Origin of the sequence: Sphingobacterium sp. LRF_L2, from assembly GCF_965644235.1 — a bacterium.
Classification (GTDB): Bacteria; Bacteroidota; Bacteroidia; order Sphingobacteriales; family Sphingobacteriaceae; genus Sphingobacterium.
This window is the reverse complement of record NZ_CBFFRI010000005.1, coordinates 274820-332490: the sequence shown is the minus strand read 5'-3', so window position 1 is coordinate 332490 and position 57671 is coordinate 274820. Positions and strand designations below refer to the sequence as shown.

Genomic DNA, 57671 nt, shown 5'->3' with positions numbered 1-57671 from the left:
CAGGCTTTAAATCCGGATTTCCGAGTACATTAACCCCATCACCAAAAAGCTGACTTACTTCAGGCAACGTATAAGACTTCTCTGCAGAGGCCTTCAGTCCAATATCATTCTTCAAAAGATAACGTAAAGTAAATCCCATCGCTTTGTAGCTTTTATAACTATGCTCTTCATATATAGATCCGCTTAAGTAAGTTCCATCACTCGAATAAGTCCGATCATTCTTTGTATTAAGTACATCCATTCCATAATATTTCACAAAAGCAACAGAAGTAAGCTTATCATTTAGCCATTGTCCCTGCCAGGCAATATTGATAAGATGTTTCTTTAAGCTTTTGGGTAACCCCGATTGATCCCTATCGGCTTCCCGCTCTGCCAACATATTATAGGTCTTCTGTTGGTTTGTCGTGAGATTATAGCTTAGATTTAATATTTGCGTTTTTTTCGAATTCAAATTGTACGAAAAATCGGCCTTTGCAATGTAGCTTTTGTTTATTAGCTTGTCATAAGTCTGTTCACGGATCGTGTCCACAGCTTGTGGAATTCCAGCCCAGTAATAAACATGTTGTGCGGTGTCCCGTACATCCTTGCGGTTATTCCCGTAGCTGGCATATATGTCAACAAATAAGTTAGGTAACAAAAAGCTGTTTTTACGGTATTGAATACTTGGTGTAAAAAAATTCTCTTCAGACCATCGTCCGCCATATAGGCTGTTGATGCTGGATCCTTGTAGCAATTGGTTGTGATTTTTTGAGTACGTTAGCCCTACGAAGAACCGATCTGCCCACTTTACATTTTCAAATCCAGTTTCAATCTTTCCCATACCCGAACTATAAGCATCGTTAAAACGTCTTGCTTTACCGATCTTAACCAACTGCCTTTGAACGATACCGCTCTCTTCATCGACAGATTCATCGAAATACCCCTCTAAATCAATCCCATACTTCGGATTACTATACATCATGTAGTCATTATCCGAATGATTGTAAAAAGCGTCCGCCTTCACCATGAGTCCTGTCTTCGGATTTCTAACCGAAGCAATCAGCGAGGCTTGGTGCGTATTGAAGGATCCATAGCCGTAACTAAAATCGAAAAACTGTCTATTTTTTCGTTTGGTAATAATATTCACCGCACCGCCCAGTACATCCGTGGGAAGGTAAGCTGGCACTACGCCCTTATATACCTCCACACGATCCACAAGGCTAACCGGAATATTATTTAAAGTCATTGAACTGCCAAAGTTCTCCATCGGAACCCCATCAATAAAAATCTTCGCATCAAGGCCATTAATCTTGAATGCAAAATCAGAGCCCATACCTCCATCTTCACGTATCGTAACACCTGGAGAACGGCGTAGCAATTGGTTCAAATCCGCAACTTTGTCCACGTGTTCATTCATATCAATCACGTTTACCGCATATCCCGATTGCTTTATTTCCTGAACTTTTCGTTGATTTTCACTTTTTCCGAACACAGCAACTTCACCGATTGATTTCTCATCGCGTTTCAATTGAAAATCATGTGCGGTTTCTTTAGTTGCGGAAAGGACAATTTGCAACTCTTCAGGAATAAACCCCACACTGCTTATCCGAATATTTACCAAAGATGTTGAGATTTTAGAGAGACGATAGAAACCATCGGATTCTGTGGTAACGCCGATATCAGTTCCACTGATAGATACGGTTGCGCCAGAAACAGGCTTTCCAAAAACATCTTTTACATAACCATAGAGGCTATGTTGTGTCGATTCTTGCGCGTAGAGAGTTAAGGATAGGAAAAAGAGTATCCCTACTACAAAATATTGTTTATATTGCATTACTTTTTATTATCAAGTTAAAAGTTACCGATTTAGTCGGTAGGCTGTATTGTTGGTAGCAATACAGCCATTTTATATATCTTATATATTGATTCTACATATCCGATTACCCTTTCTCCATTTTATAGCTTTGCTCCAGTCTATCCTTTGTCCATCGGATCGCTTCATGTGGTGGAAAATCTGCAAGTTGATCAACAGGTAATACGACAAGATTTTTCGCTCTACGAAGAAGCTCATCCTCTCCCGTATATACTATGACGTACGTTTCACCTTGCCTTGCAACAAACTCCGTAAAATCTGTATCACTTGTCGCAAACTTGATCCGTGCATCTTTTTTCTGTCCATTGCGAAACACAATGTTTCCATTTTTAGTAAACAGTTCAATATGGCTATCAGGATCTACTTCATAGTAAACCTTTTTCCGCACATTTGGAAAACCTACCAAATAAAGACTCTTCGCATGGTCTAACCAAGTATCTATCTTTTGCGGCGTAGATACAACTTCCAATTTTGGGAATGTATCCTTATCCGAATAATAATAAGCCTTCCCAATAAAAAATACGAGAGCGACAGCTGCTACTGCTGTATAAAAAGGTCTAGCAATAGAACGAATAGTTCTAGCTGTAATTTGAGATTTGTCTTTTTTGTCAATTTGTAAGGCCAACCGTCGCCACAATTGTGCTTTCCTATCCGTATCAATTTCTCGTTCACTATGCACATCCCATACCGCGTCCTCTTTAAGCCATTGTTCTATACGATTAGATTCTTCCTTTGAAGATTTTCCAAGCAGGTATTTTTCTAAAGATTCTCGTTCTATTTTTCTCATCACCTAAATACAAGTGTATCGTAGAGAAAGATTGTCCCGAATTATTTATACTTATTTTAAACAATAGAAAGAGGTAAAAAAGGAGCTATCAAAATCCAGCTTTTTTCAACTTAACACGAACCGTTTTAAGGCAAAGAGAAAGTTGGTTACGAATCGTTTTTTCAGACATCTGCAACTTCTCTGCAATAGCTCTATTATCTAATCCTTCTTGAAATTTTAACTGGAATATCCGTTGACTATTGGAGGGGAATGACCTCAATAATTGATTGATCACAAGTTGTAGATCTTTATACAAAATTTCGTTATCGGAATCCTGGTAAGCGGACAAGGTAACATCTTGCAAATCCACTTCAGAATCCATTTTTAATCGTCTTTTGATCTCATGAATAGCAGAAAATTTTACAGCGCGTTTTAAATATGCTTCCACATTGGTAATACTTAAATAGGATCGCCTATCCCAAAGAGAAATAAACACATGCTGCAAAATATCTTCCGCTAAAGATTCATCACCAACGATATTTTGCGCATATTGTAAGACCTTATCCCAATATAATTCGTAAATAACTTTAAAAGACTCTTGATCTATTATTTGGCAGGAAAATGGCTCTAGTTGCTCATTCACGTCTGTAACATTTATGCAGGCAAATTTACACTTATTTAGACGAAATCCAAATAATAAGAAAAATCGACTGATACAGTCGCCTAACAAGTTGTTTTAGTAAAATCTAGATTAACGTGAATTAATCCATCCCTGGCAACACAGGTCTATTTACCGGGTAAGGGAGCGTACTAATAGACTCTAAAAAGGCCAATAACGCATCAATTTCCTTCGGTGTCAAATCAAGTGGTTTGAGATGAATAGAAGTTTCCGGAAACAAAGGATCATTCTCCTGACTAGGCTTTCTTTTCGGGCGTGGCATCCCCCTATTATAGGTATTCAACAAGCCTCGTAAATCTTGGAACATCCCATTATGCAACCAAGGTCCTGTGCGCGTTGTGTTACGCAAAGAAGGCGTCTTAAATTTTCCAACATCTTCGGTCACCTTCGTCACTGCATACCTTCCTAAATCTGCTTTATCTTCCCCATAAAGGCTAAAGCCGATATTATGGAAATCTTGATCCGTAAATAAAGCCCCATTATGGCAATTTATACAACGTGCTTTCGTCCGGAACAGGTGCAAGCCCAAAACCTGTTCATCAGATAAAGCAGTACTATCTCCAGTTAAAAAACGATCAAAAGGACTGCGTGCCGATCTAATACTACGCATAAACGTCGCCATAGCATATGCAAGTTCATCCAACGAAGGATTTATCTTTCCAAACGCATCTGTAAAGAGAGGTTTATAAGCTGCAATAGCCCATAATAATGGAGCTACAGTTTCTAAATCGGCATTCATCTCTTTCGGATTAGACAACGAGCCCTTCAACTGTTCCTCCAATGACAGTGCCCGTCCATCCCAAAACAATTTTTCATTCGCCCAAGCAAAAGAGATGCTTGGACTATTTCGCATACCTGCTCGATGGTTATGCCCGATAGCCCGCACGCGACCATCTGTCCAATGCATATCCGGATCATGGCAAGAAGAGCAAGAAATTTGTTTACTCGCACTAAGACGAGGGTCGAAAAACAACGTTTTACCGAGCTCAATCAAGCCCCTGTACTTCAAATCTTTTACCGACACAGGAGAACTGGGCAAGGGACCCAGTTCTCTGAAAACTATTCCGGAGTCAATTGTTGCTTTTGGCCAATCGGTCGTCTGCTTTTGATACAGTTTACGAAGAGCTAAAATGTCCATAGGTACAGCTTCCTGAAAAAAGCCGCAACATAAAGGAAAAGCTAAGATCAGCAGTATCCTACTTAGATATTTTATCTTCCTACCAAGCACGATTAGCAATCACCTCCGTTTGAATACCCCATTCATCCTCCAGATACGCCTTCACAATAGCAAACTTCTTAGCCACTTTACCACTCGTATCAAAACTCGATGTTAGATATAGCGAAGCAAACTCCTCTTCATTGTAGCGTAAAGCTGCATATACATACATTAAGAAATCCAATGATACGGTATAAGAGCGTTGATATTCCAAAAAGCCCAAACCTTTATAAGCCGTAGTCGAATTACCCGTTACATCAAACAACGCTGTAAATGCAGCAGGAATTGTCACTTTCCCTCTGTTCAATGCATAGGTGTAAAAAGCCTTCTGTACATTAGCTTGTAGATCCCTCTTTTGCGTTACCGAAAAGCTCTCTAAACTACTATTCGCAAATCCAAAAGTTACATGATTAACCCCAGTATACACACCTAGATTCGTAGCGACAGTATCATAACCTGTAGGCTGCGCTGCATTTACTGTCAACTGGTGCACACCCGCCGAAAGCAAAATCTTATACGGCAAAAGCTGCTGTAGCTTTTCGGCTTCGTAATCATCTAAAAAAGCCTTCCTTAAAAAAGCATAGGCTGAAGATATATACATTTCATCGGCATTTTTAGCCATATATAAAAGTCGTGTTGTACCGTTCCATCGAAAATCATTATCCGTAAAATTATATAATATATAAGTCCCATAAGCTTCATAAAAAGCCAAGAACTCTGAGTCAAAAGCAGCATTGCCTTGTGGCAGCTGATAAAACTCCTGTGCAGCGGAGGCCGTTAACGATTCTTCTCGTTCGCAGGCACTAAACAAGCTAACAAAACATCCCAATAGAAGGATTTTAACTATATTTTTCATCTGTATTCATTAAAACATAAAATATTGAGCACATAAATGCACACGAGTACTAAACTTATTTTGTAAAAAGCTAAGCAGATGACACTTCCCAGTCACGCTCTCCAACAGTCCTGCAATCACTCCTAACTATGAGTCATTTTTTCTGCAACTACAAGGCAGTACCCTGCCGCTGTGGTGCCAATACATTCTGCTGTAGTCTATTATTATTAAGAAGCACGTTATCTGGAATTGGCAAAACATATGCTGGATCCCGTTCCGACAGAACGTAAATTGTAGGCTCCGATTCATACCAGACATGCTGTATTTCGGGCATACCATAGCGCCGAAGATCGAACCAACGCTGGTCTTCAAAACAAAGTTCGCGTCGGCGCTCTGCCTTATAGAAAGCAAAGGCATTGTCCGCATCTGTAAATGTTACTGATTGAAAAGTCGCCGTACCGAAACGATTCTGCCGCAATGTATTCAGATCCTCTACTGCTGCAGCAAGGCTTGCCGATTGTCCCTCTTTAGCCTGCATAATATACGCTTCGGCCCGATTAAGATAGGCTTCCGCCACCCTCCAAGACTTTCCAGGAGCCGAACGGCTTGCCCATTTCATTGCACTGTATAGGTAGCGTCCAGTTGTTTTCTTCAAATAGGTATTCCATCTCAAATCAGCGGTTTCATAGCTACCTGCCAGTGACTCTGAAAGTGTAAACATGGTTGTATTCGTTGCCAAATCTCCGCTTTGCACTTCCGTCGTGATACCAAATATCCAAAGCGTCTCTGGGTTATTCACACTCACAATAACCTGATTAGCCGTTGCATCTGCCGTAAACGTAGACAAGTTCAACAAAGTCGAATTTTCAGCAAAAACGGCATTAGCATGTTTAATCACGGATGTCCAATCCTCCATGTAAAGGAAAACACGCGAAGCCAACAAGTGTGCCGCAGCAGAGTTGATACGGAAAGCGCCCCCATCTGTCCCACTACGCTCCAATAAATCAATTCCTTGCTGCAAATCCGTCACGATCTGTGCGTATACCTCGGCTACTGTGTTACGTGCAATAGATTCATCCTGTAAATCCGGACTAAGAATCAGTGGCACACCCAAAGCAGATTCTTTAGGATGTGTCTCATCGTTATAAGGCCATCCGTAGATATTGACCAATTGGAAATAATAATAAGCCCGAAGAATATAAGCTTGTCCCTTCAAATATTGCTTATCTTGTTCGGTGCCAATAGAACCATCTGCATATTTTAATGCAATATTACAACCTAAAATACGATTATAAAAAGAAGCCCATGGATTCGCTCCAGAAGTATTTGCTGCATTAATGTATATTGGATAATAATCTGGTTGCCAAGTAAAAGCCCATCGATAAGACGCTGTACGTGCAGAAGTAGAAGACCGAGGCGCAATACCGTCTACATCATCGTCCATCAACGTAGTTAATGTATTCAGTGGTGGATCCCCCACACTCGCCCCTGAAAGCAGTGGATAACCACTTCCCATCAGCAATTCGTTAAACTCTTTGGTTGTTGTAGGAACCAATTCATCCTGCGAAGTTTCTTCCAAGAATTTTTCGCAAGATGTAAGCCCTATCCCCAAACACAAGCATATAATAATATAAATTCGCTTCATCTTTTCTTATTTAAATACCAATTTTAATAGTCATGTTATAGCTCGGTGTTATAGGCTGCGCCATACTCCCTGTATTCGCTTGTTCCGGATCCTGTGTTCCCCAAATTCTATCTTTTATAATAAGCGGATTATATACCTGAAAACCTATCTGTAAGTGTTCCAATCGCCATTTCTGAGTAACAGCAGTAGGCACCATATAACTAGCCCCAATATGACGAACGCGCCAAAAGCTAGCATTAGCCACCCGTATATTGGACAGATTATACATGTCATACAAACTCACATATGTATTTGATTCAATAGGCAATGGAACACTACTCACTGCAAAATCATTCACCCGAATAAAGGCAGGTATATTCGTCAAAGCTTCATCGCCAGGCTGCCTCCAACGCCCTAATACAGACTGGTCAAGGTTCTGATCGGGAGCCGGAACATATTGTGTTGCTTTATAAAGATTATTTAACCGTTTATATTGCCCAATATTAAATGCCGAAGAGCCGTCAATCACAAAATTCTTATAACGTAGAGACATACTAAGTCCTCCTGTAAACAAAGGATCCTTTCGTCCAGATTTTACCAAAAATTGAGAAGGATCTAGATCTTCATCAGTAGTATTCGTATTCACTTTATCTATAAGCGGCAGACCTTGTACGCCGTCCAATCCTGCAAAGGCATAGGAGTAGAAAGCTCCAACAGATTCGCCATCTACAAATGTATTCCCACTGAGATAATCTGCATACGTATTTAACGCTCCTGCATTGTACACCTTATTTACATTTCGAGCCACATTTGCCATAACTGTCCACGTCCAGTCCTTTTTTTGAATAGGCGTTCCACGTAAAGACAACTCTAAGCCCGCATTCTTCAAACGTGCACCATTTTTATACGCATATTCTACACCGTATTCTAAAGCTGTAGGAATCTGAAAGATAATATCCTTACCATTCTTTCGGTAATAATCCACAGCCAGCGCAAAACGTCCTTTCCATAGTGCAACATCCAACCCAAGGTTGCTCGTCGCCGTCTTCTCCCAACGCAAATCCGGATAGGGCAAACTACTGATATTCAAAACATATTGACCCGAAACCGGATCTACAATATTATCACCATAAGCAGCAATAAGCTCCGGTCCGACTTGCTGTACGACGTTCCCTTGTAAACCAAAAGAGCCACGGATACTTAAATCCGCCAACCAATCCAATCCTTCGAGAAAACTCTCTTCATGAAGTGCCCAACGTCCAGCGATGCTCCAAACAGGCAAAAAGCGATTATTTGTATATTGACCGAAGCGATTAGAAGCATCCGTACGCAAATTTGCATTAATAATATACCGCCGATCATAGCTATAAGCAAACGTAGCAAAAGCCGAAAGATTATTGGATAAATTATCTTGCAATGCAGCCGTATGTTTCCCTAAAGAAGAACCATACGCAGATGAGGTCGTAGTTGTCGACGAAGCATTGTACTCGTATGAAATGCTTTTTCCTCTTCGCGGGAAATAACCCCATTCTTTTGCCGAAAACCCATCATACTTATTCGATCGTAATTCAAACCCGACCATCGCATTCAATGCATGTGCTCCGTTAATTCCTAGATTCTTTTTGTACTGTAGAATATTCCGCAATGTATAGTTCAGATTATTCACATCATTGTAATACAAAATCCCCCCATAAGGCAATTTGGAAGCCAGTTCTGCTGCGCTTCCTGCAGTTACAGAACCATAATCATAGCCTCGAATCAGCGAGATCGTATACGTTTCTTCTCCCGCATAGCGTGCCGACTTCGTATTGGCAAAACCTACGGCTGCCAAAGCTGAATAACGAAGATCCGGTGTAAAATCCCAGTTCAATTCCAACTGCGCATTCACTTGTCTCACGTTAGCTTCATTACCACTATTCTCCAACTCATTCAGTATATTGTAACTTAATAAGGTTAAGCCCTGATACTCACTCGCCGGAGAATATCGTGTCGGATAGAATTCATTCGGATCCAGTGTCCTACTGGTATTGAGCGCATAATCAAAAGGATTTACACCATAAAAGCCCAAGGTTTTACGACTCGAAAAATTAAATCTACTATTCAGTTGTATATTATTCCGCAACTGATTTTTCATTCGAAGTCCAATGGCATATTTTTCAGCTTCATCCCCTTTAGCACTGCCCTTATTCTTATCATAACCAATCGACAAAAAATAGTTGTCTTTTTCGCTTCCCCCAGATACACTCAAATAATGATTTTGATTGAAAGCAGGTTCAAACAACATATCAAACCAATCTGTATTTTGCGTTTCATATTTCGCCACGCGTTGATCAAATGTCGCCTGATCAATTTTATGGTCAAACAGATCGAACATAGCTCCCTCATAAGAATAGCTGAATGGCATATTTTGATACAATAACCCATCTTCGTATACTTCCTTCGAAAAAGCGACACGTTGTTTGGAGTTCATCGCATTAAAATCACTATAATTCGGCCTGCGAGAAAATCCCATAGTCGAGCTATAACTGACAATCGCTTTTCCCTGTTTCCCCGATTTTGTACTAATAACGATAACACCATTAGCAGCTCTCGTTCCATATATCGCCGTTGCAGAAGCATCTTTTAACACCGTGATGGAAGCGATATCTTGCGGATTAAGGCCTGCGATAGCACCGCCTAAAATGCTAAATTGCGACTCGCTGCCTAATTGCTCCAATCGATCCAGTTGCGTCGTTTCTATCAAATTATTAACTTCCTGATTACTTATATTAACCGGATCTTCCCAAATTACGCCATCAACCACCCACAGCGGAGTACCCGCCCCCAATAATGTAGAAACCCCTCTTAATCGAATACGGGGGGTCGCACTAGGACTTCCCGAGGTATTCATCAGCATAAGTCCGGGAATCTGTCCCTGCAACATTTTGTCAAGGCTTTGGTAACCACCTAACACAACATCCTCCCCTTTTACCGTAGTGGTAGAACTTGCTAATATACGTGCATCCCGTTGTTGATAACCATCGACCACCACATTCGTCAGCTCATTCAACTGCGGTAATAAAGAAACTTTTATTTGCTCGCCAGCCCTCAACTTTGTGGCAACCTTATTAAATCCGATATGCGAAACCTCAATAGCAAGAACAGTTGTAGCCTGACTTTCCGGAAGAATGAGCTCAGCTCGTCCGTCGCGAGCCGTCGTCAAATAACGGTTTAGCGAAGGTATATAAATAGAGCTTCCTTCTAATAGGCCTAAATCAGCCCCCTCCACCTCCACGTTATACGTGATTTGCTTGGACGAAGTTCGTTCCTGTCGTTGCCTTTTGATGAGAATATCTTTGGAGTTATCTAGCATTTTCCAAGTATAATCAGGAAGAAGCAACCGATCCAAAAGTTCTTGTAAGTTTGTTGTCTTCATCCGAATAGACACCAGTTTATTTAGATCTATCTCTTCGTGGCTATAAAAGAACTTTAACCCCTCTTTAGCTGAAAGCTTATTTAATACGGTTCCTAGCGATTCTTTCGATGCTTGAACTTCATATTGTTTTTGTTGAGCATGCACGGTTATTTGTGGCCCCCCGAGGAAGAGCATCCCTGCACAAAAAAGGGCAAAGAGTGGCCTGCCAGGCTTCTTCGGAAACCTGATTTTAGTATTCAAAATGGTCATATGATACCGGGTTAGGAAATTAAATTACTTGTTAAATAATATATATGTGTTGTTCGTTTTTTTAAGATTAATATTTGATGTCCAGCAAATCTTTTCCAGATTAGTTGTGAACGAATCTTCAGGAGACAACGCTCCAGAGAAATGAATAGCTGCCAAATCAGGTTGATCCAACTTTACAGAAACATCATACCAAGCATGCAATTGTTCCAAAAGATCAGAAAGAGGCACATTTTCAACCTGAATAGCCTTCCGCAACCATAAATAACTCGTAGCTGGATTTAAAGGGACTTTCTCTAGCGTATGAGGTCCATCTCCTTTCCACAGCAATCGTTCTTGCGGGCTCAGATGTATAGACTCTGTGTAAAAACCATAAGGTTGATAAGCCACTTTTCCCTCTTTAAGATCCACGTACAACAAGTCCGTATCTCTACGATATCCCGTAAAGAAATGTGTTCCAGTAACGGTAATCGCTCCTTTTTCTAGGAAAACTTGAAATGGTTTTTCTACGCTACTTTTCACTTCAAAATACGCTTCACCATCCAATTTGACTCGCCTTAGGTTAAGCCCATCATCTTGTAAGTAGGAAAGCGTAGTGTGCTTATTCAACCAAACCTGTGTCCCATCAGGTAGGGTAATCTGCCTACTACTATGATCGTCCGACTTCCAAACCCTTGTATATAGCAATTTTTCTCGGTAATGATCTTTCTCATAATTTTTCACCAGAAAAATAAATGCAAAACCAATCAAAAATAAAGAAGCTGCAATGGCGAACACGGTCATAGATAATTGACGATGTTTTCTACTTTCTCCATGCACCAAATTCGGATGCAACTTCAACCAAGCAGCCTCCTTCCTTTGCTCAAAATACGGCACCTCAAGATTGCTTTCTTCAACATACCTTATCAGCATGGGCTTCACGTCCCTCCACCGCGCATCACGTTCCACGAGAATCTCTACAAATTGATTGAGCTCTTTTTTGTCTTTACCCCATAAATTCCGATACTCTTCCTCCACTAATCCCGACAATAGTTTAAGAAGCAGATCTTCACCTTTCAACATATCATATTACGATCTAATTATTATTCATTTAATCCAATTTTGCACTATCGCAGATAATGACCAAATACTATTTCACCACTAACTCAATAGGTTCTCCTGCACCTTCATCTATATAGACACCAATAAATAAAATGGTATTACAATTATTTAAAAAAAATCTAAATAAGCTAAAAAAGGAATAACAAGCCTAAGGTCCTATTGAAAATACATCTATTCAGGAAAAGAGGCTAAAAAAATGTCGGATAAAACAGGATAATAAAGTAAGGAATATGTTTTGTCTTTAACTTTTTCCGTATTTCACGATAAGCCCTTGACATCTGTACCTTAACCGTATTCACCGATATACCAAGCTGGTCAGCGATGGCCATATGTTTCATTTTCTCATGGTGAGCCATCCTAAATATCTGTTGACATTTGTCTGGTAATGCCGAAATAGCACGTTCAACCTCATCCAATATATCCAAGTATTCCTTTTCCTCCTCTGTAGTAGAAATAGATTCGGTAGCAGGATCTATGACAGAATTTATAGACTCGAGCTCCACCATTCTTAACGCTCTTGCCTGCTGCCTATTATGGTTGAGAGCCATCAAATACACTGCTTTATGACTATATGTTGCAAAACTATATTCGATATGTATTTGCGTACGATTGTTCCAGACTTTAAGGAAAAAATTTTGAACCAAATCCTCAGCCTCTTCGTAATTCCGAATTATACTGAAAGCTGTAGAACAAAGCTTGGCATAGTGTTGATCGAACAAAAGTTTGAAATCCTGTTCATTATCGAGAGATTCATGCATTTTATTTAAAATCATTCTAAATAATATACAATATTATTAGTTTATTTCAGGAAAAGCAAATTTCTATAAAATTGAACCATAAAAACCGATCGGCTTGTATCAGTACATCTAACAGAAAGATCTCTTGTAACAGTATCCTTGCTATGAAAAATAGAACACAAGAATCTATCACAAAACAATTCAATGAATATAAATATTTCGTTTAATACGAGTAGTTTTTTTTGTATATTGATAAAGTCGAAACAGAATATACCACGAGATCAATTCAACACTCGACAATAAACTTATAATATGATTACATAAATTTTCGTTCATTAAAAAAGGCGTATAAATAACCATACAAAGCCTACAAAAAAAATAGAAAATTTAAAAAAAATTGTCAAAAAAAAAATAAAAAACAACAACACATCACATAAATAAAAACATTTAAGAGAAATTTTAAACAGTTTTATGTATGTTTAACCAAAAGACTACCCATGCGGTCATCAATTTTAAAATATATCACCCTAACCCTGTATTTATTATTTTTTTTAACAACAAAATCACAATGGAACAACCTTAAATTCTCCACACTATCAACAAAAGATGGCCTATCCCAAAATAACATCCAATGTATTTTGGAGGATAAGCTTGGTTTCATCTGGTTTGGCACAAAAGATGGACTTAACAGATACGATAGTTACAAATTTTCGGTATTTAACAAACAAAACAGATCTTCATCAGACCTTTTATCCAACGATATAAAAGCTCTTGCACAAGATCCACAGCAAATGATCTGGGTAGCTAGTGACGAAGGAAAAACTTTAAACATCATCGACCCAGAATCTGGAAAAATAACAGATGCCAACACTTACCTAAAAGATCAAATCAATTTATCAAATATTGTCGGTATACATGCACAGCAAAATGGAAATCTACTGTTAGCCAGTAGAAGTACAGGACTACTCATCTACGACCATCAAGCCAGAAAAATAAAGAAAACAACTGTTAATGTTCCTATCAAACAAGCCATCGACGATGCAAAAGGAAACATTTGGGCTGTGACCGTAAGCAACAAAATAATCTGCATAGATATTAGCAGGCAATTAACAAAAGATTACCTTATAAAGAAAGGAAACACAAATGTACCTATCACTACTGCCTACGCTGATCAATCTGGAAATATCTGGGCAGGAACCTATGGATCAGGTCTCTACCTATTAAATAAGGAGCAAGATGAATTTATTCCAATCGTAATAGGCACAGAAAACAATAATACGTCGCCATCCTATGTGCTTACGATCTCGGAAGACATCGCTCAGCAAATCTGGATCGGAACAGAAGGTGAAGGGCTCTCCATTTATAATCCAAAGACAAAAAAAACATACAGCTATAAAAACGAAAATCAAGACCAATACTCCATTGCCAACAACACAATCACCTCCATACAGCGCGATAAAAAAGGAAACATGTGGATTGGAACCGCAAATGCAGGTCTATCCTTTGTAAATATCGATCAAATTCACTTATTACATTACCGTCATACGAAACAACCCTTCAGCCTGAGTAATAACATTGTGAACTGTATTTTACAGGATAGTAGAGGTAGAATCTGGATCGGAACAGATGGGGCTGGTATCAACCTGTTTGATAAAACGACAGAGCGCTTCTATCATTCCGGAAATTCAAAAGATTTTCAATTTCTGGGGCAAGGCACGGCCATACTTGCTATTGAAGAAGATAAAATCGGTAACCTGTGGATTGGAACCTGGAACAAAGGTTTATATATCTATAACCCAAACACGCGACAGGTAACAAACTATAACACATCCAATCTTTCTCTACTTAAAACAAACAATGTAACTGCGATTTTGCGTATAGAAGGACAAATGTTGATTGGAACCTATGGTGGCGGATGCTTACTATATGACAGCACACAACAAAAATGGACGAAATTCGACAATAAAAATGAAGACGCTAAACTTAGCAGTAATTTCATACTAAGCTTAGCGCGATATCAAACACAAGAAATACTCATAGGTACCGAAAGTGGCTCCCTGAATATATTGGATATTATCAAAAACCAGACAAGAATCCTCACAACATCTAGCACATTGAAGGGAGATCATTTATCCAGTAATACGATCTACAGCATAGCTGTTGACAAAAACAATACGATTTGGTTGGGTACAAAAGACGGACTTAACAGGCTGAATATAGAAAAGATGAGCAATAAAGTATATCGCTCCACGAACTCTAATTTACCAAATGACGTTATTCAGAGTGTCATAAATGACCGAAATAACAACATTTGGATGGCTACAAATCGAGGCATTTCAAAATTGAACCCTGAAAATAACATCGTCCAAAGCTACAACATGTACCTCGGTTTACAAGATGAAGAATTCCGACGTGCCAAACTACAGGATCGGGATGGAAATCTCCTTTTTGGAGGCAACCACGGGCTCAACATCTTTAATCCACAGAAGTTCGTAGCGCAAAACTATATCCCCGCACTCGTATTCACTAATTTTCAGTTAAACAACAAAGACATCCCTGTTTTTGCTCAAAAAAATGGCAATCCGCAATCCATCAACTACACAAAATCCATTACATTACCCTACGATTACAATGTTTTTGTTCTAGAATTCGCTTCCCTAAATTATACCGATCAAAAAACAAAACAATATGCCTATAAGATATCCGGAGCCGACAAAGAATGGCACACCTTAGGAAACAAGAACTATATATCCTTTGTACGGATGCCTCCCGGTGATTATGACCTAACAATACGAGCTACAGACAATCAGGGAAACTGGTCTTCCAATGTGCGCTCCATTAATATCCACATCATTCCCCCTTTTTGGGAAACTTGGTGGTTTCGTAGCATTATATTCCTATTGTCTATCGCATTAGCTATACTTTTCTATTTTATACGATTACGTCAAATTCGTAAACAAAACAAGATCCTTACGCAAAAGGTCGCATTCAAGACAAAAGAGTTATCGGAACGTAATGCTGAAATCATAGCAAAAAGTGAAATTGTACAAAGCAAAAGCGATGAAATAAAAAAAATAAACAAGAAAATCTTTCACCAGCAATCACAGATTCTACAACAGAATAAGGAACTGGCCCATGTTAACATGGCCCTCGAGGCAAGTAATAAAATGAAAGACAAACTGTTTTCCATTCTAGCGCACGACCTACGAAATCCAATAACCGCAATAGCAGGACATACAGACTTCATCAAGACAAGCTTACCAAACCTTTCAAAAGAAGAAATAGACATCTATCTCGACGATTTCACACACTCCACCAATGCTATCAATGGTTTTTTGAACAATCTGCTCGCTTGGGGAAAATCGAGAACAAACCAACTCATTTTTGAGCCCACAATGTTTAACTTATATGAACTCGTTCGCAAAGTTATTCACTTATTCAAACTAGCCGTTCAAGATAAAAAACTAACTATACAAGTTGACATTCCAAGCGATTTCTGTATAACAGCTGATTACCACATGCTCTACACCATCTTACGGAATATCATCAACAACTCTATCAAATTCACACCTAGTGATGGCTATATCACAATCCATTGTGAAACAACAGCGTTTATTAAACTTTCCATAACAGACAGCGGTGTAGGGATGGATACCAAACAATTGGAAGCCATTTTCAACAAAAACATACAACCTACAGAAGGTACAGAAGGAGAGAAAGGCACTGGTCTGGGCTTTCAACTTTGTCAAGATCTTATCCACGCCCATGGCGGAACATTCGAAATCCATAGCGAACCAGATCGAGGATCCACATTTGTCGTCACACTTCCCATATTAAATGGAGAATCACCAGAAAAGCAACATATATTGAGCTCTTTAGAGGAAAAACAACATTCCTCTCTGCTTGATTATTCTGGTCGACGGGTATTAATCATTGACGACAATATAACGATCAGGAATGTCTTAAGAAAACTATTAGATCCGGTCTTCGAAATCATAGAAGCCGAAGACGGAAAAATAGGCTTAGAGAAAGCAAAAGAAACGCAGCCCGACCTCATCATTACCGATCTCATCATGCCGGAAATGGATGGACTCACTTTCTGTAAACGCATACGGGCAAATATTAACACCTCGCATATTCCGATTCTGATGCTAACAGGCGAGCATGATCAAGAAAACGAAATATTAAGTTATCAAGCAGGGGTAGATATCTATTTACAAAAGCCTTTCAACCGAAAATTACTGTTTACAGTAATTGATAAATTTTTAGGACAGCAAAGTCAACGACAACTTGTCCTATCGAATGCTCCTTCGACGATAGCAGAAAAAATCGCTCCGCTAGACAAAGAGTTCTTAGATAAAATAAGAGAATATGTATTAGCAAATATTAGCGATTTCGATCTAAACTATAAAATGATCTGTAGCAACTTCGGCATCAGTCGATCCATCCTGTATGCAAAATTTAAGACCCTTACAGGACAGGGTGTACATGATTATATTAAGAATATTCGTCTCGACGAATCCCTTAAATTATTGGAAGAAGGACGCATGAATATTAGCGAAATTGCCTACGCGGTAGGATTCAATTCCGTATCTTATTATTCCAAATCGTTCACAAAACGTATGAAAAAATCCCCCAAAGTATACCAAAGCACCAATGATCGATAAAAGTAAAGTTATCTGGTTATACGGCCTTTCGGGAGCCGGCAAGACAACCATCGCCACGGCCTTAAAAATAGACCTTGAAAAGCTCGGTATCAAGGTTGTCATGTTAGATGGAGACCTATTAAGAGCAGGCCTAAATAAAGACTTAGGTTTTACAGCGAACGACCGGGAAGAAAATATCAGACGAGTAGCTGAAATTGCAAAATTATTAGCTGAAAACGCTATTCTTTGCATATGCTCATTAATTACCCCATTGGAAACACACCGTACTATAGCACAAGACATCCTCGGAGATCTACTCATTCAAGTATTTGTAGATTGCCCCTTAGCGGAGTGTGAGAAACGCGACGTAAAAGGACTTTACGCACGCGCCCGTACCAATGAGATTAAAAATTTTACTGGAATTACAGCGCCCTTTGAACCTCCAAAAAATCCAGATCTAACGGTCGATACGCAACGATTGACAGAAAAAGAAACAATCGATAGCATCCGATTATTTTTAAAAAAACACAACATCGCCTAAACAAAAAAACTTGTATAGGTGATGTTGAGTACTATGTTAGGCTAGCGGTAAACAAACGAAACTCGGATTTACAAGTTCGGGTTTGTTGTAAACCATGGGGCTTCCGTCAATCTGTGTAATATCGCCCCCACTATATTTTACGATGGCATGCCCCGCCGCGATATCCCATTCCATGGTAGGTCCATGTCGATAATACAAAGTCGCTTCCCCCGCGGCTATACAACAAAATTTAAGCGAGCTCCCCACACTCCGAACGTCCTTTATACCGTATTTTTGCAAAAATAAATCTTCTTCAGGCGAACGATGTGAACGACTACCTACCGCCACCGCAGGTACCCTATCGGGATTAACGGCGATAGCGATACGACTTCCTCCCTCCTGCTTAAAACTTCCTAATTGTGCTCCTCCGAAATACAAGACATCAAGTACAGGTGCGTAAATCACACCAAAAATAGGAACACCCGCTACCATCAATGCGATATTAACAGTAAATTCGCCATTTCGCGCAAGGAATTCTTTCGTTCCATCCAGAGGATCAACACACCAATATACGGACCAGTCTTTCCTATCCTCATAAGGGATGGTCCGCCCCTCTTCCGAAAGAATAGGAATATCAGGAAACAAATTAGTTAAGCCCTTAGCGATAACTTCATGGGCTAAACAGTCTGCTTTCGTCAACGGAGACTGATCTGATTTCCATTCCACCTTCCAATCTTCTTCGTCTTTTTGATAAACATCTAGAATCACATGCCCAGCGCGAATGGCAACATCCAAAATCTCATCAAGATGTAACAACAAGGATTCCAATATCGTACTATTCTGTTTCATCGATCTCATTATCTAAGAAAGGTGTAAATTTAAACCAATCAACGTACATTTCCGCGGTATCAAAATCAGGCGCCTTATAATTTCCACTATCCGCTCCTGCCCACCATGCAAACCAGTTACCCACATAAAAATACGAAGATAGATAGGGTACGTAAGCGGTAGACGTGTGCAGCAAAACACCATCTATATAAAAATCCACATGCGGATCCACCACATCGTTCCCCGTGTACCAATCCCAACGATACACATGATATTTTCCATCACTCAACCCTCCTTCAACTGTCTTACGATCATTATAATGTTCCTGATCACGTTCTCCAATCCAAGTCGTAAACATCGATGTTTTTAAATTTGCTCCCAATACCTCGATATCGATTTCATGGTTTAAAACCAAGGTACCGTCGGCTGCGGCAATATTACCTTTTCCTAACGCTTTTTGATAAGCAGCCGCCTGTATATCTTTCAGTTCCTTATAATAAAATGTCCAGGCCGACGACAAAACTCCCACATCAGGTTTTTGCAATATCCGCATCTTTACTTCATATCTTCCCGCTCCAAATCGCTCTTTCGTAGAAACTACACCTCCAAGACGTTTTGCAAATCCGTTGACGCCACGCAAGGTTCCCGTATATTGATCTCCCAACGCCCTTAGCACAAGATTACCTTCCTTCAGGTAAACGTTCTCCCGAATCACCCCTCCATGCTGATGGTTAACATCAGCGGGCTGTCCCCAAACACGATGCTCTTTCGTCCACTTCGTCTCATCCAAAGCTGCCCCCTCAAACTTATCGTAAAAAATCCCTGTGGCAGTCAAATCTCCGATATCAGGATCTCCATCGTTCCCCTCCAAAAATTCTTCACCAAAGACAACCTCCTGTTCAATAGCTTGCTCAGGAACTTTTTTGGAACAAGCAATTGGTGCTACAAAGCACAACGCTGTATAAAAAACTATCGCTTTTTTCATTTTCAAATTATTTTTAAAAAACAGGTCGAGCCCTATTTAAAGAACCTGTACCCCAGTTTTAATCCCATTGATAATTTCCAACTGTCCCTCTCGCTTTTTAAGATCATCATCTCCAACGTCCATCTTAATGGCGATTTTCCCCTTTTTATTTAACACATCAAATTCACTAATTTCCTCTTTAGAAAACTGGCGCAATTCTTTCTGCTCAAACAGTAATTTATATCCTAAGGCCTTCAAGCTTTCACCAGCAACACTTTCAAAGATTAAGATATCCTCCATAGACATTTCAGTCAAAAATTTATTACTATTTTCCTGCATAATAGGGCGTGTCAAGTTATGCCACATCTTCCCTCCAGCAGCTGTTCTCTTCGATTCGTCCGACGTATGAAAATCCAACATATTCTCGGAAAAAACTAACCCTAGAAAATCACATAAACCACGCACAGTATATTCAGGATCACGGATAAGATTCTCATAATTCAATTCATAAAATCGCTCTTTAGGAAATCTCGCTTGCAAGGCAAGACAGGCCTGCTGATCTTCATGCCATTGTTTTGCAATATGGTAGATGTGTTTTTCCCCGACGATAGCTTTCTGAAAAGAAAGTGCTACATCACGTCCATCCCGATACAAGTAAATGTATTTTAGTGATGGATAATTTTTCTCCAAAGCAGATGCATAGTACACATTCGCCATACTTTTACAACACCATACGCTCGCATGCTTAGCTGCTGCCAGATACCTATAAATATTCTTATTGAGTTCGAAAAGTGAAAATTCAGCCGACATTGAAAACAGCTTGTCGACATCCAACGCCACATCCCATTGTACGGGATTAACCGCGATATAACTGATCACATCTTCCACTAACCGGCGATAATTATTCGCATCAAGCGGTTCATAATAAGGAAGTAAAGGCATAAAATTAACAAGCAAATGTGCTGGATGAGGAGAAACCACAGCCGTAGATTGATTAAGAATAATCCTTAGCAAATTTGACCCCGATCGTTGGGTACCAATCATTTGAACACCTGAAATATTCATCTTTTAAAAATTAAAGTAACTAATAAAACCTACGAGTAACGAAAACGACAAAATATAGATAGGATTAACACGAAATCTAAAAAGCAACACAAAGAGTAACAGTCCATAGGCCAACAACCACCAGTGAAGCTGACCAACAGAGGCAATTAGCTGGAAACCAGAAGCAATGATGAGACCAATCACGACGGGCTTTATACCATTTAAAACTGCTTTAACCCTAGTCGTATGCCGCACACTCTTGATCGCGCACACGGTCAATAGCGCAGGAGGCAAGAAAATAGCTACGGTAGCTAAAAGTGCTCCGCCAATTCCCGCCATTTTGTAGCCTACAAATGCAACATTCACCAATATAGGTCCCGGTGTTATTTGACCTAATGTAATCGCATATACAAATTCTTTCGCAGAAAGCCAATGTAAGCTATCGACCAACAGACTTTGCATATAAGGAATAACCACAAACCCTCCTCCAAATAATGTAAGCCCCATTCCAGAAAAAACAGATAACAGTTTGATCTTCGTATTATCCGTCCAATAATAACCTCCTATAAGGTAAAACACCAGAACCCCAGCCAAGCCTACTAAACAAAAAAAAGTTGTTCTACTTAGGCTAAAATTACGGCCATTCTCCCTCCTTTTTCTATCTTCCAGTGGCAATGCCAACAAAGTAACCAAACCACCAACCGTCATCAGCAAAAAATTGAACCACAAACCTTTAAACAATAAGTTCACCGCAATCGTCAGACTACACAATAAGATTCCTAGAAGATTTCCCTTCACCTGTTTATTAAAAAGATCAACCCCCGTAGACAAAATCAACGCAGACACAGCAATCAGTAATAAATCAACACCAAGGGTAAAGTCAAACAAAAAAGCATAATTGAAGTAGAAAACAGACAACAGGATCATCAGCAAAACAGCAGGCAACAAAATGCCTACAAAACTGACCAATGCACCTTTCCAACCGCTTAGTAAATAACCGAAATACGTCACAATATTTACCGCCAATGGTCCAGGCATAAGACTCGCCATACTCACCGTATATAAAACATCATCTGTCGTCAACACTTTTTTCTCTTTTACAAGATAGCTTTCAACAATAGCCACCAACGACATATGTCCACCAAAAGACAAGGCTCCAATTTTGAAAAAAATCCAAAACAACTGAAGCAAACTAATCTCCCCAGCAGAGATTTCTGCTCTATTTCTTACAATCTCCATCAGTTTATAAAATTTATTTCCTCGATGCGATAAGGATCACCTCCAACTTCCATTTTCCATAATACCCGACCATTCTTATCTGTGATGAAAAAAGCGCGAGGGTCCGTCAGGCAGGTAAGCACTAAACCATTATCCAATAAACAGCTGTTTCCCTTCACAGACGAAAAATACAACGCAGGGTATTTGATCTCTAAACTTTTTACCGCCGTTTTATGCTGTTCATCCAAAACAAAAGAAAGCGCACGGGATTGTTTGGTCTTCACACCATTGTCCAACAACATCAATTCACCCAGCGCATTCATATGCGCCATATGCTGGCTATAAAATTGGTCTTCCTGTAGCATAGGAAAATCGCCATGCAAGCCAAATTTCCACAATACTTTACCCGATTTACGATCAATTTTCCAAATTTGATTAAGGTCGCGGAACGACATCAGAAAATTACCCTTGCCATCATCAAAAAGAGAGTTCGCGTGCGAAATATCCTTCTTTGCTTTTAAAATGTTAGGAAAATGCAATACATCCAAATGATCCAACACACTCCATTCCCATACCTTATTTCCTTTCTTATCAAAAACAACAATCCCATCCCCATTTACCGTATCCTGCTTCGTACCTCCCGCCAACGAAAGGTCGAACACCTTCTTATCAAATGTAATCGCATAGATATTTCCATCGGCATCTTTTCGAACCTCATGATGCACCATCTTATCCATCTGTTTTTCACCCAATTTAAAGTGCGTCACATGGTTTCCCTTGCGATCTACCTCTACAATTTCATCTCCACCCGACGAAGGAATATCTTCCGATCCCAAAATACAAAGCACCGTATTGTCCTTCGTCCACGACGTAACCTTCACGCCTTTTGTAAAAGGTTCATACCAGACAATGTCCCCATTCATATCCAACACGACTGCTGCACCAGGTTCCGTCAAAATTTGCGTTAAGAAAAACTTCTTCTCCAACAGGGGCTTTGCCTCTTCCTCCAATACATCCAATAAAAAATAAGGCGTCGTTTGGTAAATAGGCTTAATTTCAAACGGATAAATCTTACTGCTCCTTTGCTCTTCACCCTTACTTGCAATCACTTGGTATTTATAATGTGCCCGCTCATGCAAATTATAGAGGATGATCTCGTGTGTTGACCCGTCAAGAGAAGGCTCTGCGTATAACGTATCCTTACCTCCAATACGCCAGTATTTTAGTTTTACATCCGCACTTTTAGAAAGTTGCACAACAATTTTCAATCGTAACCTGTTCTCTGGCAAGTAATGCAGTTCCATGTGCTCTATTTGCAAGGGCCCCATCTCTACATACAACAGCCGCCCTAGAAATCCCAGACCTACTAAAACAGCCAATCCCCACCATACGGTTCTTTTTTTCAATACAGTATATTTTTAGATTTTAACGTCGCACCCGTCCATCATTAATAGACAAATCCAAAGAGGTATTACTTTGTATCTCCGTCAACGGATAAGGATAGTACAAATAGTTTACCGCATCTGAATAGGTATTCTGATCTCTCAATCGTGGTTGCACTTTTTCTTTAAACTTGCTCAACGGACTGGCACCTGCAGTAGCATTCGTTCCCCAACGGAATAAATCTTCACGTCGACGTCCCTCCATAAAAAATTCACGACCTCGCTCATCAAAAATAAAATCCCTTAATGCCGCTTTTGTTGCGAAATCGCCCAAAGCTATTGCAGGGACGCTACTCCGTTCCAAAACCTGATTCAAGAGCGTTATCGATTCCGTATTCGGGCCATTAAGCTCGTTTAAGGCCTCTGCCCGCATCATCAACACATCTGCATAGCGAATAATACTCACATTGTTATAGCCTGCATAATTATAATTATTGACATGCGGATATTTCAGATTATAGGTGTAGCTCGCCAACACAGCCCCTTCGATACTCGTTCCATCGCCGCCATATTCCGATGGGATAGTGTATATCTGTCCATACAATGTCTTGTATGTACCTAACAACAGTTTTTTACGGTCATCTGTAGCTGAGAATTCGCCATAAAAGGCAAGATGTATCGGCAGATTTCCCCAACCGCGATTATAATCCCAAGGAACCGATTGAATCCCAAAAGCATTTGATAAAATACCATAAGAACCACTTTCACTAGACGATTTCAACACAAACATAAATTCGTTATCCGACCTGTTCTTATTGTCGAACATTTCCGGAAGTCCACCTTCCGCTTTCGAGCGAAGATCAAAAACGGTATTCATCACCTCGGCACACTTATCCGCTGCTTCTTGAAACTGTCCTCGCCGCAAATAGAGTCTAGCCATCAATCCCTTCGCCGCGCCGCGGGTCGCACGTCCTGCTTCAGCAGCACTATACGTTTCTGGCAGATTTTCTTCTGCATACCGCAGATCCGTCAATATTTGTTCTTCAATTACGGACTGTGCCACCAACGACGGGTTTTCATCAGCTTCGGTAAATTCGGAAGAAGATTTCAAATTCAACGGCACATCACCCCACAAAGCCGTCGCATCATAATAAGCTAAAGCTCTTAGAAAACGAATCTCACCAAGATATTGCTTTTGCGTCTGCTGAGTCGTTGCATTGGCAGAAAAATCAATGTTAGACACCAAATGCTCCGATTCATTAGCCCGCGCAATGAGACGATATATACTTACCCATACATCGTTGATCACCGAGTTGCTAGCGTCGTAAGTCAACTGATCCAATTGTATGCCCTGTCGAGAAGTAGGCGTCGTGGTTAAAATATCCGCTGGATATTCATACAGCTGGTAAATATACCCCGCATAATAGCCGTTTCCACCATTATCCCGAAGTGCCGAATAAACACCGATTACCGCTTGCAATGCATTTTCTGGTTTAGTAAGCGTCGTTTCGTCAAAAACAGAGTAAGACTCCTCTTGTAAACCACGTTCACAAGACGTCAGCAAGGCAAAGCCCAACGTACTAATATATAATGATTTTTTTATCGTGCGTATCATAACTAATTTCTTAAGGATTAAAAGGTCAACTGAAGCCCAAACACATACATTTTTGCTAGCGGATAGGCATTGAAATCTATGCTACGAGCTACGTTACGATTTTGCTGCGTTTCCGTAGCGAGATTCCCGATTTCTGGATCCAAACCGCTATAGTTCGTCCAAGTAAAAAGATTCTGTGCATTCACGTAAACATAAAGCTTTTGCATCCGCGCTCTTTTGATGAACTTTTCAGGGATACTATATCCCAAAGTGACATTTTTAACGCGCAAATAATCTGAACTCTCCACAAACCTAGAGTTGACCCAGCCTCCATGGCTTGTCCCATAAAAACCATTCTGAGGTAATGTACCACTTGTATTTTCGGGTGTCCAAGTCTCCGTTAACGTCTCCGCCAATACATTTCCCGTGGAAATTGGATTCAACATATCTAAACGTTGCACATTCACCAGCTTTCCACCGGCCTGTCCCTGCAGCACCACCTCAAGACTGAAACCCTTATATCCAAAATTATTTGTCATCCCAAAAGTTGACGTTGGTACACCTGTCCCCAAAATCTCGCGGTCCGAAGCATCCAAAATACCATCACCATTCAGATCTACATATTTTGGATCTCCCACCGATGCGTTAGGGTGCGTCGTTGTCAATGCCTCATCTCCCGGCTCCAGAATTCCATCAAAGCGATAACCATAAATTGCACCAATAGGTTCTCCAACTCGAATGATAAATGGATCTTCAAAATTAGCGGCTCCATCCGGTTTAAAAGAACCAACATAGATATCCGCGTTATTACTACCCAACGAGTTCACCCTATTTTTGTTCACCCCATAATTTAACGATGTTGACCATTCCATCTCATTGTTTCTAATATTCACGGTCTGTAAAGAAATTTCGAAACCTTGATTAGAAACCGAACCTGCATTTCCCGTACGGTATACAAAACCCGTTGACGGCGAAATATTTCGATCCAATAACAGATCATCTGTACGCTTATTATAGTAATCAGTCTCCAGTGTAATCCTATTATTCAAAAATCCCAATTCCAAACCCAAGTCGACCGATTTTGTACTCTCCCATTTTAAATCTGGATTCGACAGGCGTGTTACAGCAATCCCGTTAACAGAAGATTCGCCATCGAATGTATATTTTGTCCCATTATTACTTGCAAAAGTCGCCAAAGAAATACCCGAACTAATTCGATCATTTCCCGTAATACCGTAGCTTGCCTTTAATTTACCATTAGACAATAGACCATTGTCTTTTAGCCACTCTTCATTCTTAAAGTTCCAAGCGGCAGCAACAGAAGGAAAATATCCCAACTTATTCGAAGCACCGAATACCGACGATCCGTCGATACGGTATGTCGCTGTCAAGCTGTAGCGTTGATCGTAGTCATAATCGATACGTCCGAACCAGCTGGCTCTATTTACTCTCGATTTACCCGAATAACTCGTGAACGTCTTCGCTGTACCTAAATTATTATAACCTAGATCATCACTAGAAAATTCCGTCGCATTCGTACCAAATTCAAAGTATTTATACGTCTGAAAATTATACCCCAATAAATAGTTTAAATTACTTTTCCCCAAAGTATGTCCATAGCGAGCTGTAGGGTTAAAAATCAATTCCTTGGTATCAATAGAAGTTATACTTCCTGCACCATTTGTAGCAGAGGCTGTAGGAACAGTCGAAGGTGCGAAATAAAAATCCTCCGCCTTATTCATATCAGCACCAAAATCAGCTTGAAAAAGTAAACGCTTAATAGGCTCATATTTCAACGAAAAGTAGCCATTCGTGCGATAACCGGTGTTATTTCGATCCTGCGCCTCCAAAAAATGCAAGGGGTTTTGAGCATCAAAGCGCGCTGAAATCCCAGAATCGAAAGTTGAGGCAGGGTTCGCCTTTAGCACTTGTTTCAGAAAACCATTAATGGTTGATGGTGCCAACGGAAGATCATTCTGGATACCATAATTACCAAACACTCGAGCCGACAATTTAAAAACATCACTTACCGCATGATCAACATTGATACGTGCCCCAATTCGTTGATATTTCGAATGAATAACCACCCCATCTTGATTCAGATAATCAAAACTCGAATAGACCCCCGTTTTACTTGAGCCACCAATAAAATTTATGGAATGGTTTTGAACCCGTCCTGTCCTAAACACTTGTTCCTGCCAATCCGTACCCAAATAACCGGCCTGCAAAGAATCCAAGCGAGAAGCCGAATAAGGCGCCGAATTTCCATTCTCCACGGATAAGCGATTTAATCGAACAGCGTAATCGTACGGACCTAATAAATCGTATCGACTCACAACATCTTGATAACCCAACGAGCTGTTGATCGACAAATTACTTTTCTTTTCCGTTCCTTTCTTTGTTGTCACCAAAACAACGCCATTCGCACCACGCGCACCATATATAGATGCCGATGCCGCATCTTTTAATATCGTAATTGACTCGATATCATCTGGATTAATGGTAAGACCAATTCCCTCGGAAGCAGGAAAACCATCAATTACATACAAAGGCTCACTATCGGCATTAATAGAGTTTGTACCACGAATCCGAATAGACAAAGGCGCTCCCGGAGATCCATTATTTTGACTCACCTGTACCCCCGCGGCCCTTCCCTGCAACATATTCGCCACAGAAATAGAGGACTTATTAAGATCCTCCGGAGTCAATGTTACCGCAGAACCTGCGAAAAGATCTTTACGACGTGTACCATACCCTACAACTACAACCTCATCTATCAGGCCCTCGTCACTACGTAATATCATGTTGATTTGCTGTTCCTCACCGCCAGTAACAGTGTAGGAATCCTGTTTATAACCTACGCTGGTAAATACCAGCTTAGCTTGTGCAGGCACTTGTATACGAAATGCACCTTGTGCATCTGTTGAAGTGCTGGTTGCGCTGAGCGAGTCCACGACTGTAACACCAGGAAGTGCCACGCCATCCGCTGATCTTACCGTGCCTCTCACTGTCTTTTTTGTTTGTGCGATCCCGGTAGACACACAAGAAATAAGAACAAGAAAAGTAATCACCGATAAGAAAGTCCACTTTTTTTCTTTTTTGTTAGGTAATTGCATTATTCATTTGGTTTTAGTTAGTGTTAGAGACTGATTGGAACTGTAACAACACAAACATATCCCTAAAATGGGCAGAAAAAATTCCTATAATCTTATTTTTTTTCCTCTGTTCCTGTTTTTCTAAAATAATAAAATCATATCAACTTTATCAAGACATCCGATTGTTTTACGCCCTCCCTCTACAAAAAAAGAGCGCTACAAATAGCTATTTTAAGACTTTATAAGCCTTAAATAGGTATAGGAACAGAGGAAATCTTTTTCGGAACCAAGGAAAAAATGCTATTCCGAGAGCTTTTACCTTAGCAAACATGAATATAGGCCTGTCTAGTACAAAAAACAGGGCACATTCTCGCTAACAATTGAAATCAGATTATTTACATATGAAAAACATCAGCATTTTATTTTTAATACTCGCCTTCTGTGCCTGTCAAACTAGACCACTATTGACAGAAAAACTTTCATACCATATACACAGTGAAATCGATAGCGCAGGCAAAATAAGCACAACATCATTCGTTAGGATTGCTATTAAAGATCAAGAAAAGCTTTTCAGCGGTAGCTGGAAACTTTATTTCAACTCCTACAAGCATCCGGAAATCGGCAGCACAGATAGCGCCAGATTTGGCATCACACACGTTAATGGAGATTTCTATTACGTTTATCCGAAGAACGACCTACACCTCGATACTAAAAGCACAACATTAGAGATTCCAATAAAGCAAGCCTATCTCAAAAATATCTCAGACTACCCCGTCGGCTTCTTTCTCGTGCAAGATACCGAGCCGGATAAATATTACACACTGGAAAATAGTGATCCGATGTATGAGCAAATCGTTGTCAGCGAAAACAAACTCGCCGCACAACTATACGATCAGAACATTAAAACAGCAGACATAGATTCGAAAGACATCTTCCCTTTACTACCAACCCCCCAACATGTAGAAAAATTAACGGGAAATTTCACATTCAACAAAGATGTCATTCTAATTGCAGACGCATCCTATACAAAATTAGCATCCCAGTTTGCAAAACAACTCAAAACATTACTCGGTATGGAACTCGCTGTCTCCAACGACACACAAAAAAAAGGCATTCGATTCATCCAAGCCGATATGCCTAACGAAGCCTATATTTTAAACATCCAACCTGAAGAAGTAAGTCTACAAGCAGGAGGTGAAGCCGGATTTTTCTATGCCTTGCAAAGCCTACAAAATCTTATCCTATCTTCCTTCAACGACCAAATAGCCACTATTCCTGCGGTAAAAATTAGCGATGCACCGCGCTTTGCACACCGTGCCTTAATGCTTGACGTGGCCCGTAATTTCCAATCTAAAGAAAGAGTTCTTGAGCTATTGGACATCATGGCTAACTATAAAATCAATATCTTGCATTTCCATTTCAACGACGACGAAGGATGGCGTATCGCTATTAAAGGACTAGAAGAACTTACAGATTATGGCGCAAAACGCGGATATAGCGCACGCTTTGAAGACCATCTTTATCCGGCACATGGCTCAGGTCCGGATCTTACCAACAACTTTGGAAGCGGTTATTACACCCGAGAAGATTTTATTGAGATCTTACAGTATGCAGCAGCACGTCATATACAGGTTATTCCCGAGATTGAAACACCAGGACATGCGCGCGCAGCTATTAAGTCAATGGACTACCGCTACAAAAAATATAGCACAACAGATTCTACCAAAGCAAAAGCTTTCTTACTTCACGACCCTGCCGACGCATCGCAATATAAAACAGTACAAGGTTGGAACGACGACGCAATCAACGTTGCTATGCCTTCTGTTTACACCTTTCTCGATCACGTTATCGCCGACCTAGCCTCTATTTATAAAGAAGCGGGGCTAGATTTAAAAACCGTGCACATGGGAGGCGACGAAGTGCCTGCAGGCGTATGGGAAAAATCTCCCGCCGTAAACGATCTTTTACGAGCGAAGAACTTCCGAAGTGCAGATGATCTATGGGTCTACTACTTTGCAGAGGCACATAAAATTCTAAATAAATACAACATCCGTATGCACGGTTGGGAAGAAATCGGCATGAAGCGCGTCGACCTTAACGGGAAGAAAAAAATGGAGATCGTTCCAAGCCTACAGGCCAACAACTACCTGATGGATGTATGGAACAACGTATACGGCACAGGAAGCGAGGACCTAGCTTATAGACTAGCAAACGAAGGTTTTAAAATCGTCTTATCCAATGTAACCAACATGTATATGGATCTAGCCGCTAATCGCAGTTTCTATGAGTCAGGTATGTTCTGGGGAGGCTATATAGACGAAGAGAAGCTATTTAACTTTATTCCACAAAATTACTTTAAAACGTTCTATTACGACGATACCGATAGCCCCATCAATCCTGCTGCATTCAACGATAAAGTTAAGCTCAGCGAACAAGGTTTAGCAAACATTCAAGGACTACAAACAGCCATTTGGGGAGAAACATTAATCCATGAAGAAAGCCTTTATCACATGATTTTCCCGAAACTCATAGCTTTTGCCGAACGCGCATGGGCACCTTCACCATCCTGGAGTGAAATAAACGACAATACTGCTTTTAAACAATCATACGAAACCTCTTGGCGTACCTTTAGCAATCAACTCTATAAAGAGGAACTGCCCAAACTCAATCGCTATCATCCTCATATCGCTTACCGCATCCCTACACCGGGTGTTAAAATTGAAAACGATAAACTATGGGCAAACACCCGAAACGGACAACTCGAAATATATTACCATACGGAACATCCGCCAACAACAAAAGATCATAAATACACGGGACCTATACAAGGAAAAGGGAAACATTACTTCAAAGCTTATGATCCCCAATCCAAACGATACAGCCGTTTAATTGTCGTAGAGCTATAATCACCTATACCAAGCACTATATGGGCCATAATGATTGAAGAGCATTATGGCCCCATATAGTACTTTACTTCCTTTCGCAGAAATTTCTCAAAAATAGAAAACCTCAAAAAAATACTATAAAAAAGGTAGACTTTACTAACAAAATGCCGTACTTTTGGATGAAACTGCCATTGTAGCCTATCAAGCTCAGGTTATTCTATCCTAATCAACTATTGATTGTATGACATTGAACAGAAGAGATTTCATTAAAAACACAACATTACTCGGATTAGCGGCCAGTCCGGTTTCCACGTTTGGATGGTATACAAATAGGGCGTTCAATACTGACTCTCCTCGTCTTCCATTGAGATGGATCAATGGAACAACATCATTACCTATAGGTGTTACCTTTGGTGTTCCCTGGTCGCCAGGAGAAGTAAAGACAACAGACAACTTTGCCCTACAAAACCAAGAAGGAAAACAAGCGCAGCTTCAAACATGGCCGTTAGCTTTTTGGAATGATGGTTCGGTAAAATGGTCTGCTTTTGCATCCGCAGGAACTCCCCTATTGCAAGAAGAAGACATTTCACTGGTCAAAACACGGACCACCGCAAACTCGATGCAGGTTGAAGAAAACGAGACTGCTATCCTCATCGACAATGGAATATTACGCATACAATTTCCAAAAAAAGGTAAACACCCTATCGATCGGGTATGGATCGCCAACCGTCTAATAGGAAAAGATATGCTCTTACAGGTTCTCCTGCAAGAACATCCAGATACAGACTATGAAACTACAGGTGAAATTAAACCATGGCATTCCACTATTGATCAGGTACAGATTGAAAATCAAGGAAGTGAACGCATCCTCGTTCAGGTAAGCGGGAACCATCAGGAGGAAGAAGGCAAAAAAAAGTTCCCATTTATCCTTCGGTTTTACATCTATAAAAATTCGCCCTGCATCAAAACATTACATACATTCATTTACAACGCAGACGAGCAACACGATTTTATTAAAGGTATCGGTCTTTCCTTGCAAGTACCGCTAGAAGGCAGCCCTACGTACAACCGTTTCGTTCGTTTTGTGGGCGAAGACCAATCGGTATTTGCAGAAGCCGTCAAAGGATTAACCGGTCTTCGGCGTGATCCAGGCGAAGCCGCTCGAAGTGCACAACTAGCAGGTAGAACAGTTCAACTCGAAGATATCGACGAACGAGCGCAACGCGGATTACCTTATATACCGGAGTTTGGAGATTACACCCTTACACAGCTAAGCCCCTCCGCTTGTAGCATCGAAAAACGTACAGGCAAAGGACACGCGTGGATACACGCCGTAGATGGAGGGCGCTCCAAAGGAACAACCTATTTAGGAACAGGCATGGGCGGTGTTGCAGTGGGGGTACGCAACTTCTGGCAAAGCTATCCTGCACAATTGGATATTCGAGGAGCCGCAGGTTCCGAAGCAAGCATAACCGCCTGGTTATGGTCGCCACGAGCCCCGGCAATGGATCTCCGATTTTACCACGATGGCATGGGGCAGGACAGCTATGAAGAGCAATGGGAAGGCTTAGAGATCACCTACGAAGATTACGAAAAAGGATATGGTACACCCTACGGCGTTGGTCGAACAAGCGAACTATACCTCACATTTTTCAAAGAAACTCCTTCCAATATCCAATTAAACGAATACGCCAGCGCCTATCAGGAACCGCCACAACTTACAGTTTCCCCCGAGTATCTATACAAAAAAAATGTATTTGGAGGTAATTGGGGACTTCCCGATCGTAGCTCGCCAGAAAAATCAGCCATTGAGAATCAATTGGATGCTCTTTTCGACTTCTACCAAGGAGAAGTTGATCGAAGAGGTTGGTATGGGTTCTGGAACTACGGTGACGTTATGCACGCATACGACGAAGATCGGCATCTTTGGCGATATGATGTGGGCGGATTTGCTTGGGATAACTCCGAACTATCGACGGATCTGTGGCTCTGGTATTACTACCTGCGAACAGGGCGACACGAAGCCTTCCGTTTTGCCGAAGCCATGTGCCGACATACCGGCGAGGTCGATGTCTACCATCTCGGTCCCTATGCTCCTTTAGGAAGCCGTCATAATGTGATGCATTGGGGCTGTAGTGCCAAACAGCTCCGCATTAGCACCGCAATCAATAGAAGATTCTATTATTATTTAACAGCAGACGAACGCACAGGAGATCTCCTTCGGGAGCAGGTAGAAGCAGCGGCCCGACTCGAAGACGTTGTCGCACTTAGAAAGCGCTTAGACGGCCCGCTAACTATAGAGAAAGGAAAAGTGTTGGTTAGCTTTGGTACAGATTGGGGCGCAATAGCCGCCGCTTGGTTTACGGAATGGGAACGAACAGGTAATCCAGCCATGCTCAACCGATTAAAAGAAAGCATGCGCACCATCAGCCATCAGCCACAGGGATTTTTCACCGGCATTGGGCAACTTGATTTAACAACGGGAAGATTTGTCCTGAAGAAAGAAAAAAATATCAGTGTATCCCACCTGAATGCCGTCTTTGGTCTAGTAGAAATCTGTCAAGAAATTATTGCAACCATCCCCGACAAAGACTTTGAAAAAGCTTGGCTCAACTACTGTACCTTATATAATGCGACAGGAGAAGAACGCGAGAAGATACTCGGCACCAAAGAAGGAAAATTCAACTTACGCAATGCTCACGCTCGGCTCACCGCATATGCAGCAGCAAAATCCAGCAACAAACAACTTGCTGCACGCGCCTGGCAAGAATTTTCAGAAGGAAAAGAGCCCCTCTCGCTCCAAACCAGTAGACCAGCAGCCGGTACAGCTTGGGGTACACAGCAAGAATGGAAAGGAATTTCCACCAACTGGGCTGCACAATGGGGCTTAACAGCCATTCAATGTCTTCATTATGTCGGAAAATATCGTTAATTGTATAAAATGACCTCTAAATTCTATAGTACACAGCTCTTACTCCTTCTCGGTGTTTTTACCATCCGACAAGCTACAGCACAACAACAGGATTCATCTTTGATCGCACTTGCCGATCCAGCACACTGGCGAGTAGAATTCGAATACCCACAGCAGTCAAAACTAGAACTAACCGATAGCGTCATCAGTATCGCGTCTTTTGGTGGTGCTACCCTCTGGCTAGACAGTCTCTTACAGGAAGACTACGTGATCGAGTACGAACGCATGGTCGTTCTCGACGGCGAACCTTACGATAGGCTATCTGATTTCAATCAGTTCTGGTTGGCCCATGAACCAACAGCACATCACGAGCTTAAGTCCCGCGACGGTAAGCTTGCTTCTTACGACAGTCTGGATCTTTTTTATGTCGGGATGGGCGGAAATTACAACAGTACAACACGCTTTCGAAAATACGATGGAAAGGGAGAGCGTCTGTTACTTGCAGAAAAAAATGAAACACCTTACCTATTGCAACCGAATGTATATTATCAAATAAAAACAGTCGTCGCGCCCAAAAAAGGTTACACCGCTTTTTATGTAAACAACAAATTACTATTTAAGTATAAGGGGACTATTGGAAAAGAAGGATTCTTTGGCTTTCGCCAAACCGCTAGCCGACAAAAGATCAAAGCGCTTCGCATCTACCCCTTGAGTTCCTCCAAGTAAAACACTTCACATTAAACTCGTATAAAAATGACTCCTTATAGTTACACGCATTGCATCATCTTTCTACTCGCCCTACTCACTGGATTATCGCCTAGCTATGCACAACAGCAGCGCCCAAACATCATCCTGATTGTAGCGGACGATCTCGGTTATGGTGACGTGGGATTCAATGGACAACAGCTGATCCAAACCCCACATATCGATCAACTGGCTAGAGAAGGCTTAAAATTCAATCAGTTTTACGCCGGGACAGCTGTTTGTGCACCTTCGCGTTCCGCACTGATGACAGGTCAACATACAGGACATACCTTTATCCGAGGAAACCTTGGTGTTAAGCCCGAAGGACAATACCCTATTGCCGACTCCGTATTGACCATCGCTGAAGTGCTGAAACAAGCCGGTTATACAACAGGAGCCTTTGGCAAATGGGGGCTTGGTCCTGTACTTTCCGAAGGCGATCCCAACAAACAAGGATTCGATCATTTTTTTGGCTACAATTGCCAATCCCTTGCACATCGCTATTATCCTACACACCTTTGGAACAACAGCACAAAAGTGCTTCTAGAAGAAAATGGCGATCTCCTCTACCAAAAGCAATATGCACCAGATATTACACAAAGAGAAGCGCTCGCCTTCATCGAAGAAAACAAGGACAAACCCTTCTTTTTGTTTCTTCCCCATATCCTTCCTCACGCAGAGCTACTCGTACCTGAAGATAGTTTGATACAGTATTACCGCGGCAAATTTCCCGAAGAACGTTACGAAGGCGAAGATTATGGTGCTGGTACCCGACCTGCCGGCTATGCTTCGCAAGATTATCCACATGCAACTTTTGCAGCCATGGTCGCTCGTCTCGATCTTTATGTAGGACAAGTAGTTGAAAAACTTCAACAATTGGGATTAGATCAGAACACAATTATCCTTTTTAGTAGTGATAATGGTCCCCATCGCGAAGGTGGGGCTGATCCTCAATTTTTTAATAGCAATGGAGGGCTCCGCGGATTCAAACGAGATCTATACGAAGGCGGGATACGTGTTCCTTTCGTTGTCCGTTGGCCAGACGTCATAAAACCCAACAGCACAACGAATCACGTCGCGGCCTTTTGGGACCTCTTTCCTACCTTTACAGAGATTGCTGCTGTGAAAAACAACAGCAACATCGATGGCATTTCCATATTGAATACCTGGAAAGGAAAACACCAAAAAGAACATCCCTATCTTTATTGGGAGTTCCACGAGCAAGGCGGTAAACAAGCCATACGCTCTGGTAAGTGGAAAGGCATACGCTTAAATGCGATGTCAGCCCACCCCGCCCCGTTAGAACTATATGATCTCCAAAAAGATCCCGCCGAACAGCATAACATCGCAAGCGAACATCCAAAAATCGTTCAAAAACTCGAAAAATGGATCAAAGAAGCACATACCGAAAATACACTCTTCCCTTTTACGAATAACTAAGCCCTTAAAATCTTGGTTTATTTAAAAGGCGGCCTCTCAAAAAATAGGCCGCCTTTTCATGGGCATCAACTACCTTTCAATAACCGTGGTATAAAGCACCTTACCATCAGGATCGATACACTGCATTTGCAAAACATCCTTGTTCATGGCAAAATACATAAATCCATATTGATCCGCTTCGAATCGACTGTAATCGATCCCACGCTTGACCGAAGTCACTTCAGAGCCCGCTCCCGAAATAAGCTGATGCGTTACTTTATCGTTCCTTTTCAGGTGTTGCAAAGAATGTTCGTGCCCGGAAAGATAAAGCGGAATACTGTATTTGTCCAATATAGGCTCCAATACCTTCCGAACCGCCAACGTATCGTAGTTTTCCGTACGAGGCCCTGCCGTATAAATAGGATGATGGCCAACCACAATCTTCCAGTTTGCTTTTGATTGTTCCAATAAATTATCGAGCCAAGCCAATTGCTTTTCCGGTTGTTGTCCAGCCACATGTGGCCCGTACTCACTATTCTTATAAAACTCCGGGATCAGCGGATTGGTATCTATAAATGCTATCAATACCTCACTACCATCCTTAAGTCGGAAGGTTTTGCTATAATAGCGGGAAGGCATTTTCCAACGTCGGCTAACATTCGTATAACGCACTTGAGCATCAGGATCCGACTTATAGTCATGATTTCCTAAAATAGGATACCAATCCCATTGTAAAGCGAAATCAGTATATATATTTTCAAAAGAATAATACCACAGTGGATCATGCTCACTCACAACACCCGATGGATAAAAATTATCCCCGGTCGATATGATGAAATCGTTTGGATGATCGGTCGCCCATTTTCCCATCTGTTGCGCAACTTGTACCTGATGATCAGCTCCATTTCGCCCCCAATCCCCCACAGCGATAAAATGCAGATCAAACGCGTCCTTTAATCCCGCACGACTATTGATATCTTCACTTTCAATCTGCGTAGGTAGAGCGGCATTTACCCTCACAAAAGGCACAGCAGTAAGGCCAGCACCTAGGGCTGTACCCAAGGTGCTTTTCATAAAATCTCTTCGTTTCATACGGCCTATTAATACCCGTTATTTTGTATCCAATGCGTATTTACATTAAGCACCGTCGTTGGTATCGGAAATATACGGCGAAACTTCTCCGTCATCCCCGCAGGATACAAAGAACGGAAACCCCAATTATCCTCAAATTTACCGTAGCGAATCAAATCATTTCGACGCCAAGACTCATCAGCAAACTCACGAGCGCGTTCGTCCAACAGATCCTGCAAAGTCGGTGTTGTCGTTAATGCCGGAGCGCTCACATAAGCACGAATTTGGTTCACCAATGATTGCGGAGTCTCACCATTTGTTGCTGCAGCACCGCGAAGTATCGCCTCTGCCTTCATCAATAAGATATCCGCATACCGGAAAATCGGCACATCGTTACTTTGATTCCGTTGGTTCGCAGCAGTCACAGCCACATCCATATAAAATTTAATCGAACGGTATCCCATCGAACGACCTTTCTGGTCGTTCCCTACGTTCAATGTAGCAGCACCATCCGCACGCAGTGTAATATCGCGGGTCGTTTCCAACTGCCATGAAAACTGTGTATCAGCGTCCGTACCCGAATAATCCTGATCTATACCCCGTTTTGAAGTCGTTATCAAAAATGGACGCGTTTTATCCTCCGTATAATTCGACCAATAATATTGTTTACCTCCAATATAAGACGCATTCCGTTCGTCGCCCTCCAAATTAAATTTGTCCAAATACGTAGGCAAAACGCGGAAAGTTCCCCCCACACTCTGTGGCAATGTTGCAAACTGGCTTTGTGCACTACGGTGTATCCAGAAACGAGAATAGGTCATTCCCTGTTGTGCCTCCCTGTCATAAGGCATAGCAAAAATAAAATCCTTCACTTGATAGCCGTTATCTGGACGGAATTTCGCCATAAACTTATGGCTTGTCAAATTAAATTGACCAGACGCAATAATAGCATCACACATCGCAACCACTTCATTTAATTTTTCATTAGACATCGCTGGCGTATAGTTCGCGACATCATCAGCCATATAAACGGCCCAATTCAGATACAGTTTTGCTAACAAGGCTTCTGCCATATATTTCGTAGCCTTACCGTAGGTCGCTATCGACACTGTTGTAGGCAACAGATCCTTGACGTCTAACAATTCCGATTCGATAAAACGGCATATTTCCGCACGGCTCGTACGCGCCGGAACCTCATCCACGGGCCCCGTAATCAATGGAACTGCACCAAAATTATCCATTAACAAAAAATAATAATATGCACGAATAGCACGTGCGGGAGCCGTAAGATTCTCTTTCTCCTCTCCAAAAAGAATGATTGCATTATTTGCCAAAGTGATTCCAGTCGAAGCATCGTTCCACATGCTAGGAAGCAAGCCATTATCTGCGGTCCAGTTGTGCACGTGAAACTCACGGTATCGCCCCCCATCATACCAGTCCGTACCCATCGATACACTGACTGCTTCATCGCCCGAAAGCGTCTGCGCCATCCAATGGTCACGCCCCAATGCCCCCCTGTATGCTGCATACACATCTGCTAAAATAGCCTCTGCTGCGCGTTCCGAATTCGGAAATTCTGTGTACTGTGATTTTATGTCTACATCCAAGTCGCTACAAGAAGCCAAAGTTAATGCTAAAGCCGACATGGAAATTAAGCGACCAAAAAGTGTTGATTTCATCTGTTTATTTTTTATTGTCAGATGGAACCTTCTTGGATTAAAAAATACATATCCAAAGTGCTGAATACATCGTTTCAATCCTGTCAGATTCATCTTATATTTCCCTTCTATTATAAATTAAAATTAAGCCCAAACATGATCGTGCGTGTACGCGGATACGTCTGACGGTTATCAATTCCAGGCGTCAATCCGCCCAATCCAACTTCAGGATCTATCCCCTTGTATTTGGTCAATACAAAGACATTATTCATGGTGGTATATATCCTTAGATTTTTGATTGGCATTTTTTTGACTGGTACGTTATACGCCAACGTCAGATAAGCCAAACGCAAGAAACTGCCATTCTCTAAATATCTATCCGAAAGATAATGCGCATTCACATCGGTCATCAACTCCGTATCCAACACACTGGCCAAAAGATTTTTCTGCCCAGCATTTCCCACGACATTCGAATGGCGGGCACGTGTTGCATTCATAATCTTCTGTCCAAAAGCACCTTGAAACATCCCCGTTAACGAGAGATTTTTATACGACAAACTGTTATTCCATCCCAAAACCAATTTAGGCTGCGGACTTCCTGTCACAGTCTGATCTTTCTTCATCGGCGTAGCAGTCGTTTCTCCTGTGCGTTCACCTGTCTTCTCATCACGCTCGTAAAAAACAGAAACCCCTTCTTCATTGTAGCCAGCCCATTCCCATGTGTAGAATTGGCCAATAGGCGCTCCCGGCGTTAACCGTTGCTGGAGAATATTCGTTTGTCCTGCACCTCCAAGGTCAGAAAGTTCAATATATTCGTTTGTAAATTGCTCATTTGCGATACTGACAACCTTATTGGTATTATGCGACATGACAATACCAGTATTCCATTTGAAGCTTTCCTTATCAATCGCCTTTACATTTAAGCTAAGCTCTATACCTCTGTTTTCAATTTCGCCCACATTTGCTGTTAATATCGGCCAAATATATTTTGATTGACTCACCTGATAATCATAGATCAAATCGCTAGTTTTCTTCTTATAGACTTCTAACGACCCCGTTAAACGATTTTTAAGAAATCCGAAATCCAAACCAAGATTGATCATACTTGTTGTTTCCCATCTCAAATCAGGATTACTATTACGCAGCATCCCCAATGTACGTAGAGAACTTACCAAACCTGTTTCGTCAACATAATCAAAAAACCTTTCTTTTGCCCCTTGTACACTTTGCGCGGTAAAAGCATCAAAACCAAGAGAATTTCCACTTTGACCATACCCTATACGCAGCTTTAAGTCGTCAAAAATCCCAGTTTCATGGATAAAGGACTCCTCCGATAAACGCCAGGCTCCAGAAACCGAAGGAAATGTCGCCCAACGATTGTTCACTCCGAATGCAGACGATCCATCACGACGAACGGTAGCTTGTAAAATATATTTACTATTGTACGAATAGTTTAACCGTCCATACACGGAGATCATACGAAGTGTAGAAAGGTAATAATTACCAAACCCAAGCCGGTCCACAACATTAGCCATTCCCGAATTATAATAACCCAATGCATCATTATAATAGTCAGAAGCTGTCAACTGAAAACCATCGTTGTTGTTATTTTCTTCCCAAGAATAACCCGCTAACGCTGAGAGTTTATGTTTCATCCCAAAAGTTTTATCATAGCTTAAGTTCATCTCCATTACCTTTCTTTCATCTTCTACCGCAGCGCGGATAGACTTCCCATTTTGGTTACGGGCCGCCATAGAAAAAGTAGAGTAGTATTGCGCATTATTGAATTGTTTATTCTGCAAAGAGAGATCGATATTATAGGTCAGATTCGGCAAAATTTCGTAGCCCAATTTCGCATGTGCTTGGATGACCTTCGTTTTGGAGAAATTCGTATTTTCCTCAATCAAAGAAACAGGATTTGCATATTGAGACCGATCGGGTTTCTCAAACCAAGATCCATCTGTATTCTTCACAGGCGATACTGGCAAATAATAATACATCGCGTCGTATACGCTCAATCCCTGATCCAACGCCAACACATCATTTTGTTTAGTTATGCTTGTATTCACATTAAAAGAAGCGGTCAGGCGGTCATTTAAGGCCTTCGTCTGTAGAAAAGCACGCCCAATTTGGCGCCCCATATCTGTCCCTTTTATCACGCCATTATTCTTAATCGTATTGAGACTAACACTGTATTGTGTTTTCTCTGCGCCCCCTAGAATCGATATATTATGATTATTCGATATACCAGTACGTTCCACTTCACGCTGCCAATCGGTATCCGCGCCAAGATCGTCGGTAGGTTCCATAGAAAAACTGTTTGTTTTCACAAAATCCCGATATTGTGCCGCATTCATCATTTCATAGTGTTTAGCAACGTTATCAATCGCTAAATACCCATTATAATTGATACTGGTCTGTCCGGATTTCCCACGTTTTGTCGTAACGATGATCACCCCATTTGCAGCTTTCGAACCATAGATTGCAGTCGCAGAAGCATCGCGCAAAACATCAATAGATTCGATATCATCCGGAGCAATCAAGGTCAGCGAAGCACCAGGAACTCCGTCAATCACATAGTAAGGTTCCATAGCCTCTCCATCGCGCAGCGTCGAAGCTCCCCGTAAGCTCACCGAAGGTGTCGCATTTGGATTACTGTTGTTTGCAGAAATAGTCAATCCGGGTACCTTTCCTTGCAGCATCTGTGCAGGCGAAGTAAATACCCCAACATTCATATCTTCCGCTTTAATTGTGGTGATTGAACTGGTCACATCCTTTCTAGAAACACGGCCGTAACCAATCACGACCTCTTCCAATGCTGTACTAATCGGGAGCAATTTCACACTAAGGGCTAATGGCTTTCCTGCCTGAATCGTATACCCCGATAAGGTATCTGGCTCGAAACCTACATAACTAAAAATAAATTGGTAAGGACCTCCTTCCGGGAGACCGTTAAAGCTAAACAATCCCTTTTCTGCAGAACTGGTGGTGAAGCTTTTACCCGAGCTCTGATGGACAGCCTTGATACTCACGCCAGAGAGAAATTCTCCAACATCATTTTGTGTAGCCCCTTTTACCTGCTCCTGTTGCGCCTGTGCTTGAGTAACGGCCGCGACAAGCAATGAAAAGAACAATACGCTCTTTTTTCTCAGTTGATACGTTTTGTTAAACATGGTGGTTTTACTTATAGATTATCTTTTTCGTTTGGTTCTTGTTGTTGATAAATGCTGAACGAGCCATCCTGTTCTGCCACATAACGGAGGTCGTTAATCAGACAAATTACCGTAAGCACATCAGTTAATTGTTCCCGTCCGGGATCAATTATACCCGTATACAATATTTTAGCGATTTCCGAATCTTTAACCCGGATAGAAACATGATAAGCATCTTGCAAAGCCCTAAAGACATCAGGCAAAGGGATATTTTCCAGACGCAATAAAGCCGATCCATTAGTGGTTGGTTTTTCTCTTTGCGCAACAAACGGTTTTGATTCAACAGCTTTATTGTGTTTCACGATCCGCATATCCGCATTGAATAATAGATTTTCGCCCTGTCGATCCAGAAAAACACTTTCGAACAAGGGTATATCTGCAGTCGAAGCAACCCGTACTTTACCTGTATGCAACTCCACAGAAGTATGTTGTTTTTCGGCCCGGGTATTAATCGTGAAGGAGGTACCTAAAGCCGTCGTTTTTGTTCCTCCTGCATACACACTAAAAGGACGAGCGCTATCTTTTTTTACGGAGAAATAAGCCTTACCGTCCAAGTATATATCGCGCGCCTCTGCAGAAAAATCGGACAAATAACGCATACTACTAAAGGCAAATAACCGTACCGTTGTTCCATCAGGCAGTACAACGGTGTCTATTACATTAGAATTATTGGCAACCGAAATCCAGTTCTCTCGGACAGATGATAGGGAATCTGTTGCTATACTAGCCAGACTTGGCTGCTCATCCGCTGGTTCTTTCCATTGCCAAATGTTAAATGCTATGAATAAAAGCAATGCCGCAGCAATCCCCACTTGGATGATTCTGTTAGTACGATACGATAGGAAATCCAAACGACGTACCCTTCCCTGCTCCTTCTTTATTTCCTCATCAACACGTTGCTCGATCCGCTTTGATGGGACCTCATTGCGATTTGCCCCATCGAACGAATGCCAATCTTCATCTTTAAACAACTCTTCAATAATTGCAGGATCTTCCCAAATTTTCTGACGAATCAGATTTTTATTTTCTTGATCACTATCGTGCTTTCCTTGCTTCTTTTTTCCGAACTTCATACTTATATTACGTCGCTCAAAGAAGTACCCCTACCTCCTTAACAATTATTTAATACAGCGTATGATTTTATAAAAAAACAGAAGAGATCAGCGTGACAGCCAATATCAATTTTTAGTTTTGTTGAGGACAGATAGGTTGAGCAAAAATTACAGCATAATGGAGTAAAGATGCTGTTTAAGCTGAAGCAGTGCTTTGCCAATATGTTGCTCGACAGCCTTAGGTGTAATGGAAAATAATTGCGCAATTTCTTTGTGCGATAACCCTTGTTTTCTACTGAGTTCAAAAACCAAACGACGCATCTTCGGCATATTTTGGATATCCCTTTCCATCAGTTGCAAGAGGTCTTTGCTTTCGATAGCATCAATCAAACTGTCGGTAAAAGGCGTTTCTGCAGAATCACCTTCATACTTAAAACGTGTAGCTTCTTTTCGGAGTACATCAATCATCACCTGACGAGCCATACCGAAAAGCTGTACATTTACCCCCAAGCGATCACTCAATATCTCGCGTTGCTTCCAAAACTTGATAAAAGTGAGCTGCGTAACCTCCTCTGCTACGTACGTTGATTTCGTACGCTGCAATATAAAACCATAAATCTGCACATGATACTCTTCATAAACCTGTTGAAAAGCTTTATGATCATCTTCTTTTATCGCTTTAATATGCTCCATGAGAGTCGCAAAGTTAGTTTGTTCTGTCGATGTAACTTGTTAACGCTATGTTATGCTTTTGTGAAATCAATTCAAAAAAAATAGGCAGCTCTTTTACGAGACTGCCTATTTTTAAACACTATTCAATACAAACGTTATGGAATATCATATTTAAACACAGCGACATTCCCATCGATGACCGTTGTGATATAAGGAATTCCCGTATTCGAGATACGCAGATCCAGCTTATCAGCAACCGTAGTTGTCAATGATTTTGCAGCTGTCCAATTTTGTGTATTTTCATCAAAAGTAGTTACCTTCAACCCATTCGCATCACTATGTGCAAAATACAACGTACCATTCGGATGCAACGCTAACGCAATGTTATCCCGTTGGGCACTTGAATTGGCTGTATGACTAATCTCTGCACCAATTTGACGCCAACTGCCGCCACTGTACTTCATCACATAGGACTTCTTATCTGTATTGGCCTGCGATTGGAATACCACATACACTTCTCCCGTTTCTGAGGCCTCTACATCAGCATAGATTGCACCGTAAATTGAAGCACTAGGCGAAATCAAAGCTGTGCCCACAAGCTCCCAGTTTAACGTAGTATCATTAAATCGATATACTGTTGGCCTACGCAACGCTGTTCCCGGCGTCATGTCCATCCCCACATAATACAACTTATTATCACGTCCCTTTTTAATGCGCGAAAAATAATTGGTAGCAATTCCATCAATAGAACGTAAAGTCCAAGTATCGTTACTATAAAACATAGTTTGACTCGAACGATTGACAGCCCCAGCTTCCGCACGTGCAGCAGTATAACCAATCACTGGCATTTTATTGGCAGTAGTTTCTAGATGTAGGTAATTAACACGATGTGTAGAACTCTGTGCAGGACCTACATAAGACCAGGCTCCATTGACATAACGTTGTACAGAAGCATATTGTACAAGATCACCAGATGTAAAATAATCTTTATAAGCAGCATAAACCACTCCATCATCGTCAACAGCAATTGCCGATGCGTCTACACGATCGCCAGATATACCATTGGCATCTCCCAAATAATTCCACGCGGTTCCGTCAAAAGCAGAAACAACCGCTTTACGCGTACCATCACCATCAGATGACCCCCTACTAAAAATAATAACGGGATAGTCTGTCGTAGGATCAATGGTCATTCTCGCCTCCGTTACCGAATAATTGGCAATCGACCCGATATTCATTTGCATCCATTCCGGCGCGGTCAGACGTCCAATGAGCACATGAAATGTTTCAGGCTCTACAGTCTCCTCATCCGTAATTTCATATACCAAACCTTCCGTAAAATCATTCTCCGTCGAGGCCGAAGTTTGTTGAACACCATTTACACGTACTGTTGCACCCGCCGTTGTTGTAAAACGAGCGACAAGTTTCGTAATATCAGCATCAACAGGTAAATCTACAGCGATATCTGCCGCATTAAGCTTTCCGAGATAATCTTTAAATAATATCCCTTCGTTGTCTGCGGCATAAAACCCAAAAGCAATAATAGCTGCACTACGCACACCGATGACATTCATAAATCCCATATCATTTTCCGTCGCAATACGATATTGTACGGTGTCCGATAAATTGACCGCCGTAACTCCACTCTGTTGTACAACATTGTTTACATAAGCAATCCCCTTTTCCCCTTCTACTTCAAAGGAAGGCACGACTTGATTAACATTAAGCACGTTTGGAATGCGTATATAGATATTCTCTCCTTCAATAACAGCAGCTATCGTTTCTGTTAAATTAGGATTAGCACTAGGCTCGAACACGAAGCTACTAAACCTCGCCTTCCCTTCGTAACCAAATTCATATTTCTTACACGCGGCAAACAAGCCAATGCACAGTAAGAGAACCAGTCGAAAATAATTTTTACCGTTCATATTTCCTTTATTTTTTATCTTCAGGCGTTAACACGGCCTGAACCTTTTTTCCTTTTGTTACTATATTTTTTATTGTTTGGCTAATATCTTCCACCGTCAGATTCTCCAAAAGCTGAGCATAGTCTGTGAAATATGACCAGTCCGCAAAATTGTAATAGAGATGATTCCGCAATTCTGCACTCCAAAAAGTCTCTTTCTCCTTCTGTTTATTGTAGCTGACAAGCAATTGCTTTTTACAATTTTCTAGATCTTTTGTCATGTAATCTGGCTGTGCAATAAGAAGATCAATCTCCTGTTGCACCTGTTCCATCAAAAATTCCCGACGCTCAGGCGCACAAGTAAAACCTATACGTAAGCGGAGTAGAGAGGAAGGTATTGAAGTCGAACTCACATTTACAGAAACGCCATACACCCCTGAATTTCTTTCCCGAAGATTTTCCCTTAACTTAATCTTGAGAATCTCCTGCAGCAATTCATATTTGATGATATCTGGATAATCGTGCTTAGCCTGCGTGTCCTGATAAATAATATTTACTGTAGCCTTATCTGTTTCTCCCGCCTTCATAAGAATATCGCCATCCTCGCCAGAACTAAGTGTTTTAAGTGTTTCATTTTTCACGGGTATTTCATCAGCAGGAAGGCCGCCAATGTACTGTTCAATTAAGTTTTCCATACTATCAAGCTGAAAATCGCCAATGACGACAAATTCGAAACCTCGTGCTGAAGAAAAACGCTTATTAAAGACAGGCACGATGCTATCATACTGCAGCTCATCAACAATCCGCTCCTCATCGATCTGTGCATCCCCCTCCTCAGCACCAATCTTCTCCAGAATAAGTTGGTTGTATTTACTACTGATCGTATGTTCCCGCTTCCGTACATTGTCAATGGCATTTTTCTTCTGCAATTCAAATACATCACGATCAATACGAGGCCGCGTCCATTTGAGATGAAGTAATTCGAACATCGTATGCACATCCTTCATATCTGCATTTGCAGCAACCCCTTCCCTATATTTTGATAAGACAAGCATCGCCGAGGCACTGTTCCCCAATAGATATTTAGATAAAGCTCGTCTCGAAAAATCTCCCGTCCCACTCGCTGCTATGATAGGTTGCGAAAAAGTAGCATTGATATATTCCTTAGGATCCAAAGCATTTGTTCCACCGCGTCTAAAACCCGTCAATTGTATATGATCTTTGCGCCCATCACTTTGCTTCAAATACACCGTCGTATGATTTGAAAGCACCCATTTATGCAAATCGACTTCCTTGATGTACTCTTTACGCAGTATTTTACCTGCAACAGGTTTATCCTTTAATAGTTCAGTAGGCACAATCTCTTCATCCACCCAAGGCCGCATCTCCAATCGTGCAATGCTATCAAACCAATCTTGAATCCTCTCCTTTGTCGGCAAGAATGATTTAACCCGATCCGGCCCCGTTAGCATGATCACCGTATTTCCCTGAATTTTGAGATCAGCAATATACTTCATCAACGAAGCAGAATCTATGGAAGCCTGCAACTTCAACAACAACTGATTTCTATCCGTTTTTGTTGTCATGGTATTCCCCTCATAGAAATCATCTTTCATTGCCGCGAGAACAGTCACTGCAGTTCCATCCGTTTTCAGCTGAGCCGATCGTTCCAGTTGCGCAAGATAGCCCTGCCTGTAATCTTCGATCTCAGTCTTCGTAAAACCATACGTCCTTATGCGTTGCTGTTCATATAGATATTTTTGTATCCCTTTTTGGATATCATCCTCATACAGCGATGCACCTCCAACCGATATACCGATATTGCCCATAAGATTTGACACCGACATAGAACCTGATTTATAGGCCGTATTCATTTGCCGTAAACGGTCAAAACGCGCTTTGGTCAAACCATTGAAAAAACTACGTAGCAATTGTTTTGCTACAGTTTGCTCGTCAGCGATATGTGTAATCGCTGGTAACTTCGTGATATAGGAAAAATCAACATTCGCTTCTTCCCGATCGGTAGCAATAGAAAACAGGGTGTCCTTATGCATAGGTAAACTATACAACTCATGCTTCGGTGCCTTCTTTGGATTTTTTGCTTTGCCAAATTGCTGTTTGATATACCGCTCAGTCTGTTTGATATCCTGATTAGATACCACAGCAATCGCCAACAATTCTGGTCTATACCAATCCCGATAGAACTGTTTAATGGTCGCATGTTGAAAATGGTTCAAAATATCCAATGTACCGATTGGTTTACGCAGCGCATATTTGGAATTGTAGAAAATCATTGGCAGATACTGTTCGCTTAAACGAGCAGAAGCTCCTTGCTTCGTACGCCATTCTTCAATGATAACCCCACGCTCTCGCTCGATTTCCAAACTGTCAAAAGACAATTCAAACGCCCAGTCTGCAACAATATCAATCGCTTTCTCCAGCTGTGCCGCATTTTCAGTCGTCACGTCAATTCGATACACCGTTTGATCATAGCTGGTATATGCATTCAGATCAGCGCCGAACTTTACTCCCAGTGATTCCAGATAAGTAATCACTTCGTTTTTCGGATAATTTTTACTCCCATTGAAAGCCATATGCTCCACGAAGTGAGCCAACCCCAATTGTCTTTCATTTTCCTGCAAGGAACCCGCACGCACGAACAATTGTATAGCACTTTGTTTAGCCTCCTTTTGTGCCGGATAGATATAATAAGTGAATCCATTCTTTAATTTCCCTTTTAACAAAAGAGGATCCTGTATCAGCGGTTGAGCCGACAACATCGTTCCTTTTGCCCCCAGTAAAAAGAAAAACAGATATATTATCTTTTTCAGCATGCAATTAGAATTTAATAAACTTCAAAGCCGACTGTAGTGCATCCGGCCCCGGTAAACCCACCGTATAATTTTTGCTATTGCCCGTAATTTGAATGGTCAGACTATTATCTTTTGCCTCATCAATAGCATGAGGTAACCAACGGATAGCGATCGGCATTTCTATAACTCCGGGATTAAAAGTCAACGACCGCGCTGTGCTGACCACTTCATAGTCAACCCCCTCTATCAACCCATCACCTGCTACAACCTGATAATCAACAGTAATTGCTTCAAATTGACGTTTACCACTGAAGTAAATTTTGTAGTCAACCGTTTCATTTCTATTCGCTGCAACGCGGACTTCACTCGCATTTTGGACATGGGTATAGAAGAAAGGATTGTCGTATGCTGTCATCTCATCTTTATTGCAAGCAACAAGCAATAGTGCCAGCAACAAACAGTATATTATTTTATTTTTTTTCATTATAGTTTCATCTAGTTGTTGACTCCTGGATTAGGTTGAATCGTCGGATTAGCATCTATTTCCAGTTGAGGAATAGGAAGCACAAACTTCTCATTTGGATAAGTTAAGTTACAAGTGACAGACGCACAGTCGACACCTGTACGTACTAGGTTTTCTTTGTAACGCATAATATCAAAAACACGCTGATTTTCGAACGCCAATTCCTTTCTTCGCTCCAATTTAATTTGTTGAAGCAGTTCTGCAGGTGTACTGTAAACAATTTCCAATTCTGCAGGTGAGCTTCCATAGGCACGCGCGCGTACAATTTTCAAATTTTGTACAGCTAGATCGTATTGTGCTTTATGAAAATATGCCTCAGCAAGGTTAAGATAAAGCTCCGCTGAACGAATCATTTTAAAGTTTACAGGCCACATTTCTGATGCTGTTGCTGCAGTCCTACCATACTTTAATGTGATATATTGTCCTGGCAACCGGGAAATTTCTCCAAATAGAGATCTTCTAGCATCTTCTGCCTCAAACAATGCCATAAAATCTACAGAAGGATTCAGCACGTAGTTATTTCCATCTGAAAGTCTATACGTCAAATAAGTTGACGAGTTTGATGACAAATTCAATTGCCAAATGACTTCACTACTTATGCTGCTAAAGTTTGTCCGTTGATCTGGGTTCACAAACATATCAAAATATTCACTTGAAGATACCAATGCATACTTATTAATGTTAACCAGTGGCAAAGCCTTTTCAATGACATTATCCCACTGTTCCATATACAAATACACACGAGATAAAAGCGCATCTGCAGCATCCGCTGACGCATAAATTTTAGATTGTGCGGAGGTTGTGTTAAGAATATCTTTAGCTTCTGTTAAATCCACTATAATTTGTTGATAAGTGTCTTTTATTGTTGCCCTTGAGACACTCGTTCCTGGAAAAGGTGTTTTTTGCAATACAACAATCCCAAGATGACTTCCATCTGCGGTATAGGTATAATGCTGACTATAAATATTAGCCAAATCAAAATGGCAAATCGCACGAAGTACTAAAGCCTCCCCATATAACGTATTGATAAGTTCACGCTGTGTCGAAAATTGTTCAAGTAAGCTTTCTCTCGCTTCAATAACATTATTTACATTGTTAAGAGTTTCGTAAATGTCACTCCAAATAGTCGTCACCGCTCCTGTTTGATTATCAGCAGTACTCTCGTAATTATATTCAGCTACGAGTGTCCCTCCAAGCGTTTGGTTTAAAACGACATTATCTGCCCGTAGCTCGCCATACAAACCATAATTGCCCAAATGATATTTAGCAAATAAACTATATGCTCCAGTCATCGCCGCACTATAACCATCAACATCTTTGAAAATTTTATCTCCTGTCAAACTACCGATAGGATCTATTTCTAAAAATGAAGTACTACAACTTGCAAAAGAAAGCGCCACTGTTATTATATATATGTATATTCTTTTTTTCATTTTATTTTTCAGTTAAAACCTTATATTCAACCCTAACGATAATGAAGTCTGATAAGGCACACCTGCAAATGAATTTGCATAGTTATTAATCTTAATCGTTTCGGTCCCCCCATTACTTAGATTCCTCTTTTTTGAGGTCTTATACGGGGTCCACATGCCTAAATTGTCTCCTTGAACATATACAGATGCTTTTTTGATATGCAGTCTTTGGAGAAAATCACTTGAAAGATTGTATTCCAAACTGACATTTTTCAATTGAACATTCGTTTTTTCTTGAAGATAACGCGTTGAATTTCTATTGGATCCATTAGATGTAGAGGTCAATCTCGGATTAACGGCTAGATCACCTGGATACATCCAATGATCAAGAATATTAGTTGAAAGATTAGAACTCAAAAGATTTAAACCATCATGTTCAGCCTCACGACGTAACGCAGAGAAACTTAAACCTCCCTGGGTGTAGGTTAACAAGAAAGAAAGATTGAAGTTCTTATAAGATAATATGTTGGTCATTCCTCCATAAAAATCCGGATTAGGACTGCCAATATTAACGCGATTGTTTGCATCGTAGACCTTTGTTATATTACCATTCACGTCATACCACATAGGATCTCCTGTACTCGGGTCGACACCAGCCCATCTTACTAAATAGTATGATCTAGAATCTGCTCCAACCTCCATGATAGTGGTCGTTGAAGAAATACTTTCATTATTTGCCAATTCTAAAACCTTATTTCTATTTAGCGACAAATTAAATGATGTATTCCATTTTAAATCTTTGGAATTTATATTCTGAGAATTTACAGTCAGTTCTACACCTTGATTTTGTAATTTACCGATATTTTGATAGACGGTCTTTTGTCCAGATGTTAGTGAGACAGGCGAATCATTAATCAAATCATGTGTAACATCCTTATAATATTCAATCCCAACGGTTACCCGATCCAAGATCCCGAAATCGATCCCCGTATTAAATTTATAAGTTGTCTCCCATTTCACACTGTTATTCCTGCCCCTATACATTGTCGCACCAATATTATTCCCATAAGATTGAGTGTCTTCAAATCTATAAACACCTTTCGCGTAATTACTATTAAACCGACCATTTCCAGTTGTTCCATAGGTAGCCTTTAATTTAAAAAAATTGATGGCCTCGCTTTTCCAAAAAGCTTCATTAGATATTGTCCATGCCCCACCTATCGCATAAAATGTTGCCCATTTCACATCACTACCGAAGTCAGAATCTCCATCTCTTCTGTAATTTACATTTACATTGTATCGATTCTTCCAAAGATACCCTATACGTCCCAGATACGATAAGGATGAATTTTCATCTGCTGAGCCCGAACTTCTTCGGTTATCTGATGGTGCCATATTGATCTCCCGTACATTATCGTTCGGAAAATTATATGCGCTCGCACCGACAAAAGTATTGTAACTTCTATTAGCCTCCATACCGAGCATTGCAGAAAACTGCCCATCAAATAATGATCGATTATAATTTAACGTATTTGTAGAAACCCAGTTATGCATTCTTGCTTGATTTTTGTACAAGTACCCATTATCATCTTTCCCTGTCAGATTTAACATTGAAGAATAGCGTTTTTCATTTAGTGCAGAAAAATCAATTCCGTTTCTAGATACAAACTCCAATCCATCTAAAATTCTAAAGTTTGCCTGCATTTGTGCAAAAGACTGTAAACCCGTTTGGTCATTATCATTTTGGTAGGCCTCAGCAATAGAAGGATATAAAATTGTACCTGCATAATCATAAAGCGCATAGTCACCATTGCGATCATAAGGGGAGATAACGGGTAAGTTGCTATAATAGGTATCTCCAAAGGAAAACATATCATTGGCATTGTAAGATCCCCCAAAAACAAAATTTAGCGAAAGACGCGAACTTATATCTGTGCCAACTTGTGATCTTAAGGAATACCTCTTAGTTCCATTACCTAAGCTCATTAATTTCTCATCATAGACACTTCCCGATATATAATAGTTTGTGTTTTCGTTAGACCCTGATACAGATAAATTATGAATATTTATCCGGCCATTTCTATAAAAAACATCTAGCCAGTCTGTAGAAACATCTTCGTAAGCCGCTATATCTTGAGAAAGCCCCATCTCAGCTGCTATCTCCCGATATTGATTTCCATTAAGAACATGAAAGCGATTATGTTCTGCTATACGATTAAACGTTGTTCTAAACGAATAATTTACATTTGGCGCTCCTTTACCCTTTTTTGTTGTAATCAAGATTACACCATTTGATCCACTTGCTCCATAAATAGCTGTGGCATTCGCATCTTTTAGTACAGTTAGCGATTCAATATCCTCAGTATTTAGGTAAGTCAATGGGCTTATTGTTGTTTCAACGCCCGATATACTATTGGTCGTTCCCCCTGTATTGAGAGGCACCCCATCGATTACCCATAAGGGCTCATTTGACATTACGCCATAAGGGCTTGAAGATTCCCCCCGCACACGCGTGGAATAACGTGGACGAGCCGAACCGTTATTATCGTCCTGAGACGAAAACTGTACTCCGGGCACCACCCCTTCCAATAAAGCATCGATACGCAAAGCAGGTCTCTTTTCAATATCTTTAGCTGTAATCGTAAAAGCGCTCCCAATCTGATTTTCTCGTGTTTCTTTCGTACCATACGCCATTACAACTACTTCTCCCAGCTCTCCTTCGATTTGGTTTAGTATAAGATTAATATCGAAAGGAGATTTATCCTCCAACTTTACCTCACGTTTCTCATACCCTAAAAATGAAATAACGAGTGTAGAATTCTTTGGAGCCTTCAAGTCGAACTCTCCCCTAAAATTCGTCGTTACCCCTCTACTGGTACCTTTGACCACGATAGAAACACCACTGGCCGTATAGGGTACCTCATTGTCCCTATCCTTAATTTTGATGATACCTTTGATGAGCAATTCATCTTGGATAATTGCAGAAGATCCTGGCTTTTCAATCAAAGTAACGGTCTTATCGGTAATTTTATAGTCTACCTTTACTTTTTTCGACAATGAAGCCAATGCATCTCGAAATGCCAAATTATCAAAATCAATATTGACACGAGGATTCTTGGTAAGCACCTCATTATCATAAAGAAAATAATAGCCTGACTGTTTTTCTAATTCATTTAAAATTGTTTTTAACGATTTGTTCTGGGCTTTGAACTCAATCCGTTGGTTCCCTGCAGCCTGTGCCTTAATCGGCAGCGACGTGTAGACCAACAAAACGAGTGAAACAAAGACCTTCACGGTTTGGTTACTCATTGCTCTGGTTAATTATAGTTTAAAAAATATATTATTTCTGGGGTTCTACATGAATCAAGTTATCCGCGAAGGTGATTTTCCGACCAGCAACTAAGCTCAACATTGCAAGCACTTCTTGGATCGTTGCTTTTGCGTGAATTTTACCTGTAAAACGATGATCTAAACCTTTAAAATTAGAACCATCTATATTTACATTGTACCAACGCGATACTTTTATTAAAATTTCAGGAAGCGTTTCTTCTTCAAAGGCAAATACCTGTTCTTTCCACAGCATATTATTTTCCAATAGCGGTTGTAGTGTAATACCGCCGCGTTCCACCTCGATAGCCTCACCTGGAAGTAGCTCTCTATTTTGGTCACCAATCTGCGTACGCACTTTTCCCTCAACTAAAGACAACACTTCTTTCTGATTTGGATAAGATTTCAGGTTAAATTGTGTACCAAGCACCGTTACTGTCTGCTGTGGCGTCTCAATCACAAAGGGACGCGAACTATCTTTTGCGACATGGAAAAAAGCCTCTCCCGTTAGCTTAATCTTCCTGATCGTGCCATCAAACACAAGCTTCTCTATCGTCGACCCCGCATTAAGCCAAATTTCCGTTCCATCTTCCAGTTCAACAGCATATTGTTGCGCATTTTCAACCTGTATTGATTGGATTTCGTCTTTTCCACGAACAGGCCGCAATGTATTTTCCTCCATTTTTAGCGTACCTGCATTTTTATACGCTATGGTCGCCGATAGTAAAGGACCTTGCTGTTCAGTGACTGTATTTCGATCCGAATTAAACAACCAATACCCTAATGAAAAAGCCAGAACAACCGAAGCAGCCACAGCGTAGCGTGCGAAAGGTATTTGACGCTTTTGCTCTTTTCTCGCGCATATTTTATCAAATAAACGATGTTTGATTTCTCCCCTTTCAGCATCCACTTCCAAAGGTTCCTCGGGTATTTCTTTATACCAACGGTTGATCAGGTCGGTATCTTCTTTGTTCACTTTACTCAAAAAAAGACTTTCAATTGCCTTTTTGAGCCGGTTTGGTATATTCATAACGTGTTCCTGTATACATATAGTACCAGAAGTCGAACGCTACGCACGGTCAATTTTTAAAAAAATAAAAAAATTTGAATTTTACGCATGTATTTCCGCAGAATACCCATGGCTTTAGAGAGCTGGTTTTCAACAGTACGTTGAGATATCTGCAGTTTCTCCGCTATTTCTTGATTGCTGAGGTGATCTTGTCTCGAGGATTTAAAAATTAATCTACACTGCGGGGGGAGTTCTTCTACTTTATCAAAAAGATACGCTTTCAATAATTTTTCTTCCAACGCCTCTTCCAATGAAAGTTGGTCTATAGCCGATTCCTCGACATACTCGTCCACATATTCTGTCCGAATATAGCGGTAAATCGAACGAACAATAGAAAATTTGATTGCCTTCGCCAAATAAGCCTGTAAATTCAATATCTCTTGTGGGTGTTTGTGGTTTAACAAGCTCACGAAGACATCCTGAACGCAATCTTCAGCCATTTCCCGATCACGACATTTCGCAAAAGCAATGGAGAAAAGCTGTTCCCAATAGCGTTCATAAAGCATAACAAAAGCCCTATCATCACTCTTCAAGCGTGATAAAAGTTCCTTATCTTCATGCCATATTTTGATCGCCACAACCTCCTATCTACAACAAACCTAAATAAACTTGCTTTTATTTACAAATTTATTAAATTCTGTAAGCCACGTTGTTAAGGAGAAAGTACAAATTCCTGCTCCACATCCAAGCCGTAAGAATCCGAGGCTTTAACGCGAATCACGCCCATCTTTCCCCGAAAATTTTGAGGAATATCCATCTCCCAAATATGCGATGAGGCCCTTTTTCCCAATGGATTTTTTGAATTACCCTCCGTCGGGTAAATATCTCCATTATTTTTAGCAATAATCTGCTGAACCAGCGGATCAATTCGGCGGACATGTGTTAGTTTCACCCAATCCATTTGATCTACCCGCATCCATACATCGGTACTATCACTACCTGCATACACATTCACAACGAACTTATTACTATCTGTATAAAGAGCCATCTGCTCGCGATCGTCCTTTCCAACTCCCTTGAAGTTAATCGCGTAGTCCCCTTTATTGAAATCTACCACAAAGTATCCACGCGGCGTTCCACACTGCATCAGCGCATCCGGTACTCCTTTCGCATCTTTCTCTCCGCGCCACCAATTTCCACAAGTCGCCCCAGCACCCAACTCGTGGATATGAGACGCCGAAAAATGATAGCGGTTAACGGTATGCGTATGACCAGACAAGACAAGCACTTTTTTATACCCCGCCAATAACTTCATAATATCATCTCTTCCCCGTGTAAATGCCAGTGGTATATGTTGACTGAAAACAATCGTACGTTCTTTAGGCACAAACTGCAAATCATTTTTGAGAAAAAGAAGCTGTTCGTCCGACAACCTACCTTCATAAGCCCGTTTTCCGGTGGAGAATACATTATTCAAGACAATAAAATGAACATCACCATAATTAAAAGCATAGTGATCCGCACCAAAATTCTCATTAAACGCATCATTCATAAACTCCGGATTATCCGTATTCCGATCATGATTTCCAACCAGTGTCCACGACTTGACAGGTAGTTGCGCCATTACCTGCTTCACGTCCGGAAGAATACGGACATCATCATTTATTAAGTCGCCCAACATCATATGAAACGCAATATCTCTTCGTTGCATTAATTCAGAAAAAATACTTTTAGCTGCATAATTTAGTTCTTCCGAATTTTCAACCTGTATATCCCCAATAGCGCCAATAGAAAACGTGTTTACTTTCGTTATCCGCTGCAAAGGAATCTGAATCGTTACGGTATCAGCCAACGCGTGATGGGGATTCAAATAGCGGAAATTAGCATTGCCCACTTTGGATGAGCTATTAATAAAAGTGTATTCAGAAGGTAGAATCGGGAAAATAGACTGACCTTTTTTTACTTCCATCAAAAATTTTCCTTTTTTATCCGTTTTGATAACATCAACACCATTGGAAACCAATATTCCATTTAAGCCCTTCTCAGAACCGTCTAGTATTCCATTTTGATTTTTGTCTTGAAAAACCTGTCCTGATACAACATGAGTCACCACCTTATCCTGTGCCATCAGTCTCACACAGACTGTACATAGTACAAAAAAAATATATGTAAATCGTTTCATTCGTCGTTTATCCGTTAATCCTAGCCCTGTTAATTGCGAGGCGAAGTTGACAAAACTTTTGGAAAATCACAAACAAGCTATACACATTGAAACAACCTGAAACACCTAATTAACAGATCTACAAATCCATTCAAATCCAACAAAAGCCGTATTTTTACATTCATTAACATTATTTTTTTTATTATTTTTACTACTAATTAATTATTAACAGGTCGTTACGCTTATTAACCGACAAAAATGAGTAAAGAGGAGCATTTACTTTCCGAATTATGGAAGAGTTATCCGGAAGCTATATCGCAACAAAGCGCAAAACTCAAGCACTTTGACATGGTTGAATATCTTCGTGAAATTTTAACTTTCGGCCCATTCTATTCCTATATCATTCAAGTGTCTGACTACAGTTTACACCATGTACACGAGAATATTTTTAAGATTCACAATATCGCTTCCACGCCAAAAAATGTAAAAGAAATTATTCACCTTATCCATCCGGACGATCTTGATTTTGTGTTAGAAGCAGAACGGGCCACTTTGGAAATCATGCAGGACATTGGTTTTGAACATCAACTAAAACTTAAAAGTTCCTATTGCTTCCGTATGAAAGTAGCTGATCATACGTACCACCTCTTTCACCACCAGGCCGCACATCTTTCCAAAGATGATGATCAACGTGTCGACTTTACCTTAAATATCCATACAGACATCCAACATATCACCGCGGTAAACAATAAAATCGTACTCGTTTCTGGCATTGGTGGTCGTACCGATTACTGTCAAATCGACCTTTCCAAACATGTTGTTGCACCAGAAAAAACCATATTATCGAAACGTGAAATGGATGTGTTAGCCTTACTTGCCAAGGGCTTATCCAGCAAACAAATCGGCGAAAAACTATTTATTTCAGAGCTTACCGTACGGGTACATCGAAAAAAACTATTAAAGAAAACGAACACAAACAACAGCAGCAATTTGGTAAAACGCTGCATCGAACTGGGCTTGCTTTAATTTTTTTAAATATTTTTAAGCTGTGTTTCCTTGTACTTCTGTGGAGATAAATCATAATATTTTTTAAATACACGACTAAAGTAATTAGCGTCCCTGTAGCCACAGTGA

The 57671-nt window shown here is 40.8% G+C and carries 37 protein-coding genes (2 of these 37 running past the window's edge); 7 read left to right on the top strand and 30 right to left on the bottom strand.

Annotation, left to right across the window (positions count from 1 at the left end):
* The 9 genes from ACSZOX_RS12700 to ACSZOX_RS12660 form a co-directional block, all read right to left on the bottom strand.
* Window positions 1-1813, bottom strand: the 5' portion of a protein-coding gene (locus ACSZOX_RS12700) for a TonB-dependent receptor (RefSeq protein WP_437920362.1). It extends 641 nt beyond the left edge of the window; 1813 of the gene's 2454 nt are visible here — the first part of the coding sequence; the start codon lies at window positions 1811-1813; its stop codon lies off the left edge, out of view.
* Between the two features lie 106 nt (window positions 1814-1919).
* Window positions 1920-2639 (bottom strand): hypothetical protein, encoded by a 720-nt coding sequence (locus ACSZOX_RS12695; protein WP_437920361.1) that lies wholly within the window; start codon window positions 2637-2639, stop codon window positions 1920-1922.
* Between the two features lie 88 nt (window positions 2640-2727).
* Window positions 2728-3261 (bottom strand): sigma-70 family RNA polymerase sigma factor, encoded by a 534-nt coding sequence (locus ACSZOX_RS12690; protein WP_437920360.1) that lies wholly within the window; start codon window positions 3259-3261, stop codon window positions 2728-2730.
* A 118-nt stretch (window positions 3262-3379) separates the two neighbouring features.
* Window positions 3380-4435, bottom strand: a complete 1056-nt coding sequence (locus tag ACSZOX_RS12685) for a cytochrome-c peroxidase (protein WP_437920359.1) — start codon at window positions 4433-4435, stop codon at window positions 3380-3382.
* Window positions 4436-4514: 79 nt separating this feature from the next.
* Window positions 4515-5369, bottom strand: a complete 855-nt coding sequence (locus ACSZOX_RS12680; protein ID WP_437920358.1) for a hypothetical protein — start codon at window positions 5367-5369, stop codon at window positions 4515-4517.
* A 148-nt stretch (window positions 5370-5517) separates the two neighbouring features.
* Entirely contained in the window at window positions 5518-6993 is a 1476-nt protein-coding gene (locus tag ACSZOX_RS12675; RefSeq protein WP_437920357.1) for a RagB/SusD family nutrient uptake outer membrane protein, read from the bottom strand.
* A 10-nt stretch (window positions 6994-7003) separates the two neighbouring features.
* Window positions 7004-10636: a SusC/RagA family TonB-linked outer membrane protein gene (locus tag ACSZOX_RS12670; RefSeq protein ID WP_437920356.1), complete on the bottom strand. Its 3633-nt coding sequence runs from the start codon at window positions 10634-10636 to the stop codon at window positions 7004-7006.
* Between the two features lie 24 nt (window positions 10637-10660).
* Complete coding sequence (locus ACSZOX_RS12665) at window positions 10661-11695, bottom strand: FecR family protein (RefSeq protein ID WP_437920355.1); 1035 nt, start codon at window positions 11693-11695, stop codon at window positions 10661-10663.
* A 227-nt stretch (window positions 11696-11922) separates the two neighbouring features.
* Window positions 11923-12507 (bottom strand): sigma-70 family RNA polymerase sigma factor, encoded by a 585-nt coding sequence (locus ACSZOX_RS12660; RefSeq protein WP_437920354.1) that lies wholly within the window; start codon window positions 12505-12507, stop codon window positions 11923-11925.
* 461 nt (window positions 12508-12968) lie between these two features.
* On the opposite strand from ACSZOX_RS12660, the gene ACSZOX_RS12655 reads away from it, so the two are divergent.
* Window positions 12969-17138, top strand: a complete 4170-nt coding sequence (locus tag ACSZOX_RS12655) for a hybrid sensor histidine kinase/response regulator transcription factor (protein ID WP_437920353.1) — start codon at window positions 12969-12971, stop codon at window positions 17136-17138.
* Complete coding sequence (gene cysC, locus ACSZOX_RS12650) at window positions 17128-17658, top strand: adenylyl-sulfate kinase (RefSeq protein ID WP_437920352.1); 531 nt, start codon at window positions 17128-17130, stop codon at window positions 17656-17658. The genes ACSZOX_RS12655 and cysC overlap by 11 nt, the downstream gene beginning before the upstream one ends.
* Window positions 17659-17694: 36 nt before the next feature.
* On the opposite strand, the gene cysQ is transcribed toward cysC, so the two are convergent.
* From cysQ to ACSZOX_RS12615, 7 genes are read right to left on the bottom strand one after another with little or no spacing between them, the layout of a single operon-like run.
* On the bottom strand, window positions 17695-18486 hold the full coding sequence (cysQ, locus tag ACSZOX_RS12645) for a 3'(2'),5'-bisphosphate nucleotidase CysQ (protein WP_437920351.1): 792 nt from the start codon (window positions 18484-18486) through the stop codon (window positions 17695-17697).
* On the bottom strand, window positions 18473-19450 hold the full coding sequence (locus ACSZOX_RS12640; RefSeq protein WP_437920350.1) for a hypothetical protein: 978 nt from the start codon (window positions 19448-19450) through the stop codon (window positions 18473-18475). Before ACSZOX_RS12640 ends, cysQ begins: the two co-directional genes overlap by 14 nt.
* A gap of 36 nt (window positions 19451-19486) precedes the next feature.
* Entirely contained in the window at window positions 19487-20494 is a 1008-nt protein-coding gene (locus ACSZOX_RS12635; RefSeq protein ID WP_437920349.1) for a sulfotransferase family protein, read from the bottom strand.
* Window positions 20495-20497: 3 nt separating this feature from the next.
* On the bottom strand, window positions 20498-21712 hold the full coding sequence (chrA, locus tag ACSZOX_RS12630) for a chromate efflux transporter (RefSeq protein WP_437920348.1): 1215 nt from the start codon (window positions 21710-21712) through the stop codon (window positions 20498-20500).
* Window positions 21712-23097 carry an aryl-sulfate sulfotransferase gene (locus ACSZOX_RS12625; RefSeq protein ID WP_437920347.1) on the bottom strand — a complete coding sequence of 462 codons (1386 nt, stop codon included), beginning with the start codon at window positions 23095-23097 and terminating at the stop codon, window positions 21712-21714. Before ACSZOX_RS12625 ends, chrA begins: the two co-directional genes overlap by 1 nt.
* A gap of 19 nt (window positions 23098-23116) precedes the next feature.
* Window positions 23117-24688 (bottom strand): RagB/SusD family nutrient uptake outer membrane protein, encoded by a 1572-nt coding sequence (locus tag ACSZOX_RS12620; RefSeq protein ID WP_437920346.1) that lies wholly within the window; start codon window positions 24686-24688, stop codon window positions 23117-23119.
* Window positions 24689-24705: 17 nt separating this feature from the next.
* Window positions 24706-27783: a SusC/RagA family TonB-linked outer membrane protein gene (locus ACSZOX_RS12615; RefSeq protein ID WP_437920345.1), complete on the bottom strand. Its 3078-nt coding sequence runs from the start codon at window positions 27781-27783 to the stop codon at window positions 24706-24708.
* A 380-nt stretch (window positions 27784-28163) separates the two neighbouring features.
* Between ACSZOX_RS12615 and ACSZOX_RS12610 the strand changes: the two genes are divergently transcribed.
* From ACSZOX_RS12610 to ACSZOX_RS12595, 4 genes are all read left to right on the top strand, one after another.
* Window positions 28164-30668 (top strand): family 20 glycosylhydrolase, encoded by a 2505-nt coding sequence (locus ACSZOX_RS12610; RefSeq protein WP_437920344.1) that lies wholly within the window; start codon window positions 28164-28166, stop codon window positions 30666-30668.
* 220 nt (window positions 30669-30888) lie between these two features.
* Window positions 30889-33579 carry a hypothetical protein gene (locus ACSZOX_RS12605; RefSeq protein WP_437920343.1) on the top strand — a complete coding sequence of 897 codons (2691 nt, stop codon included), beginning with the start codon at window positions 30889-30891 and terminating at the stop codon, window positions 33577-33579.
* A 9-nt stretch (window positions 33580-33588) separates the two neighbouring features.
* Window positions 33589-34284 carry a DUF6250 domain-containing protein gene (locus ACSZOX_RS12600; RefSeq protein WP_437920342.1) on the top strand — a complete coding sequence of 232 codons (696 nt, stop codon included), beginning with the start codon at window positions 33589-33591 and terminating at the stop codon, window positions 34282-34284.
* A gap of 27 nt (window positions 34285-34311) precedes the next feature.
* Entirely contained in the window at window positions 34312-35742 is a 1431-nt protein-coding gene (locus ACSZOX_RS12595; RefSeq protein WP_437920341.1) for an arylsulfatase, read from the top strand.
* A gap of 69 nt (window positions 35743-35811) precedes the next feature.
* Here ACSZOX_RS12595 and ACSZOX_RS12590 read toward each other — a convergent pair whose 3' ends face one another.
* From ACSZOX_RS12590 to ACSZOX_RS12530, 13 genes are all read right to left on the bottom strand, one after another.
* The gene (locus ACSZOX_RS12590) at window positions 35812-36813 is read right to left on the bottom strand and encodes a purple acid phosphatase family protein (protein ID WP_437920340.1); all 1002 of its coding nucleotides are present in this window, start codon (window positions 36811-36813) and stop codon (window positions 35812-35814) included.
* 8 nt (window positions 36814-36821) lie between these two features.
* Window positions 36822-38471 (bottom strand): RagB/SusD family nutrient uptake outer membrane protein, encoded by a 1650-nt coding sequence (locus ACSZOX_RS12585; RefSeq protein ID WP_437920339.1) that lies wholly within the window; start codon window positions 38469-38471, stop codon window positions 36822-36824.
* Window positions 38472-38581: 110 nt separating this feature from the next.
* Entirely contained in the window at window positions 38582-41623 is a 3042-nt protein-coding gene (locus tag ACSZOX_RS12580) for a SusC/RagA family TonB-linked outer membrane protein (protein WP_437920338.1), read from the bottom strand.
* Between the two features lie 11 nt (window positions 41624-41634).
* Window positions 41635-42735 (bottom strand): FecR family protein, encoded by a 1101-nt coding sequence (locus ACSZOX_RS12575; RefSeq protein WP_437920337.1) that lies wholly within the window; start codon window positions 42733-42735, stop codon window positions 41635-41637.
* Between the two features lie 147 nt (window positions 42736-42882).
* On the bottom strand, window positions 42883-43407 hold the full coding sequence (locus ACSZOX_RS12570) for an RNA polymerase sigma factor (RefSeq protein ID WP_437920336.1): 525 nt from the start codon (window positions 43405-43407) through the stop codon (window positions 42883-42885).
* A gap of 134 nt (window positions 43408-43541) precedes the next feature.
* Window positions 43542-45314, bottom strand: a complete 1773-nt coding sequence (locus tag ACSZOX_RS12565) for a hypothetical protein (protein WP_437920335.1) — start codon at window positions 45312-45314, stop codon at window positions 43542-43544.
* A 7-nt stretch (window positions 45315-45321) separates the two neighbouring features.
* Complete coding sequence (locus ACSZOX_RS12560) at window positions 45322-48126, bottom strand: M16 family metallopeptidase (RefSeq protein WP_437920334.1); 2805 nt, start codon at window positions 48124-48126, stop codon at window positions 45322-45324.
* 4 nt (window positions 48127-48130) lie between these two features.
* Window positions 48131-48589 (bottom strand): hypothetical protein, encoded by a 459-nt coding sequence (locus ACSZOX_RS12555; RefSeq protein ID WP_437920333.1) that lies wholly within the window; start codon window positions 48587-48589, stop codon window positions 48131-48133.
* 11 nt (window positions 48590-48600) lie between these two features.
* A complete protein-coding gene (locus ACSZOX_RS12550; RefSeq protein ID WP_437920332.1) occupies window positions 48601-50061 on the bottom strand; it encodes a RagB/SusD family nutrient uptake outer membrane protein in 1461 nt (486 codons plus the stop codon).
* Window positions 50062-50073: 12 nt separating this feature from the next.
* The gene (locus ACSZOX_RS12545; protein WP_437920331.1) at window positions 50074-53349 is read right to left on the bottom strand and encodes a SusC/RagA family TonB-linked outer membrane protein; all 3276 of its coding nucleotides are present in this window, start codon (window positions 53347-53349) and stop codon (window positions 50074-50076) included.
* Between the two features lie 31 nt (window positions 53350-53380).
* Window positions 53381-54397, bottom strand: a complete 1017-nt coding sequence (locus ACSZOX_RS12540; protein WP_437920330.1) for a FecR family protein — start codon at window positions 54395-54397, stop codon at window positions 53381-53383.
* A 56-nt stretch (window positions 54398-54453) separates the two neighbouring features.
* Complete coding sequence (locus tag ACSZOX_RS12535; RefSeq protein WP_437920329.1) at window positions 54454-55014, bottom strand: RNA polymerase sigma factor; 561 nt, start codon at window positions 55012-55014, stop codon at window positions 54454-54456.
* A gap of 74 nt (window positions 55015-55088) precedes the next feature.
* Complete coding sequence (locus ACSZOX_RS12530; protein WP_437920328.1) at window positions 55089-56558, bottom strand: calcineurin-like phosphoesterase C-terminal domain-containing protein; 1470 nt, start codon at window positions 56556-56558, stop codon at window positions 55089-55091.
* Window positions 56559-56795: 237 nt separating this feature from the next.
* Here ACSZOX_RS12530 and ACSZOX_RS12525 point away from each other — a divergent pair, with 237 nt between their 5' ends.
* Complete coding sequence (locus tag ACSZOX_RS12525) at window positions 56796-57563, top strand: helix-turn-helix domain-containing protein (RefSeq protein WP_437920327.1); 768 nt, start codon at window positions 56796-56798, stop codon at window positions 57561-57563.
* A 5-nt stretch (window positions 57564-57568) separates the two neighbouring features.
* On the opposite strand, the gene ACSZOX_RS12520 is transcribed toward ACSZOX_RS12525, so the two are convergent.
* Window positions 57569-57671, bottom strand: partial view of a hybrid sensor histidine kinase/response regulator transcription factor gene (locus ACSZOX_RS12520; RefSeq protein WP_437920326.1) — the final stretch only. 3890 nt of this gene lie beyond the right edge of the window; the window shows 103 of its 3993 coding nt (coding positions 3891-3993); its start codon lies beyond the right edge, outside the window; it ends in the stop codon at window positions 57569-57571.

What these genes read in the sequence shown, in the direction of transcription:
- ACSZOX_RS12695 (WP_437920361.1), bottom strand. Translation starts at nt 2,639, where the DNA reads ATGAGAAAAATAGAACGAGAATCTTTAGAAAAATACCTGCTTGGAAAA.
- ACSZOX_RS12685 (WP_437920359.1), bottom strand. Translation starts at nt 4,435, where the DNA reads ATGGACATTTTAGCTCTTCGTAAACTGTATCAAAAGCAGACGACCGAT.
- ACSZOX_RS12680 (WP_437920358.1), bottom strand. Translation starts at nt 5,369, where the DNA reads ATGAAAAATATAGTTAAAATCCTTCTATTGGGATGTTTTGTTAGCTTG.
- ACSZOX_RS12675 (WP_437920357.1), bottom strand. Translation starts at nt 6,993, where the DNA reads ATGAAGCGAATTTATATTATTATATGCTTGTGTTTGGGGATAGGGCTT.
- ACSZOX_RS12670 (WP_437920356.1), bottom strand. Translation starts at nt 10,636, where the DNA reads ATGACCATTTTGAATACTAAAATCAGGTTTCCGAAGAAGCCTGGCAGG.
- ACSZOX_RS12665 (WP_437920355.1), bottom strand. Translation starts at nt 11,695, where the DNA reads ATGTTGAAAGGTGAAGATCTGCTTCTTAAACTATTGTCGGGATTAGTG.
- ACSZOX_RS12660 (WP_437920354.1), bottom strand. Translation starts at nt 12,507, where the DNA reads ATGATTTTAAATAAAATGCATGAATCTCTCGATAATGAACAGGATTTC.
- ACSZOX_RS12655 (WP_437920353.1), top strand. Translation starts at nt 12,969, where the DNA reads ATGCGGTCATCAATTTTAAAATATATCACCCTAACCCTGTATTTATTA.
- cysC (WP_437920352.1), top strand. Translation starts at nt 17,128, where the DNA reads ATGATCGATAAAAGTAAAGTTATCTGGTTATACGGCCTTTCGGGAGCC.
- cysQ (WP_437920351.1), bottom strand. Translation starts at nt 18,486, where the DNA reads ATGAAACAGAATAGTACGATATTGGAATCCTTGTTGTTACATCTTGAT.
- ACSZOX_RS12640 (WP_437920350.1), bottom strand. Translation starts at nt 19,450, where the DNA reads ATGAAAAAAGCGATAGTTTTTTATACAGCGTTGTGCTTTGTAGCACCA.
- ACSZOX_RS12635 (WP_437920349.1), bottom strand. Translation starts at nt 20,494, where the DNA reads ATGAATATTTCAGGTGTTCAAATGATTGGTACCCAACGATCGGGGTCA.
- chrA (WP_437920348.1), bottom strand. Translation starts at nt 21,712, where the DNA reads ATGGAGATTGTAAGAAATAGAGCAGAAATCTCTGCTGGGGAGATTAGT.
- ACSZOX_RS12620 (WP_437920346.1), bottom strand. Translation starts at nt 24,688, where the DNA reads ATGATACGCACGATAAAAAAATCATTATATATTAGTACGTTGGGCTTT.
- ACSZOX_RS12615 (WP_437920345.1), bottom strand. Translation starts at nt 27,783, where the DNA reads ATGCAATTACCTAACAAAAAAGAAAAAAAGTGGACTTTCTTATCGGTG.
- ACSZOX_RS12610 (WP_437920344.1), top strand. Translation starts at nt 28,164, where the DNA reads ATGAAAAACATCAGCATTTTATTTTTAATACTCGCCTTCTGTGCCTGT.
- ACSZOX_RS12605 (WP_437920343.1), top strand. Translation starts at nt 30,889, where the DNA reads ATGACATTGAACAGAAGAGATTTCATTAAAAACACAACATTACTCGGA.
- ACSZOX_RS12600 (WP_437920342.1), top strand. Translation starts at nt 33,589, where the DNA reads ATGACCTCTAAATTCTATAGTACACAGCTCTTACTCCTTCTCGGTGTT.
- ACSZOX_RS12595 (WP_437920341.1), top strand. Translation starts at nt 34,312, where the DNA reads ATGACTCCTTATAGTTACACGCATTGCATCATCTTTCTACTCGCCCTA.
- ACSZOX_RS12590 (WP_437920340.1), bottom strand. Translation starts at nt 36,813, where the DNA reads ATGAAACGAAGAGATTTTATGAAAAGCACCTTGGGTACAGCCCTAGGT.
- ACSZOX_RS12585 (WP_437920339.1), bottom strand. Translation starts at nt 38,471, where the DNA reads ATGAAATCAACACTTTTTGGTCGCTTAATTTCCATGTCGGCTTTAGCA.
- ACSZOX_RS12580 (WP_437920338.1), bottom strand. Translation starts at nt 41,623, where the DNA reads ATGTTTAACAAAACGTATCAACTGAGAAAAAAGAGCGTATTGTTCTTT.
- ACSZOX_RS12575 (WP_437920337.1), bottom strand. Translation starts at nt 42,735, where the DNA reads ATGAAGTTCGGAAAAAAGAAGCAAGGAAAGCACGATAGTGATCAAGAA.
- ACSZOX_RS12570 (WP_437920336.1), bottom strand. Translation starts at nt 43,407, where the DNA reads ATGGAGCATATTAAAGCGATAAAAGAAGATGATCATAAAGCTTTTCAA.
- ACSZOX_RS12565 (WP_437920335.1), bottom strand. Translation starts at nt 45,314, where the DNA reads ATGAACGGTAAAAATTATTTTCGACTGGTTCTCTTACTGTGCATTGGC.
- ACSZOX_RS12560 (WP_437920334.1), bottom strand. Translation starts at nt 48,126, where the DNA reads ATGCTGAAAAAGATAATATATCTGTTTTTCTTTTTACTGGGGGCAAAA.
- ACSZOX_RS12555 (WP_437920333.1), bottom strand. Translation starts at nt 48,589, where the DNA reads ATGAAAAAAAATAAAATAATATACTGTTTGTTGCTGGCACTATTGCTT.
- ACSZOX_RS12550 (WP_437920332.1), bottom strand. Translation starts at nt 50,061, where the DNA reads ATGAAAAAAAGAATATACATATATATAATAACAGTGGCGCTTTCTTTT.
- ACSZOX_RS12545 (WP_437920331.1), bottom strand. Translation starts at nt 53,349, where the DNA reads ATGAGTAACCAAACCGTGAAGGTCTTTGTTTCACTCGTTTTGTTGGTC.
- ACSZOX_RS12540 (WP_437920330.1), bottom strand. Translation starts at nt 54,397, where the DNA reads ATGAATATACCAAACCGGCTCAAAAAGGCAATTGAAAGTCTTTTTTTG.
- ACSZOX_RS12530 (WP_437920328.1), bottom strand. Translation starts at nt 56,558, where the DNA reads ATGAAACGATTTACATATATTTTTTTTGTACTATGTACAGTCTGTGTG.
- ACSZOX_RS12525 (WP_437920327.1), top strand. Translation starts at nt 56,796, where the DNA reads ATGAGTAAAGAGGAGCATTTACTTTCCGAATTATGGAAGAGTTATCCG.